We start from the raw sequence: 42,348 nt of genomic DNA, 5'->3' as shown, positions 1-42,348 counted from the left end.
TCACTTACAGGCGCTTTCTAGCAGACATAAGACCCTCTCAGGGTCTTATTCCCTCCCCCAGCATCGTATTCACATGGAAAATGGCGGCTTTCTTTCCGTTTAAGACCCTTTCAGGGCCTTAACCTTTACTCACAGACGCTTATCCGCAAGTATAGGACCCTCCGAGGGTCTTACACTCCTTCCCGCCTGCATCATGCTGTATCAGCTACACTCCAGACAAAATCCGGACCGTCTTCCCGTAAAACTTAAAAGTCTCTAAAAAACAAAAAAATCCCGCGTCTATAGACACGGGACCCTGCTATGTATTAACCAGACCTGTTATGACTGATGACTGGCTGTGTTCGTCCAGCCCATCTCCTCCGGGCTCCGCTCCTAATGCTGCAGCTTTGGTCTGCTCTATTGCGAGGCCCTTGCGGCTAAAGGCTAACAATCCAGCATCATGCCGCAAAACGCATCCAGCTAACTCATGCGGTATAGCTTACAACGTCACCCAGCCATATTTAATGGATTGAATAACCGCTTGTGTGCGGTCGTCAACCTCCATCTTTTGCAAAATGCTGCTGACATGGTTTTTAACAGTTTTCTCGCTAATGAACAAAAATTCGCCGATGAGCTTGTTGCTCTTGCCCTCGGCCATCAAACGAAGCACTTCCGCCTCCCGGCGGGTCAACGGATTATCTTCGCTGGCGATAAATTTCACGCCTGGCTCGCTAGTAGCAGCTGCGCCCGATACGACACCCATTTCATCCAGATACGTCATCCGGCGCAACTGATTGATCAGCTTGCCCGTCACCTTCGGATGAATGTAGGCATGTCCATTCACAACGGAACGAATCGCGTTAATTAACGACTCTGCCTCCATATCTTTCAGCAAGTAGCCAGTCGCCCCTTTGCGAAGCGTCTCGAATACGTAGCTCTCGTCATCATGAATGGAAAGAATGATCACCTTTACATCGGGAAAAATCGTCTTCAGACGCTCTGTCGTGACCACTCCGTTCTCAATCGGCATATTAATATCCATCAGCACGATTTCCGGCTGGGTATGATTGCAGAACTCCAGCACCTGAATGCCGTCGCCGCATTCTCCGATTACTTCAAGGTCATCTTCCATATTCAAAATCCGTTTTAGCCCTTCGCGAAAAAGCTGGTGATCATCCGCGAGCAACACTTTAATCTTTGGCTTAACACCTGGTGCCTGAGCAATTTGGTTCATTCGTCATCTTTCTCCTTTCTCTACTCTACTGTTATTGGGATATAAAATAAAACTTTCGTCCCTTGTCCGATTTTTGAGTCTATTTCCATCCTCCCTTCGAGAAGATCGACACGCTCACGCATGCCAATCAGGCCAAAGTGGGAGTTGTGACTCGCCTGATATTCGACAAGCTCGCTCTGAAAACCTACTCCATTATCAAGAACGGTAATGATCACCATCTCGGGTTGGTAGTTCATTTCCAGTGTGACGTGCGAGGCGCTTGCATGCTTATGCGCATTGGTGTAGGCCTCTTGCACAAGCCGAAAGATTGCTGCCTCCATCGCAGACGGCATTCTGACTTCTTTCCCTGTCAGCTCGAATACGGTATGTATCTTGGTTCTCTCTTCGAAGTCCTGAACGAATTTGCGAAGCGTCGGCACAAGTCCCAAATCGTCCAATGCCATAGGACGCAAATTAAAAATAATTTTGCGGATGTCCTCCAGCCCCGAACGAACTTGCCCTTTCAAATCTATTAATTCGTCCTGCACCATTTGAAATTCCTTCTTGATGAGCATTCTTTCTGCAATTTCTGTTCGCAGCACGATATTGGCGAGCGATTGAGCAGGTCCGTCGTGAATTTCGCGGGAAATACGCTTTCGCTCTTCCTCTTGCGCGACGATAATCTTTAGACCAATCATCTGCCTCGTTTTCGCGGACTCCAATATTCTCGTCACCTGGTTCAAGTCGCCGGACAAATACTCCAGCACGACATTGATTTGCGAGGCGATCATTTCGGCGCGCTCGATGGAGCTTTTAACGTTGCGGACCCGCTTTTGCAAGTCGTCCCGCCTCGTCTTTAGATAGGCTTCCTTCTCCCGATAGACCATGAGGTCCATTTGAATGACCGTCGCCTTTTCATACGCCTGCTTAATATCCTCTTCTTTATATCGGACGAAATCCTTGCTGACTTCAGTCAGCCGAATACGGGCGCGACGATACTCCTTCTCCAGCTCATCCACCCGAAGAATGGTTTTGCCGTTCTCCTCTAGCACAAGTTCAAGTTCCTGCACGAGAGAATCAAGCTCGGCGCGCGCCGATTCGCATATTTCGTAAATTTGAATCTTGCTGTCTTCCATAACCGCGATCGCATTGGTTATGACGCGATTAATATCTACAATATGTTGATCCACGACGATTCGGCAACCCCTCTTAAAAGGATTAATATAGAAGGTTATACCATTCTATCATAACACAGGAAAGCTGCCGCCCGTCTATTTTAATCAATGGTAATCTTTTTCGTTTTGTTCTCATAACCGACTTTTAGACCCAGGTTTTCAGAGAATAGACGAATCGGAATCAGCGTCCGTCCATTGCGGACAATTGGCGCAACGGCGGTCTCTGAGCGTTTCCCGTTCATAACGAGTTCTTTCTTACCGATGACCATTTCCAGCATCGTCGAGCCTTTAATAACGGATACACGATTGAGCTTATCGTCCCATTTCAAAGTTGCTCCCAAAGCATCACTTACAAAACGAAGTGGGACATAAGTCGTGCCATTAAGCTCAAGCGGAGCTACGTCTAGCGTAATACTCTTTCCGTCTACAGTCGCTGTTTTTTTGCCGATATTCATGACGATAGACTTATTCACGCTTGTGACCGGCGCGCTCGCATATTGCAGCTTCAAGTTGTCCAAACCTACTGCTCCGGTTGCCGCACGCTCATCCTGGCCGTCGGCAATCGTCACGACATAGATACGTTTGAGCTTAACCGGGTATTTCATACCGTAGGAGCTAAGATCAGCTTTGACCGTTTTCCAGCCTGTCCAATCCAGCTGCTTCGCCAGATCAACCAAATGCGCTTTGCCGTCAGCATCGGTGAACTCAGCTCGCAGCCAGTTCAAGCTTCCGTCTCCATAGACATCGACCGTCATGCCGTTTGGAGCGCCATCCACTGTTTTACCGGCCGTGCCGTTAAACACAGCGTATACAGCCTTCGTTCCTGTACCTGCACTGAAATCATATGAAATTTGCAGCGCTTTGCCAGATGTCTGTTTCGGCAGGTCGCTGACAAGCTTCACACCGCCCGTTGTCGTCGCTGATGGCGTCACTTGAGAAGTGATGGCGTAGCCGACGTTCTCGAAGTTTTCCAGCGTTTTCTCCGAACCGCCTTGCGTAAATGGCAGAATCGTCGGGAAGCCGTCGTAACGTCCAATCGCATAACCAGTTGTTGATGTACCGGTCGATTCAACCGTGATCGTATTGCCTTTCTGAGAGCCGGTAAAGCCAATGAACTCCCATTTCAGCGAATCGCCCGTCAGCTTATAGCTCTTGCCGTTCTTCAGCGTAATCGTAACTGGAACCGAGACGGTCGCCCCTTTAGTAAGCATGCCTGCTGCTGCATCCAGCTTCACTTCGGCAACCTGATCTTGGCCAATGACCTCAATCGGATAGTTGGAGGTCACATCGCCGGATCTAACCGATATGGTCGCCGTTCCCGCTTTTGTCGCCGTAAACTCGTTACCGCTCATCGTTCCGACACTGCCGATACTGCTCCATTTGGCATTCGTGCTGGTCAGCTCAAACGGGTTATAGTACGTATCGTAGGCTTTAACCGAATACGAGGCTTTTTGGCCAATAAACAGCACATTCGAGCCGCTTACCGTAATGCCTTTCAAAGATCCCTTCGGTGCTGTGGAAAATACGCCGATTCCATTCGCTACGCTGCGCTGCGTCGTCCCGTATTGCGTGGAATGAGTGAGCTGTAAGCCCGTCTCGCCTAGCGGCCGGTCGATCATCGTCGTTGAGCCGCCGCCGTCGAGGTTAATCCCCTTGTAGACACCAAGGCCGACCATAATTTGCTGCATTTCCTTAAGAGTAGCCCCTGTGCTGTTGCCGAACTTCTCGGTCGTAATCAAGTATGCCTTTTTACCGTCTTTAGAGTAGCCCACCGCAGAACGAGAGACGATCGACGAGCCGCTGACTCCCGAAATATCGCGTGAGAAAGCTGCTGCAGCGCCTTTGTCTACGAGAATAGTGTGACCGCCAATAAGCATTTGGAATGAGGATGGATCTACCTTGCTTCCATTAGAGGATACTAGTGAATAATTGCTAGTTACGGATTGGCCAACCTGAAGATGTTCCACAATAAATTTAGCGGCATCTCCATGTCCCCGTAAAATATAACCGTCGCTCGGAATGGCCCCGGATATAGGAGCCTGCTCCGAAATTTGCTCTACGATGCCGTTGCGGACGAGCACCTCCGTTGGCGTAGCCATCGCGTTGCGAGGACGTTCAGCTCCGCCCCAAGCGCTTGTGTAAATATGAAGCTGATTGAAATGGCTATATTTAGAGCCCCCAACTTCGGGAACATAGGCAGATTGGTTCATGCCGGCAAGAACAAAGGTTGAGCCGTCTCCCGACTTCACCGTTCCATCAAACGTATAGCTGTCGATGACCGGCTGGCGATCCTTCGTCACTGCGAACGCGTACATTCCTTTTATCTTCATTGGGCTGACGAGCATAGTACCGCTCGAAACTTGAGCGCCCATCGGCGAGCCTTCCGTGGACGTAATAAAAACGTCAGCATTAATACCGGCCACCGCGCCATTTTCCTTCGTCATATTGGCAATTGTATTCAGCTTGCCAACCGTATTGTTTTTTCCGCTCATCGCGTCCAGCTTCACATTAGGATTCGAGAGGTCGATCTCGATGACGTGAACATTCGTCTCCGCCTTTTTGCCGCTGCGTTGTGTCGTCCAGACATATTCTTTCTTCAGCGCTCCGGCTGTTATGTATGATTCTTGAAGCAGTTTAAATGCCGAGCTTGCCGTTGCCGCCGCAGCGACGGATGTTTTTGCAGGATTCCAGCTCACAGGTACCGCTGCCGCCAGCGGTTGAATCAAGAGTGCTCCACCTAACAGGACTACAATAACTTTCTTGCTTAAGCCTGCCGTCTGCCGAACATGGTTGTTGTCTACCTTACGCATCTTTTTTGCAACTCTCCCATCTCTAAGTCTATCTATTATAGACTACAAGACTAGGTTAAAAGTTACGTATTCACAATATTAATAAATATTAATGGGAGAAAGTCGAACCCTTTTTTTCATCTGCCAGAATCGCATAGGATCAGCTCATTGGAGAGATTAATGTTTTGCCATTTTAAAAAATAGGCAGAAAAAAACCTCCCCGCCGCATTTCGCGGAAGGGAGGCTTTGGACCTGTTATGCGCTGAGGAAGTTGACTTTTTCCAGCAGTCTCTTAATCATGACAGTCGCTTCCGCCCGTGTTGCATTCGTTGTCGGACTGAACGTTGTCGTCGTCTTGCCGGTAATGACACCGGTATAAACGGCCTTGGCAACGTCAGTCTGCGCCCATGAGGCGATTTTACCCCGGTCGGAGAACTTCGATAAGTAAGATGATGTGGAAGATTGCAGGGTAACGGTAACCCCCGCCGCTTTGGAAGCGCGCGTCATCATTACCGCCATCTCCTGACGGGAAATCGGGCTGTTCGGCTTAAAGGTGCCATCCGAATTGCCTTGAACGATGCCTGCTTCCGAAGCCGCGCCAATATAGGCGGCCATAGCCGTTCCCGTGTTGACATCCCTGAACTTAGATGCGGCGGCTTTATTTCCGGCCAGACCTAGCCCTTTCGCGATATACGATGCAAACTCACCGCGTGTAATTGACTTCTCCGGCTCGAATTTGGTTGAGCTGCGTCCGTCAACAATGTACTTCTTAGCCAATATTTGAATCGTTGTACCGGCCCAATGCTTGCTGATATCCGAAAAGCTTACATTGCCTTGTACTAGCGCATATGCACTATTGCCTTTGCGCTGGAACTTGGCAATCATTTTACCGTTTACTGTCGTGTACGTTGTTGGCACATAAGATAATCCACCCGTCTCAGGATCAAACCAGACTACTGAGGTTGTCTTTCTATCGATGGAATACGGTGCTTCCATCGAGCGTGTCAGATAGCCATTGAAGCTTTGAACGGGCTTCACAGTGCCTCCATAGGAGGCTGACACGTCAAAGTGAACTGGCGGAGCAATGAGCGTCGCATTCGCTCTGCTAATCGCAGAGGTCAACGCGCTCGTCAAGCTGGAGCTGCCCTGATCGATTTGAATCAGCAAATCCCCTACAACTCCGTTCGCATTCAATGAACTTGCAATTTGCGAGAAATTCAATGCGCTTAGAGGAATATCATATGAAATTCCATTGTACTGAACCGCGATTGTCGCGTTGTTGCCGTAATAAACTGCGCTTTGCAAGGCAGACAGCGGAAAAGCTACAACTGCTGCGCCCTCTGTGCTAGGCACTTGGAACACGACTCGCAGATTGTTCGAGCCTAACGTTCGTGCTGCTTGATAAGCCAAAATAATTTTCTCCGATGGAATCGTGTATTTGTTTACGTATTTTCCTGCCGGTGAAGTGGCCCCCGTAACAGTGGCATTGGACTTCTGTATCCCTATGCCTCCGCCATCAGCTTGCTCAAAGCCTCCCGGCAAAGAATCAATTACAGAAGTTTGATTGGTCAACGAATAGTTCGTGAAATTTTCGATCGTTTTTCCGCTATTCGTTCTTAGCCCGGTGGACGAATTCCCGTAATAGGACATCGTCACTTTGCTGGACGCGCCAACTGGAGACGATAACGTCAATGTAACCGTCGAACCGCTCAATACGACCTTAGATATAGAATAATTCGTACCGTCCGCTTGCAGCATGAACTGGGATATGGACGGCAAGTAATAGTTGTTAAGCGACTCGTTGAAGGTCAACGTTGCAGTCGATCCCTTTACAACCCCTGCTGCCAATAACCCCGATGCATTCCCGACAGGCGCATTAATCGTAGTGAAGGATGCCGCTGCGTTGCCCGCCTGATCCGTAATTCTTGGAGAAGCCGCCCCATAGCTTACATAGATCGAATCCCCCAGCGATACAGGACTGCTTAATGTCAATATAACCTGATCGCCGCTCACTTGCACTTGTGTTACTGTGCGTATTGAACTGTTCACGCTAACGCTGTAGCTGCCAGGATAAGGTACGGATGAGCTATTCAAGGACTCATTATAGCGTAACGTAATTGTCGAGCCATTAGCGACTGCGCTAATTAAGGATGGCGGTGTAACATCTGTTCCGCCGCTAATGCGATAGCTGGAGAAGGCGTTAACATTAATGCCATCCGTATCCTTAATCGGATAAGAGCCTGGTGAATAAGAAACATAGACGGCTTGACTGTTCGAGGCCGTCCCGTTAAAGGTCAACTGCACGGTGCTCCCGCTCACATAAATAGCTGTCGGGCTGTAGTAGGTGCCGTCGACACTGATACCGAACTGCGAATAGGCGTAGCTGTTTGCAGCAGCGAGTGCTTTGTTAAACGTAATAGAGACGATACTTCCATTTGCAGATCCGCTTGACGGTGCAGCTGATGTAGTGTTTACAACTGGCTTAACTTCGTAATTGCCGATGCTAAGCGTCTGGTTGCCTACAATATCCTGAATGCCTCCTGTAGTAGTAATTGGCTTGGAGTAAGATAGCTTGACCGGCTGTCCGTTAACGATAGCGCTGGACAAGGTCAATTTCACCGTTACGCCCGATACCGCTACGGAAACGACAGGTCTCATGATATCGTTCACGGTCACGTAAAAATTGCTAACCGCAGGCACACTATTTGCATTCAACTCTTCATTGAAGGTCATTGTAATGACATTACTCTCGTATTCCATCTTGCTAATAACCGGAGGGCTTGTATCTTCGCCTATCGTTTTAAACGCCCATTGATATTGGTTTTGAATACCGGCATAGGCATTTCCAGCTAAATCAGTAATTGCGTCTGGGCTTATCTCAATGTAATAGTTAGTATTGCCAGCCAGAGTGGTACCGGTTGGTTGGACAATAACAACTTGTTTACTGTTATCCGGATGGACGTAGTAGCTAGTCAGAACGGGCTGTGCGGTAGTGCTGCCTACCGGTCTAATCCAAATCGAACCTGTTCCTTTCACAACTGGCTTGTTGAAGAAAGCAGAAAAATAAGCATTAGGCAATACATTGTTTGTGTTGTTAGCTGGAAAGATCGATTCAAGCGCAGGCTTGACGGTATCCTGTGCAACGCGGAATTGCCAATTGTTTGCCGTAACCCCTGCAAAATAATTGCCGGCCGCATCTCTAAACCCTCTGTTGCCGATGACAACATAGTATTGTGAATTGTTAACAAACGCTTTATTGGAATCGCCTGCATATAGTGCTTTATTCGGATTGATTGTAATTTTATTTGTTCCGCCACCCGTCACATTATCCGACGTAACTGGAATGGAACGGAACAGTACATTGTTCACAACATTGCGAATTTCTATATTTCCAGAATCCGGATATACCGGCTCATTAAATATTATTTCTAGATTGGAGTTAAGCGTTCCAATCGTTCCTCCGTGTGCAGGGTAGACTGCTGTAGAAAGAGGAGGGTCTTTTTCATCGCCCGGATCGGTCGTGAAATCCCAAGTGGATGCGTTCGAAATTCCCTGGAACCATTCACCGGTCGTTTTATCTACAAAGGCACCCGCATCAATCAATACATAATACCTTGTATTTGCAAGCATCTTTTGAGGGCGGATCGTAACTACATTATTGCTTGATATCGTAACTCTTGAAGTATCCGCTGCCAGAATCCGCTCGTCATAATTGTCATAGGCGCGAATGAGATGAATGTACTTATTAGTCCCCGCGACAACTCCTTTATCAAAAGCAACCGCTAGCGCATTCGTCACAGGTACAGACGTTGCGTTGTCCGCTGGTGATAGTCCTATAACATTAACCGGAGCGGGCGCAGTTGTAAACCGCCACGTCTGGCCAGAAAACACATTGCCGGCGGCATCTTGCAGCACGCCCCTTGGAATCGTGAACGTATAGGTACTATTCGGATACCATGCTGCAGCTGGCGAGATCGTGATTGTATTCGTGCCGCTGCCGGTTACTTGATTGGAGGTAACAGGTATTTTCCGTTCCTCATATGCCGTGTTGCTAGGATTGGTAACGAGGCTAAGATCTCCATTAGCGACATATATCGGTTTATTGAATATGAGCGTAATCGGCGAAGTAATCGCAATGCCCGCCTGTTCACTTGCCGGATAGGCTGCGGTTAATACAGGAGCTGTTGTATCCACCGTCTCGACCGTTTTGAAATTCCATTCGGTAGCACTTGCAATACCAGAATAGTTCGCGGCATTGGATACATTTACGAATGCCCCCGGGTCGATTAATATATAATAATCGGTATTCAGGCTAAAGGCCTTACTTGGACGAACAGTGACAGTCCGTCCGGTCGCATCGATAGAAACCCGGCTATCGGTTGCAACATTGTAGCTCTCGAACACTGTGTTTAATGTGTAATTGTAAATCGTAAACGAGGCGGAGCCTGTTCCCTTCGCTACGGGCTCATCAAACGTAAAAACGAGCGGAGCATTCAATCCAACATTCGTAAAATCGTCAGCAGGATTCTTATTGGTTAATATGGGACCGGCTGCAGCGGCTTTGATAACGTGGGAACTTGTTATCGATCCCGGCAATACTAGCTGCATGAATAATACGATCGATAAGAGCATACCGATCTTTTGGCGGTAACGATTCATTTCATTCACTCCCCGAAAAATTACAGTCGTACTTTATTTGTCGGTTAATTCGCATTGAAAATGTAGGTTTGGGAGTGACTTTTCTGGAATAGTTCACCAACGACTCCTTCATAAAGGTATAAAAAAGCTCAGAATCATAAGATTCTGAGCTCTGTAATCATTATAATACCTATTGCTATGCAAGCGCTTCGGATTTCAACTTGTCAGCTCTGTCTACGCGTTCCCAAGGCAGGTCGATATCGGTACGGCCAAAATGACCGTAAGCCGCTGTTTTTCCGTAAATCGGTCTGCGAAGATCCAACATCTTAATGATACCGGCAGGACGAAGATCAAAGTTGTTTTGAATCACTTCAACCAGCTTCTCTTCAGACACTGTACCTGTGCCGTAAGTATCTACGTTAATCGATACAGGTTGAGCAACACCGATTGCGTAAGCCAACTGGATTTCACATTTATCAGCAAGACCAGCTGCAACGATGTTCTTCGCTACATAGCGGGCTGCATAAGCTGCGGAACGGTCAACTTTCGTAGGATCTTTGCCGGAGAATGCGCCGCCGCCATGACGAGCGTAGCCGCCGTAGGTGTCGACGATAATTTTACGGCCTGTAAGACCAGCGTCGCCTTGTGGTCCGCCGATAACGAAACGGCCTGTAGGATTAATGAAATATTTCGTTTGCTCATCGAGCCACTCAACTGGAACAACAGGCTTGATTACATGGTCTAAAATGTCCGCTTGGATTTGCTCCAGCGAGATTTCTTCCGCATGCTGCGTGGACACAACGATCGTATCGACACGTACTGGCTTGCCATCCACGTATTCGATCGTCACTTGCGTTTTACCGTCCGGACGCAGGTAGCCCAGCGTACCATTCTTACGGACTTCAGCCAAACGACGAGCAATACGGTGCGATAATGCGATTGGCAAAGGCATCAATTCTGGCGTTTCATTCGTTGCAAATCCGAACATCAAGCCTTGGTCTCCGGCACCGATGTCTTCATTTTCCAGCTGTACGTCCTTGCCGTCACGCGTTTCAAGGGCAGCGTTAACGCCTTGCGCGATATCAGCAGATTGCTCGTTCAATGATGTCAATACCGCACAAGTGCTGGAATCAAAACCGTATTTTGCACGAGTATATCCGATTTCCTTGATTGTACGACGTGCTATAGCAGAAATATCGACATAATCAGCACGGCTGCTGATTTCTCCAATTACCAGTACAAGTCCAGTAGCAACCGATACTTCACACGCAACGCGCGCATAAGGATCAGCTTCCAGAAATGCGTCAAGCACAGCATCCGAGATTTGATCGCAAATCTTGTCCGGATGGCCTTCAGTCACCGATTCCGATGTAAATAGGTGACGACCTTTAACAACCGACATCCGTATCAACCTCCTACAGCCTTATTATGAGATAAGTGCAAATACTCTAAACAAAAAATGAACCTTTTCCCGTAGGAAAAGGTTGTTAGACAACTCTCTAGAACAGTATAATACCGAAATTGTCGGTTGGTGTCAATGGACGGGAGTCCTGACAACTTTTACTGATATCCTCGAAGTACGGCTTCAGCCTGGGATACAAGCCGTTTTGTAATCGAGCCGCCAACTGCTCCCACCTCTCGTGAGGTAAGGGTAGACCACTGTATCGCTCCATGCCCTCCGCCGCTATAAGCGCCGAGTTCACCCGCAAACTCGGTATCCTCGCCTGCACCAGCAGCTGTGGTTTGGTACAATCCTAATTCAGCAGCAATTTCGTATTTCATTTGATTCAAAGCTGCTTTACAATTCGGCACTACGATTTGATTAGATGAACGACGACCCATAATAAGACACCTCCATAAGATGTAGGAACATGTCTATAGATTGCGTTCATTTGCACTTTCGTAAGCGTATAAGCTATTGTCAGCTGGAGCAAAATATAACAGCATCATTATTGAATGGTATAGCCGCCCCGCACCAAAACCGTTAATGTTTTGGTAAAGCCGGGATCCGTTGTGATACCGCGTCCCGCCCGTGGGAAAATAATAAGATGATTCGCAGGAATTGGAGCACCCTTGAATACGTCTTTACCTCCGGTTACATCGGCCAAACCGTTCGAATCAGGGCTATAAGCTACTGCTTTACCTGCACGGACAATAACTTCAGTTCCTTCGTTTGCAATCAAGGTTTTACCGTTCGGCACCGTAACGACTTCCAGTTTGTCGCCGCCTGTATTGCCTTCCTGGCCCTTATCTCCAACCAATGCGTCTACATAGCTCTTCGTAACGACTGGGTCCTCTACTGAGCCTGGCACTGCCAAAGCTCCATCTGCTTCAATAGTGCTTGTGTTCCAATAACCGATACCGAATCCGCCAACAACGAGCACAGCTCCAAGCGCGATTCTAGCAACCCATTTCTTCATCGTAATCGATAACTCCTCTCTAGCAAAAAAATACGGGTACCTGTTTAAAGATACCCGATTTGGTCTTACTTTTCTACTGTTAGTTGGAATAGTGATCTTGCAGAACTAGTTTACGTTCGGGTCTGCCCAGTTAATATACTCTGACCACTTTATATCTTTAGACACTAACTTCTTTTTATATCCGTTCAATTCTTCATAAATAGTTAATGTTGGTGTTGTTGAATATTTCGTAATTTCTTTATTTATTTCGGTGAAGTTTGAGCCCGTTTTCCAAATATAAGCAGCTGTTGTTGAAGTCGAATCCAACTCTACTGGAGCAGAGAAGAATGTTAAATTCGTAGCTTCATCCTCGAGAGCAATCGTGATCTTTCTGCTGCTAAAGGCATCGTACGTATAGTTCCGATCAACTTGTGACGCAATATCCATATCTAAAGCTGAGTTCAGAATAAATGCTGTCAGCGATTTTATATTAATCGAAAACGGTCCCACTTTTATTTCATTAAATTTATTAGTAAATTCTTTTTCTACAGGCAATACAAATTTTGCTGCGTTAAAGAAGCCCTGTGCCTGGTCATCGTTATTTTTAACAATACCTTTTTCATTAAACGCTAAACCCAGCAACAAGGACGCATCTTTAAGATTTGCATCTTTAGGTACTTCAGCAGTTATTATTACTTGTTCCTTTTTATTGCTATTGATTGCATTCCCTGTTTTAATCATTTTAGTTTCATACACAGTACCATTAGCAGTTTGCAAATATCCAGACCATTTTGAAGTAGCTTTTGCCCGATTATCTACATTAGTGACATCCAAATAAATAGCATAAAGATTATTAAATTCACCCTCGTAAGTTCGTACATCACTTACAGCGACTGTTGTTTTTTCAACGTTATCATTAATCGAAAGGTTAGTGCCCAGTGCGATTGTTTTAGGTGTTGTAATAGATTTGGTCGTTAATGATGCCAGTTCTACTTTTTTCTCACCTTCTAATTCAGACAGCTTAAATTTAATATTATTAGCACTATAATTGCTAGGGATTGCTGCATAATAATAAAGCTCCACCGATTGTTTAGCTGGAATTGATACTTGCGTAGTAAACGGCATCAACTTAGTATCTACTTCAGCACTGTCATCAATAAAGAAAGCACCATTAATTTTCGGAATAGGAGCAGATTTAGTCCCTTTGTTTTTAATCACAATTTTTCCAATAAGGTTATCATTCGTCACCCATGGATACTTCTGAAGGGATTCTACACTAATATCATAAACATAGTCACCACTTATATATTCAAAATTTGTAAGGGCAGTTTGTGGTAAGGGCTGCTTTAACGAAACGGCAAATTTACCGATTGGAAGATTAATACTTGCTGCTCCCTCGCCGCTAGACTGGGCAACAATTAGTTTCATTCCACTGGTATTAAGTGTTTTAGGCAATTCAATGGATAACTTGATGGTCTCAAGAATGTTAGGGCGCAATACAATTTCTGCTGCATTCGGTTTTAAATCGTATAAAGCGCCAGATGCTGATTGAAGAAAATACTTTAGATTTGAAGCAGCAATATTATATTTCCCTGTATTTCTCATGACTAGTTCAAGATTAATATTATTATTCTCTGATCCCGCTGTTACAGTTGACTTATTGACTCTCATATTTACAACACTATCATTCATTTTTGCAGCTTTGTAGCCATTTAATTTCACATCATTCGTATAGCTTTTAGAAAACATAAACTTTGCAACTGTTTTTTCATATCCTGCGATCGAAAAATCAAATTTAATGACTTTAAACACAAGATTAACCAATGTAACACTTGAAGGGACTTCACTATAATAAGTTAATGTTACACTCGCTTTCGGTGCAACCGTTTTTTTATTTTTATCGCTTTCTAGCAAAGAGAGAGTGTACTTATTTCCGCTAACTGAACTTAGTCGTGCCCAATAATCTTGCAGATTGAGTGCCGCGCTTCCTCCGTTATAGATCGTTACCTTAAAGCTCGCTGTATTTCCTTTTGAGCTTGGAATAAGATCAGCACTCTCCAGCTTTACATAACTGTTTGAGGATATGTATTGGGTATACGTATTAGCCGCGAAGCTTCTGGGAACTCCAGTCGATAATACCATAGAGCAAACTATCATAAGGGATAACACCATATACAATTTGTTTAATCCTAGACGCATGATCATTTGCATTCATCACTCCGTATCGTTTTTTATATAGACGCATAATAAGGCTAATTTGTTTCTCTATTGAGTCTATATTCCTTAAGATTATATTACAGAGCTTCTATGAACATAAGATGAACAAAAAAAAGAGCGATGAGTTTCCTCATCGCTCTTCTTTCATCTAACCACTAAAGGATTAGTTGAAGTATTTGATTACTACAATTGCACCTTCTGTGTTGTTGCCCAGGTGAGCAGAGCCAGCAGCTACGAATGCATCGTAGTTAGCAGCATTTACAGAAGCAGCGTTTGCGATATCAACGAATCCGCCAACAGATACATTGTCGTTTTTGTCGATAACAAATACTTGAGTTTTATCCGTGTGGATAAACGAACCTGCTGTATTGGATACAGTGAATGTTCCATAGTTGGAATCTGCAGTCAATGCGTTGTTTGCAGTTTGACCTTTCACGTATACAACATCAGCTGTGTTGTACTTAGTTCCTGGTGCTGCAGAAGAATCAGACAGAGCAACGAATACATTGTCATCAGCATTCAGCGTAAGCAGTTTGCTGTACAGATCAGTGTAACCAGTTGCAGCTGCATCCCAAGCGATTGGGAATGATTTTTCTTCGCCGCTAACTTTCAGCTTAACGCTGTAAGTCGAACCAGATGCTGTTTGAACTTTGTTAACTGTTACGAATTTACCAGCAGCTACCGGCAAGCGGTTTTCAGCTGTTTCGTTGTCTTTAACCAAGAAGATGTATTGAGCATAGTAGTTACCAGCGTCAGTAACAACAGTTACTTGGTCCGATTTCGTTACTTTGTCAATAGTTGTTTTTACGATTTTAGCGTCGTCTTTAACGTTACCAGCTGCATTGAATACGCCAGTTGCATCAAATACGATTGTGTTGCCGTTGTAGCTGAAAGTTTTGTCAACGCTAGCGATTTTAACCTTAACAGTTGTAGCTGTTTTGTCTTCAACAGTGTTGACGTCTTTCAGGTTTTGAGCACCAACAAGGTTAAGATCAACTACTTTGTCGCCGTCAAATACGAGTTTCACGTATTTACCAGCATCAGCGGAGCGATCAGCCTTAGCGGAGTCGAGTTGTACTGTAACGATTTTGTCTTCTTTAACCGAGTAGTAAGTTACTACGTCTTTAGTTTCTACGATACCTTTGGAGTTAACAACATCTTTATTGTTCAGGTACTCGAACAGAACAGCAACGTTGTTGTCTTGAGCTCCAGGAGTAACAACAGATACTTTAACGATTTCTTTGTCTGCATTCAGGAAGAATTTGTATTCTCCGTCAATTGCTACAGATGGGTTCAGTACACCACGAACATCTTTGTAAGAAGTGCCGTTTACAGTGTATACTGGTTGGTTTTTAACAGTTTCGATAGCAGTTACTTTACCGGATACAACATCACGGTTAGCATTGATTTCTACTGCTTCGTTCGACGAGTTACGAAGAACTTTAAGCACGTCATTTTCTTTCAGGTCAGCAACTTTAGCAGCTTCGCCATTCAGCGTAACTACAGTGTTGTCGTTAACGTTAACGAATGCTACAGAACCTTCGATTTGAATACGTGCACTTGCAGAAGAACCTTTTTCGATGTACTTCGTGAATACAGCATTGTTCACATCGTACTCTTTAACAACGATAGCGCGCACTTGAACGTCATTGTTCAAGAATACTTGAACAGTTGCGTCTTTAGCTGCATCTTTGTCAGTGATTGTAGCGATTTTCTCGCCGTTTTTGTAGAAGTAAGTAGCAGTGGAAACAGTGTATTCTTTCACATCGTCGCCAACTTTTACTTTAACTACGTTACCAACATTGTAATCAGCGATTGCCGCATCCAGTTTACCGGATACTACATCTTCAGCTGGTTGAGTGTCAGTCAGAGCAAGAACACGGTTGTTTTTGTCCAACAAAGCGTTTACTACGTGACCAGCAAGCTCAGAAAGCTTTTTGCCACCAGTAACGATGAATTTGTCGGAAGTCAGGAAGTCTTGTGCGTTCAGTTGAACTTTTTTAGCGGAATCCAATTTAGGGCTAGTAAGAATGTACTCTTGGCTAGTTCCCAGTTTGGAGATCAAAATGCCGCCAGCAGCAACATAGTATTGTTTCTCAGCATCCCATTTAACCAATGGTTGGGAAAGACCGTTGCTAGTAACTTGAGCAACTACAGCACGAGTTGCAAGCGTACCTGGTTTGATATCAACATTTTTGAAAAGCTCAATGTCTTCAGCTTTAACCAGTACGTTGTAAGGCCACGAGCCCAACAGGTTTTTGTCGTTGTAACCCAATGCACGGATGATGATTGCTACAACTTCTTCAAACTTGATGTTGTCGTTAGGACGGAATTTGCCAGTACCTGCATCACCAAAGATGTAACCTTTAGTAGCTGCAACGTTGATGAAACCTGTATACCACTCATTGACTTTAACGTCTTTGAATTGTGGTTTTACGTTTTGCATCAAAGCAGCTGCACTAGCGCCACCAGTTGCGCTTACGACGATTTTCGCCAATTCAGCGCGAGTGATGTTGTTGTCTGGTTTGAAAGAACCATCTGCATAACCATTGATAATACCAAGAGCGACAAGCTCTTCGATTGCGGATTGCTCTTTTTTGCCTACTGCGTCAGATGGAGTTGCTGCGAATGCAGGAACTGCAACGGACAGGACCAAAGAGAAAGCCAGCACGAATGCTAATAAACTTTTCTTCATAACCTTTTTTTCTCCTCCTCTAAAATGCTTCGGTTGTTGAGAGTTTTGTTTGCTTAATGAATTGCTCGTTTCCCTCATAGCCGTTGTCACCCCCTTCCCAGAGTAGAGCAGTATTTAGTATAAATGATGTCTGCCGCCATGTTTAACCCTATGTAAGAACATGTCGCAGAAACTTGTAAACCTTGTAATAAATTGATAGAGAAGCTATACCACTTTAACATTATACAATGGGCTACCCTCACCGTAAAGAGAAAGTTGAGAATTCATTCCAACTAACTCCGAAATGGAGGTTATTCACCGTATAAAATGCTTTGTCGTAATAGCGACATGTAATTAAACGCACCGGAGTCGAAAAAGTTGCGGTATCCGCTCAAAAATGTTGAAAAGATTTTTGAACAACTTGTACGATACTACTTATTCGGTTCATTATGTATTTCGCGTTTAAATCCTTCTGCCTATTACGCTTTTTCGGTACTTTGCTAGTATAGCTTGTACCCCGCACTTCCGTCGATGCTAAAGATTTTCCATGGATAAACTTACTTCGTAACAAGAGAAGAGGACAGAAAATGAAATCTCTTTTCTGTCCTCTTATTTTGCAAAAATCTACAATATATTACAAGAGTTTATTTTTACGCATAACACGCTCGGCGATGATCGCTGCATCCGCACGCTTAAGATTCGATTTAGGATCGAAACGGAACGTTGGTTTAGCTGTGCCCGTCGTTGTGTTCGGCAAACCTTCAATAAATTTAGCTTTATTGACTGCCAGCACTGAAGATAATGCATAGCCATCGATTAGATTAGCGTCAGTAAACGATTTTTGAAGCGCCGCTCTGTCTCGCTTCTGATCCTCTTTACCGTCTTTCACCAGATTGCCGGCACGGGCGATCATCACTGCCGCTTCTTCCCTGGTCAAAGGCTCGTTCGGCAGGAATTGACGAGGCCCTTTGCCTCTAATAATCCCTTTGCGTACTGCCGTCTCGATATAGCGATAATCCCAGAATGGACTGAGACCCAGAACAGGTACAACGTCGTCGAACGTCATATCGTTCGGGTTGTATTCCAATGGAATCTGATACATTTTAACCAGCAGCTGTGCAAACTCGCCGCGAGTAATGTTGTCATAAACGCCGAACTCGTTATTGTTCTTCGAGTTCATGATGCCTCTGCCGTACATCAGCTCCAGCGAATTACGCGCATATTCATGCCCAATAATGTCTGTGAAGCTATAACGGATTTGCATGACTACATAATAGCCAAATCCGTTAATAGGAGCGGTTATCGTTTTGCTGCCTACATTGATTGTCCCGCCCATATTCTCCCATCTGCCATTATAATAACGCCAGATGCTGAGCGTGTTTGCCGCTGTATTCACGATTTTGGAATCGTATTTCAGCGTAATTTCACCCGAGTTCGAAGTTTCCAGCCAACGTGTTAACGGACGGCTGAAAAATTCATTGCTTGTGCTGTATGGCTGTTTACCTTGTTGGAAGGAATACCCGGTTTGAATCGTTCCTTCAACATAGCCCGGGTCGATCCAGAACAGATTGGAAGCAAACCCGAAATGAGTCGTCGGACGTATAACCGCTGCGCCAAAGTCGCTGAACGATACAGTGCTGAATGTACCGTCCTTAGCATTGGCGCCATCATATTCGCCAACTGCGTTGTATACCTTAACGGTTCTTCCGTCTGTACGGTCTGCGATGCCGAACAGAATTTTTTGCGAGTCGAACAAGTCAATCGTCTTCACATCTTGGCCCGGATTAATATTGGCCGGACGAAGGAACGTATTTTTCGGGAAGCTTACTGTAATTTCACCTTTAAATGCCGACAGTTTGCCTGCTTTAGGTATGGCTGCTTTGAATTGAGCGCCAATCGAATTATCCGCAGCGTAGTTGACGGAGAATTCGCCATTCAGTTTTTCCGTACCGCGATACACGGTAAATTTAATTTTATTTACGCCCGCTTTAAGGCCTTGCAGCTCATAACGGAAGATTTCATCGTTTACGCTTTTTATCATATTATCTTTACCGATTACGATGCGGTCTGCGCCTTCCGCCCGGATACTCACGTTAAGGAAGTTCTGATTAATAACCGCTTCTTGCGGAAGTTTAGGAGACAAAAGTTCGTAAGGCGGTAATTCACGCGTAATCGTAATCGTCTGACTTACGCTCTCTGTACCTACCTGGGAAATAATCGTGATGCTCTTAGCTCCTGAAACAGGAAGAGCCAATCCAAACAAACGCAAGTTATATGTTTTTTGAATTGGACTCGTTGAAGGCTCGATGAAAAGCTTCGATAAATCAGCTGGTGTCACGGTCATGACATTGTCGGCTGTATTTACGGTTGCTGTTGCATAGTCGACGCCGTCCACCTTAATGATCAAGTTAGCAAGATTCGTTACGGTAAACAAAATATCCGCTTTTTTCTGTGAAGTGGTGTAGCTGAATGCGGAAGAGCCTGGAATAAACTTGCGATCCGGATCGGAGAACAGTCTCTTGGATTCCGAATCATTAATAGGGTCTACAGTATACGGAACCGGCTTAATACCTGAAACCGTCGGCTGCTTGTCCGAGAAACGATAAATAACGAGTGTGGTCGTTACCGCCACACCATTTGCCGTACCTGAAAGCACGAGCTCATTACTGCCAAATACGAGCTGAGTAATCGGAATCGTGAACGCACCTGTAGCTGCAGTAACAAACCCGCTTACATCGGATGTTACGCCATTTAATGAGAATCTGAACGATGCGATATCTGAAGCTCTAAAGTTGAGCAGCTTACCTGTAATCGATCCCAGTGGATTGATATCATAATAAACAGCGCCGTTATAGGTATTCGTAACTTGAATCGAAGAGATCGGGTTATACTGGAACGTTCTGATTACTGTATTGCTCTCCGCTCCTTTAGTAACGGTGAACGACAGCTCAATTTCACCTTGCGGCATAGCATCGATCCGATAGATCCGCTGTTTACCGTCGCTTGTCGTAAACGCTGTAGCCGAGAAGGAAGAACCGGCTGCAACTCCATTTACTTTCGCAGAAATAGACGTTGTGTTGCCTGCCGAAAGATCAAAGTTCATTGTATCGACTGCAATCCAAAGCGGTACCTGGCTTACAGCAACATTGTTCGAGAATCGTGTGCTGGATCCGAATGTTGCCGTCGTTCCATTAAAAGCAACATCATACAGCTGTCTGAGATCCGTTATATAAGGCGCATTCGCACTTCTTACCGTAAACTCTACCGGAAAGTTCGCTGTAGAGCCGTCATAGGAATTACTTTTCACCCACAGCTGGTATTTACCGCTAGTGCCAGCAGTCAGGTTTGTTGTGCTGGTAAATGTGAATTCCGTCCAATCCTGATTTACCGTACCTTTCTGTACAGTCGTGTTCAGAACTTGGGAGTTCCCCGCCTCGTTGATCAGTTCCAAATCAATAGTTGGATTAGGAGTTGATGGTGCCGTTGCGGTTTTAAATAAGATTTTACCTGTAATGACTTGACCTGTAATTGGAGCTACAATCGGCTTGCCGTCCAACTGTGTAGCACCTGCAAAAACATTATAAGGAGTAGGCGTATTCTCTTTAAAATAGACAAGCTCACGGTTTACCGTAAAGCTTTTATCCCCGTTACGGGAAACAATCTCCAGTTTATTCAATCCCAGCTGCAGATTAAGATCGGACAATACAAACGTGCCTGCGCCGCCATTAAACATTGCAACGCCATTGATAAGCACGTCCTGTGCATTCGTTGCCTTAACCATTAAAGAAGGATTAGCTGTCGTTACAACTACAGGCTGACCCTCTGTCAATGGCGTGCCATTTGCAAGCTGAACACTAGTAATAACAGGTACGTTGCCGTAGCTGACATAACTTACGCCCTCTACGATGCCGCCGGATCCGTTACCGCTGGTTCCGAGAACAGTAATCCGGTTCAAGCCTTCAAATAGCTGTATGCCAGCAAAGAAGAACGTGTTGCCGATAATAGACGGTGTAATGCCGCCGTTCGTGGAGGCTACGACGTTGCCGTTAACCAAACGCTCCACTTTATAAGTAATCGATCCTGAAGATACATCACTGAAAGACCCGCGCAAATCTACTGTATTGGTGTTGACGACGGTAGGGCTGCTTTGAACGGTACTGAAATCTGTAAATTGAAAATAAATCGAATCCGCTTTTGCCGGACTGACTGGCAGCATCGTTACCAATAAGGCAACTGCAACCAAACTGCTCAAGAAACTTTTCCACAATCTGTTCACGCTGATATCCTCCTCCATATATAGCCTCGCGGCAATTACCGCCTAATGCGTTGCTGCTTCTTCGCAGCGCTGCGGCTAGACGGTCTACAAACTCCACCTAACACTAGACTCATACCTGCTCCCGATTTACCAACCGACCCTTTTAACGATCTTCTTTCCTCCCTTTTCCTCTTTAGCCTGTTCCTATATCTGCCATTTCGACATAATTAGACGCAAGGGCCGCAGAAAAGTTCTGTATTGTGTTTATCGGCTTTTCAGAGCTGAAATTTTAGTCGAATCATGGAAAAGGAGGCGGTCAAATTGCTTTTTTTCTTCCAAATCGGAAATCATTCGCTTACGATTCCCACAAACACCAACAAAAAAAGCCCAAGGGCATCTGCCCCGGGCTCTCACCTAATCAATCTTAAATTATTTCGTACGGTCTGCATCGACCTTCAGCCGCAAGCGCATCCGGTTCAAGAAGTTAATAACAGGACGGCGCGTCTTGTCGACGATGCCAATCAGCTCGGCGCCAATTTGCAGACAGAGCATCACTAGACAAATAACGAGGAACGTTATCCAGTTAGCCGCATTGGATTGCACAACGGTCGATTGCAAGATCGCAAATCCGCCGAAGATCGCAGCCACGCCCCAGATGATGAGAACCGTCTTGCGATGGCTGAAGCCAAGCTCCTGCAGACAGTGATGCAAGTGACCTTTATCCGGTGCGAAGATCGGACGTTTGTTAACCAGACGGCGGATGATTGCGAAAAAGGTATCCGACAGCGGTACGCCGATAATCAGCAAAGGAGTAACGAATGAGACGATCGTGATCTGCTTGAAGCTGATCATCGACAACATAGCCAGGCAGAAGCCTAGAAACAGTGCACCCGAATCGCCCATAAATATTTTCGCCGGATGAAAGTTAAAGAACAGGAATCCGACAATGCCGCCCAGCAGCAATGTGCTAAGCAAGATAATTGGAATATTGCCCATAATGATTGCCATTACGAGAATCGTTCCAATTGCTATACCGGATACACCAGCTGCAAGCCCATCCAGGCCGTCAATCAGGTTGATGGCGTTCGTCACGCCTACAATCCAGAAGATTGTCAGCGGAATCGACAGCCATGAAGCAATTGGCTGCATAGCGTCGCCAAACGGGAAGTTCAAGAAATCGATTTTAATATCAAAGACAAATACAACTACGCATGCTGCAGCAATTTGCCCCAGCAGCTTCACTTTCGCTGACAGCTCTAAGCGGTCGTCGAAAGCGCCAAGCACGATAATAATCGTACCGCCAGCCAGCATTGCCCAGATCAAATTCATATTCGTCTCGGTAAGCATACCGTCCGGAATGAATGGCATCAGCAGCAGAAGTCCTACTACGAATGCAGCGTAAATGGCTAAGCCGCCCATGCGCGGCATTATGCGTGTATGCACTTTTCGATAGTTAGGTTTATCGATGGCGCCTACTTTGAAAGCGAATTTCTTCACCAGTGGCGTCATCACGAGCGCAATAATTACCGAAAGAATAAATCCAATTGTATAAAGTAAACCTGCTGACATTTGTGCAGCTCCCCTTTTCTTTCTACCGAAGTGAATTATACTCCGACGGAAAAAGAAACTCCAACCCCGTTTTCATTCATTTTTCACGGTTTTGGGAGGTTTTTCACGATATTGGTCTAGGTTTTGTGACGTTTTCTTTATCACGCATCACTTTCACTACGAATTTCGGAAGCACGAGCATTCTCGGAAGCCGTTTCGGTTCCTGTAAAAGACGGTAAAACCACTCCAGGCGCAGCTTCTGAAACAAAACCGGCGCGCGTTTCAATCGGCCCGCAATGATGTCAAAGCTGCCGCCGACTCCCATAATTAGGGGTACGCCAAGCTCCTGCTTATATTTGGCAATCCAAGGCTCTTGCGTGTCAGAGCCTCTGGCGACAAACAGCATGTCCGGCGACAACTTGCGGATTGCAGCTACAACCTCGGCGTCCTGCTCGGGTCCAAAATACCCGTTGCGGAACCCGATGATGCGAACTTGCGGATATTGCAATTGAAGCTTCTCCGCAGCTGCGGCAATAATCTCTTGTGATGTGCCCAATAAGTAGGCTGTCCATCTTCGCTTCTCGCCAATCTGCATAAGACGGTGCAGCAGATCAAAGCCGGCTACACGCTCAGTCACAGGCGTTCCGACATAATTAGCTGCCCAGACAACACCTGCTCCGTCCGGCACAATCAAATCCGCTTTCCGCATCATGCGGTAGTAGTCTGTGCTTTCCACCGCCGACATAATCATAATCGGATTTGCCGTTATGATATGCGTCTGGCGCTTTTGTTCGATTGTATCCGTTAAGTAACTGACCGTTTCGTCCATGCTCATTTTGGAGAATGGAATACCATAAATCGGCACCGTTGGCACTTGGTTCGACAAGCGAATATCACCTCGATATGTTTTGACGCAATAACTGCACGATTTGTTGCGCAGGTTGTTGCGATTGCTGTTTTAATCTGTCGATGGCATCGCGGTGATCCCGCTTCCAACCCTCGGCGTTGTCCAGTAAAAGCTCCGCCGAATCTGCAAAAACAGAAGCATCCAGATGCTCTGTTGTGCCGACGGCCTTGAGACCAAGCCGATGAAGAAACTGATCGATCTTCGGATCATAAGACAAGCCAAGCATCGGGACCTCCCGATTGGCCGCATAGATGAGCGCGTGCAGCCGCATACCGAACAGCGCGTCGCAACGGCTGACCTCCAGCAGCATCTGCTGGGGATCGTCGCCCGGAGCAGCTAGCTCGGCTATGCTTCCATGGCTGCCGAGCCTACCGTTTAACCGTTCCATAACGAGCTCCGATGTTTTCGTATCATCCGGGGTATGGAACGGCAGAAATCTCAGCCGCACGGCACGGCGGCTGGCAAGTTCCGCCAGCGCATCTACAGCGCGGGAGAGATCTTCCTCATCCTTGCGCCAGTGACGCAAGGAAACACCCAGTACCGGCAGCTTGTCCGCAGACGTTGCTGCCGTTTCACACGATAAAGCCGCAGAAGCAGGCAGCGGCAAGCCCATAACCGGATCAGGAACGACCTCGATCCGGCTCTTAGGAACGCCGATCCGCCCCAGCAATTCGGCAGACTCGGCGTCCCGCACCGATACATAGGCGCTTTTCCGCATCACATTGCGGATAAGCGGATCCATCCAGCGGCGATTAACGGGCCCGATGCCTTGCGAGTAAATAAACGTAGGTTTTCTTAGCCATTGGGCGAGCTTAATAACTCCCGTATAATACGGAATCGTCTTGGCACTGGTTGCATCTTGGAGAAGACTGCCTCCACCGCTGACAAGTCCGTCACTACCTTTCAAAGCATTCCATACTTCGGAAGGCCGCATCCGGTGCACCGATTCCACGCCATACATCTGGCTTGTCCATGCCGGATCACCCGACAGGACAACAGGAATGATTCGCACGCCTGCGAGCTTGCTCTGTTCTTCTAAAGCGAGCAGAATCGAACGAAGCACCGCTTCATCGCCGCTGTTGTAAAAACCGTAATAGCCGGAAATTACGATTCGGAAACTTTGTTTTTCCACGCCGGTGACCATTTGCGATATGCCCCTTCCAATAGCTGCCATACTCCAATCAGAATGATACCGAAGATCGCTCCCAGACCAAGCCCCAGGAACACTCGGATAATCGAGATGTAAAGCGGCGTATGGATATGAGCGAACGTGTCAACCATCGACAGTTGGCCGATTGAAGCGACAATAATCAAGACCCAAGCCGCCCGATAGCGGAGCGCTAGGAACAGACCCGCCAAGAATAGCGGATGCGCCAGCAAAAACTCTTTATTGCGCGGCCGAACCCCAAATGTCGTCTCCAGGAACGTCCGGAACGGTTTCTCAAACGGCAGCGTCGTGCCGGCGTTGCCTGTTCTGGACAAATAGTACAAGCCTGCGGCAGCAATCGCAACGCCTGCAACGACCATCAATACCGTAATCGGCGTCGAAAGCAATTTGCGAAGCCTGCGAATTGGAGCCTCTCCTGTATACAGCAGAACGTAAATAGCGGTTAAGCCGATTGGAGCCAAGTGCAGCAAGCTTACACCGCGGAATTGCTCCAGCACCAAACTGTACGTAACGTTGTTCAACAAACCGAAGACGAATGGCACAGCCATTAGAGACATCAGCGCCGTCACGATGAACCAGACGATAGCCAGACCGAAGCGGCGGCCTACCGTTAATCCTTCAAATATCCACTTCAAGCCGCTTGGATTGCCTGCGGTTGTCCCGGAATCCATTCCGGTCCCTTGCTGTGCCGAGAAGCGCAGCGGCCAATCTGGGCCGCCTACGTACCGCTGGTTGCCTTCCGTACGGGAGTAAATCCGATTCATGACCCACACGAGCGCAAGCGTTGGTGCCGCAATACCGGCGCCAAGCGCAAGGGACTGCTCCATCAACGGACCTTTGAGCACATACAATCCTGCACTGCCGATCAATCCGAGCAAGAACACCGGAATGAGCAGACCAGGCAAGAAGGTATTGATCAATAGCGCGATGAGCGCAACTGCACCTGCAGCTACAACCGCCTTAAGCGGCTTCGCATAAGAAGGATGCTCCACCTTGAATGGCTCAGCGATGCTGGACGGGAAGCCCGCATCGGCCAATTTTTGAACAACGCCTTCTTCACCCTTCATGGTGATATACAAATTGTCGAGCGAGTTCACGACCGCTGACTTTTCCAAGCTGGACTGCGCGGATGAATTCAGGAAAAACATCCGAATATTACGGTCTTTGGCCGCCAGTAAGAACCGGTCGGCAATTGCTTCAGGCGTCATGCCCATTGCATCGTCAGGCGATAAAGAATACAACCGGACAACATTATAATTTGTAATAAATGCTAATTTATTTATGCCGCGCTGAGGTTTTTTCAAATTTTCTATTGTAGCGACGCCCATGCCGTATTTATTCAGCAGTGATGCGAAGGAATTGATGCTTCTCGACTCCTGTTGATCGGTGTAGCCCTTCACCTTGTCCCCGTCAAACAAAATACGGGTAACGCCGTAGCTTTTCAGCTTAGCAAGCTGCTTATCCACTTCCTCTTCTTCATACGGAAGAACACGGTCGGTGAAACGGGCCAAAATATGGAACCCGGCGTCCCGCAGCGTATCCATCGTAATCGGATCAAAGCTGATCGGCTTAAGTACGGAATCCTGCAGCGGACGTTCGATGACCAGACCGTTGCGGCCGCCAAACGACCACGGACGGTAAACAGCGCCTGCGCGGTCGAAAGCCTCGCGAATAATCGGACCGATTTCCGCTTCTTCGCGTTCTCCAGTAAAGAGAATGTAAGTGAAGTTTTGCCCTACCGGCTCCAATTGGCTTTGCAGCAGCGCAGCATCCTTAGAGCTGTAATAGGTCAATCTGCCGGCCTGTTGAAGCTCCCGCAAGGAGCTTTCGTACAGTGACATCGTCGTGATGCCGACATATTTCATATTTTTAAGCTGCTCTTCCAAATAAGCTTTGGGCCTTGCTTGCAGCTCGGCGATCTCGACCAAATCGCGATAGTCGAATACATACTCCACTTGCTTCGACGTCGATTCCATCTTCATTCGGTTGATGCCTAACGGCAATGCGGCAATTACCCCAACTAGCGTAATAATCCACAGCCATAAGCGAGCTTTCCGGTTCCAGTGCTGCCATCGTTGAAGCACGACAATCCTCCGTTCCATTGCTTAATGCCGGATATAGCCTGTAATCCGCCATTCTTTTTGGCAATTCATTCGATTTTTATAAAACAATACTTTCCTTATATAACTAACCGTTCCGGTCTACTCTTTCCATAACGGCTGTACGCAGCTTCGCCAGCGCTTCCGCCGCTTGCTCAGTCGATTGACCGCGCACTGCGAAATACACTTTGATCTTCGGCTCCGTGCCGGATGGACGCAAGCAGAACCATGATCCGTCAGCAAGCATGAATTTCAATACATTCTCCGGACGCAAGCCGTCGAGACCAGCCAGATAGTCGAGCGCACGCTCCACCTTCACGCCGTTGACATCAGCCGGCGGCGCATTGCGCCAATCATCCATGATGGCTGCAATTTTTTGTACGCCGTCTAACCCTTTAAGCGTACGCGATTCAAGGCCTTCCAAGTAAACGCCATGCTGTTCATACAGCTCGAGCAGTACGTCATACAACGTTTTTCCTTGGCTGCTATAGTATGCCGCCGCCTCGCAGATCAATAACGCCGCCACAATCGCATCTTTGTCACGCGCATATGTGCCAGTGAGATAGCCATAGCTTTCCTCATAGCCAAACAGAAAAGTGCGTTCGCCCGACGCTTCGTATGCGGTCATTTTCTCACCGATGTACTTAAAGCCTGTCAGCGTATTTTCAACAGCCGCGCCATAAGAACGGGCAATATCTGCGCCCATCTCACTCGTTACGATCGTTTTGATGACAACACCATTGTCCGGCAGCTGGCCGCGTTCCTTCAGTTGGCTCAATACATAATGAACCATCAATGCGCCCGACTGGTTGCCAGTCAGCACGACATACTCGCCTTCGTTGTTTTTAACAACCGCGCCCATCCGGTCGGCATCGGGATCCGTTCCGACAATAATATCAGCACCTGTTTCCTGAGCCAGTTTTATCGCAAGCGTAAACGCCTCGCGTTCCTCAGGATTCGGAGATTTAACCGTAGAAAAATAACCATCCGGCTGCTCCTGCTCCGGAACGACATGAACATTATTAAAGCCTGCTTTACGCAATACTTCCCTTACAGGCATATTGCCCGTTCCGTGAAGCGGCGTAAATACCACTTTAAATTTGTCGCCTAGCCCGCTTTTCAACAACTCGCCGTTTAGACTCTGGGCAACGACGGTGTCGATGAATTGCTCATCTGCCTCCACTCCAAGCCAAACAAGCAGCCCTTGACGTTCCGCTTCTTCCCGGCTTATGCGCTTCACTTCATCAAAGCCGCCGATTTGCTGAATGGATGCGATTACTTGCTCTGCATCCTCCGGAATCAACTGGCAGCCGTCAGAGCCGTAAGCCTTGTAGCCGTTATATTCAGGCGGGTTGTGACTTGCCGTTATAACGATACCCGCCGACGCGCCAAGTGAGCGCACTGCAAACGACAGCTGTGGCGTAGGCCGAAGCGATGGGAACAGATATGTTTTTACGCCGTTAGCCGCCAATACAAGCGCGGAGTCCAACGCAAATTCAGGCGACAGATTGCGCGAATCATGGGCAATGACAGCCGAAGCCGCTTGGCCATTTGCTCCAGCGAGCAGCCAGTTAGCGAGCCCTTGTGTTGCTTTGCCGACCGTATATGCATTCAGGCGGTTCGTCCCCGCTCCCATGACGCCGCGCAAACCGCCGGTGCCAAATTCAAGATCACGGTAGAACCGGTCCGTAATTTCTTTGTCATCGCCTGCCAGGCCGCGAAGCTCAGCTTTCGTTGCTTCATCAATAAGCGGATCATTTAACCATGCGTTGTAGCGTGCAACAGCCGTTTCATTTTGACTCAAATCGTCATCTCCTTAAGTTCAGATGTAGGCACTCCAGGCCTTGATACAAAAATCCGGCGATTAGCCGCGGTCCTGCAGCGCGAACATGAGCTCGCCCTCCGCTACCACTTTATCTCCCACTTTAGCAACGGCTTGTCCTTTGCCGATCATGCCTTTCAGGCGCGTAATTTCTACCGACAGCGTCAGCACATCACCAGGCTTTACCTGATCGCGGAAACGGAAGCCGTCAATGCCGGCGAAGAAACCCAGCTTGCCTCGGTTAGCTTCCACCATTAACATCGCTACCGTTCCAACCTGAGCAAGCGCCTCAACAATCAGTACGCCCGGCATTACCGGATAGCCCGGGAAATGACCTACAAAATAAGGTTCGTTCATCGTAACGTTTTTGATGCCTACCGCTCTTACCCCCGGTTCAACCTCCAAAATACGGTCAATGAGCAAAAACGGCGGACGGTGCGGAATAATTTCTTGAATTTGATTAATATCCAACATGTAAAAAACTCCTTTCTTTAATAAGGTAGGTATAAAAATGCTTCAGTTGACAGAAACTATGCTTATCCTTCGTAACTGCAGTTACGGAGGTTAAGATAAGGGGCTTGACTGTAGACCTGAAGCGTCTGCGGCCAAGCCTCTTTGTTCATCCCTAGCCTCTGGCAGCCGGATTTCTGCGCGGCTTTCATGCCGGTTTTAATTTTCGCTTTTTAAATGGAAAATGAAATAAACGCATTCAGAGCGTCGGCGCATCGGCCGGCGGCAGCTCGGCCTGCTTCATTTTATTTAACGCCTGGAACAACACAATGTACATGACGGAGGTCACGAACGAGAAGGCGATAACGACCCATAGATACACTTCTGCGAACGGCGCTTTGAAGAAGACGAACATAATGCCGATATAAAACAGCACGGTCGTCAGCTTCCCCATCCAGTTGGCAGGCACCGTCTTTTTTCCCCGAAAATGAAAGAAGAGACCTCCTGCAATCATACCGATATCACGCAGGAAGATCGCTCCTGCCGCCCCCCAGGATATGTAGCCAGCAAGAAGCAGCGATACGATAACCGTAATAAACATCAGCTTATCCGCTAAGGGATCCAGCATCATGCCTACCGCCGTTACCTGGCCGCTCCGCCGCGCAATATATCCGTCAAGGATATCCGTAACTCCCGCTAATGCCACAACGAGAAATGCCGGAATGAGATGCCCTTTGGCAAACACGACGACATAAAAAGGAATCATTACAAAACGCAATGAGGTTAACATATTCGGCAGATTCAAACGCGCACGCCCCTCTACCTTTATCGAACCCTCTTTCGAGGTTCCCAATTATTATACAACTACCATATGAAAAATAAAACAGCGGTATCCATCCACGCCTTTTCCCGCTTATTTAAAAGCTCATTTTTCGTAGACCAATTGAACCGTTTCCCTGCAAATTTTCCCAAAAAGCTTCATTCCAAGCCTCTTTCTGCCGTTATTAATAGAAACAAACATTTTAACGCAGAAAGGACAGGGATGTAGTGAATTTTAGTTTAAATTGGAACAAGTCGCTGAAAGAAGGCCGCAAATGGCTGGCAGCAGCGCTGGCATCCGTACTGGTATTATCCAGCTTGGCCGGCACCGCACACGCAGCGGAAGAAACTGTCACAGATATTCAGTTTAAATATGACACAGCGGATTATAACTCCGGTTCTTCGGCACTTGAGGTATTCGTTGAAGATGATAAAGTTGAGGTTCTTCTGTACGCCACACTGTCAAACTCGTCTACACAACGGGACGTGACGGCAGAGGCGACCTGGAAATCCTCCAACACCTCCTACGTTAAAGTGGAGAAAGGCGTTTTGACCGGCGTTGGCAAAGGTTCCGCTACGATCAGCGCTACTTATAAAGGAAACACCATTTCAATCAAAGCGATTTCTGACTTTGTATACAATGACGTCAACATTCTTGAGAGTGATAAGGATGCAGGCGCAACGAGAGATATTGAGCTGGGTCAGAAGCTTAACTTTGATCTTGCCGGCACGAAAGGCAATAAAACAGATACCATTACCGACGAAGCGACTTGGACAAGTTCCAGCGCAACTGTTGCCACCGTCAACAAAGGTGAGATTACGTTAGTCGGGACGGGTACTACAACGATTACTGCCAAGTACAAAGGTAAATCCGATTCCATTAAGCTGAATGTAACTTCACCTTATAAATCGATTACCATCGATCCTAAAGGTTCCATTGAGCTGGATATCGGCGACGATGATAAAACGCTGACCGCTACCGCGCTTTCAAAATTGGGAATTACCGAGACAGTAACAACGGCTGCTGAATGGAGCAGCTCCAATACGAAGGTCGCTACTGTCAAAGAAGGTGTTGTAACAGCAGTAGGTACGGGAACGGCTACCATTACCGTTTCTCACAAAGGCGTGAAGGATACGATTCAAGTCGTAGTCCGCACAGCTATTCAAGCTATTAAGCTTACTCCTGAGAAAGAAATACACTTGCAGCTGCAAGACGATTTCGTACAACTTAAAGCTGAAATATTGGATAATTCATCTGTTGAGAAAAATATTACGTCGGACAAAGATGCCGTATGGACAACTTCCAATCCGGTTGCTGCGACTGTCAATGAGGGTAAAGTTGAACCCCGTGCAGTCGGTTCGACTAAGATTACAGTAACCTATAAAGGGCTCAGCCGCAGCATCGATGTGACCGTCTATCCGAGCATCAGCGCCTTGTCGGTTGAGAAAGAAGAGCTCGACGGGTTTGTTGACAGCAACGAGGCGCTGCCTAAAGTATTTGCAACCACCTTCAATGGTGATAAAGTCGACGTATCCAAGCTTGTGAAATGGACTACGGCAGATGACAAAATCGTCGCTATCGAAGACGGCAAATGGAAAGCAAAGGCACTTGGCAAAGTTGTGATGACAGCTACCGCTCAGGGCTATAAAACAGAAGTAACGCTAACGGTACATGTAAAGCCGCTGAAACTAATTGCCAACGAGAAAGAAGTTAGCGCCATTATCGGCAAAGAGCTTCCGTTGCCTAGCATAACTGTTGTAAACGAAGACGGAGAAGAAGAGGATGTCTCGAAGAAAATTACTTGGAAAACGTCCTCCGACAACATCGTTCTCAAAACGGATACGATGAAGGGCCTGGAAGCTTCCTCTGTGACGTTAACCGGCACTTACTTAAACAAAACGGTTACAGTTCGCGTGAAGATCGAAGAAGAGATCGTAAAAATTGTTGTTGAACCCGGTACTGTAGAGCTGTATCCTGCCAGTTCGAAAACGATTAAAGTAACGGGCTATTACAAGAGCGGCAAGACGGTATCTCTCAATTCCAAGATGAACTGGGAATCCGCTTCGGAAAAAGTCGCAATTGTGAAGAGCACAAGTTCAGTTAGAGCAGTCGATGTAGGAACGACCAAACTGACAGGCTCCTATCAAGGTAAAGCCGCTGAAGTGAAAGTAGTCGTATCGCCAAAGCTGAAGTCATTGGCACTATCGGACAAAGCGGTTAAATTAAGTGCTGGTCAGTCATTTACCGTGAAGCTGACTGCCAACTATACGACTGGCAGTCCTGTAGATGCAACAACTGGTGCTGTTTGGACGAGCTCCAAATCCAGTGTAGCCACCGTTGTAAACGGTAGAATCACTGCTGTAGGCAAAGGCTCTGCTTCTATTAAAGCGACCTATGCTGGTAAAACCGTAACCGTTCGCGTAACAGTAAAATAGTAAGAAGACTAAAAACAGCCTCTCCGTTCATAACGGAGAGGCTGTTTTATTTGCGTTTTATTTACCTGCAATCGAAAAAGGCGTGATGTCGTTTCCGCCACAACGGAAACGACATCACGCCTTTTTTATCCCTACGTGTCCGAAAACACGAGATCGTACATATGCTGCCAAGTACCCCAAGAGAATACTTCATCGCCCGGTTGCTTGCCCAATACGGTATAACCAATATATAATCCCGCAACGAGCATGATGACCATAATAATGGGAACGATGCTCTTGCGCAATAGCCATAGCGTTATTCTTGCTCCTGTTGAACGCTGCTTCCGCTGCTTTCCTTCTTCAGCAGGCCGTTCTTCAGCCGTCTTTTCGCCGCCATTGTCCCGGCTGCGCTCTGCTTCCTTGTTGGCGGCAGCTCTGCGTGACAGCTCTGTCCGTTCTTCGGCCATACTCATTACACCATCATCCTATCTATCTGCGCAGACTATTGGCCAGCCCCATCATCGTATCACTAGATGTAATTGCTCTGGCTGCCAGCTGATAAGCACGCTGCACATTGATAAGCTCCGTCAGCTCGTCGGTAAGATTAACGTTAGATTGCTCAAGCGCGCCTTGAAGAATGGCAACGCCGTTATCGGCGTTTGGCGTAATGCGCTGAAGCACATCATCAACATTAATATTACCGGCAACCGCAAATAGATTGTCGGCCACCTGAGTCAACGCAGCAGGGCGCGACGGTTGCATGATCTTGAGGGTTCCCAAATTGATCGCAGCCCCGTCTTCCTTTACTCCCTGCAAGGAACCATCGGGGTTCACGCGCAGCTTGTATCCGTCAGGAACAACAATAGGGCCTTCTCTGCCTGCAACATTCGCTACGACCGGGTATCCCTCAGCCGTTGCCAAAATCGTATCACCGTTTCCATTCACCGTCAACTGAAACGCGCCATTGCGTGTATAAGCGCGGTTGCCCGCACCATCCACAATAACCTCAAACATTGCATTTCCTTGAATAGCCAAGTCCGCTACATTGCCGGTATCCGTGATAGGTCCTTGCTCCAGATTCGGTTGAATAACCGACAGTCTGGAACCCCAGCCTTGACTGAATCCAAGCGGCGTCAAACGCCCCTGCTGCTGAAACTCCCCAGGCTGCTCATAAACCGTATTCAGCAAATCCTGAAAGGTTGCTTCTTTTCTCTTATAGCCTACTGTATTTACGTTAGCGACATTATCAGCCATGACATCCAGCTTCTTTTGAAGCCCATTCATCGACACCATCGCATTAATCATTGAGCTATTCATTGCGGATTCACGATCCCTTCATCGATGCTTCGGTTGTTAGATACGGCCAATCTGGTTAACTGCTTTATCCAAGCTTTCGTCGTAAGCTTGAACAACCTTCTGGTTCGCTTCGTAAGCCCGAAGCGCCGCCATCAAGTCAACGGAAGATTGCGCCGCATCCACATTAGAGCGTTCGATGTAGCCTTGCTGAACCGCTACCGCTTCATTAAGAGCCACCGGCCGCGTGCCGGCCGCATCGCCGTTCAGACGATACTTGCCATCGCCTTCACGAACGAGCTGATTCGGATTGTCCACACGCGTAATAAGCAATTGAACACCCGTATCCGCGCCGGTCTTCGTATTAATGAAGCGGCGCTGATCATTCAGCGCGAGATCGTCTAGACTAATCCCGGCAGCAAAGCGGATAGGTTGTCCATTCGCACCGATTACATTCGAGCCGTCACCCGTAACGAGATTCCCTTGATCCGTTAGCAGAAAAGAGCCTCCCCGTGTATAACGGGTTTCTCCTGCCGCATTTTGTACCGTAAAGAATGCTTGCGGCTGGAAGGTCACTTCTCCGTCAGGGGATACATTTTTGCCGGAGGCGTCGAATGCCATGCCCGGAACAGTGAGACTGGAGCTGATGGCAAAGTCAGAAGACTTGCCCGTCTGCTGCATATCCCCCTGCAAATGGATAGACAAGCTTTCCTCAGCCATTACGCCTGTGCTAATTCTCCCTACTTGCTTAGCGTCCTGCGGCTCAACGCCCGTCAGACTGAGAAGCATCTCTGGAAAAGAACGCGCCACCGCGTTCGTCTGTTTGTAGCCTGGCGTATTTATATTCGCAATATTGTTCGTTACCGTATCATGTCTGCGCTGCTGGGCGGTCATGCCCGCCGCTGCGGTATAAAGACCTCTTAACAAAAGCTGTCGCCTCCCCGGCCGGTCCGTAATTGAAGCCGTATTCCTACTCTATAATATCGGCTTCTGACGCAATCGCCGTAATAGCTTGTTCATGCGACCTTCGACCCAATTTACGCCTCGGCGCGCCCCCCATGGCGCCCTACCCGCGCAAGCCGGTCCTGCCGTCCGCTTAAAACCTGCCTACAGTCGCGCTTTTTTGCCGAGCTTGTCCAAATTATCGAGCAGAATGCCAGTTCCTTTAACAACACAGTGCATCGGATCCTCAGCGATAAGCACTGGAACCTTAAGCTCAGAGGATAACAGCGCATCAAGTCCGTCAAGCAGCGCGCCGCCTCCGGTCAGAATAACGCCCCGATCAATAATATCGGCAGATAATTCAGGCGGTGTCCGCTCCAGAACGGTCTTTGCTGCGGAGACGATAGACATCACCGGATCCCACAGCGCTTCGCGAATCTCGTCCGAGTGAATCGTAAGCGTTAGCGGCAAACCAGACACCATATCGCGACCGCGGATATCGATCTCCTCACGACGGCCTCCCTCATGCACGGTGCCGATCTTGATCTTGATTTCCTCGCTTGTCCGCTCGCCGATCAGCAGGCGGTACTTGTCCTTGATATACTTCATGATGGCTGCGTCAAACTTGTCCCCTGCAACTTTAATTGAAGATGCCGTTACGACATCCCCCATCGACAGCACGGCCACATCTGTCGTACCGCCCCCAATATCGACGACCATGTTGCCGCTGGGCTGGAAAATATCCATTCCAGCCCCGATTGCGGCAGCCTTTGGCTCCTCTTCCAAATAAACCTCCTTCGCCCCGCTCCGTTCCGCTGCCTCGCGAATCGCCTTCTGCTCGACAGAAGTAATATTCGCAGGAGCACAGATCAGAATACGGGGACGACTGAACCATTTCCGGCCTTCAACCCGATCGATAAACGCTTTAAGCATAATTTCCGTAATTTCGAAATCCGCAATAACCCCGTCGCGCAGCGGACGAATCGCAATGATGTTGCCCGGTGTACGGCCAACCATGCGATGGGCCTCTTCACCAACGGCCAGCACTTTTTTCGTATCGCTTTCAATCGCGACGACAGAAGGCTCGTCAAGAACTACGCCTTTTCCTTTTACATGAATGGATACATTTGCTGTACCCAAATCAATACCAATGTCCTTGCTCAGCATAAGGCTTAAGTCCTCCAACGAATAATGTAGGCATCTCGTTCAATTTAGTTCCCATGACGCAGAAACCGCTAGCATACATTATTCGCCAAAAAGCAATAAAATCCTCTATTATAATGCAAATAATATCGAAAAAAATTAACTTTTGCCTGCAGCTAGAACTTCCCTCTTTTTCGTGCTCGTCTTCTTGTATTTAATTTTCGTTGCTTCTCCCCCTCTCAAGTGCCGGATTGATTTGTGGTACTCGAGAATGTGCTTGACCTGGTCAGCCAGGTCGGGGTTAATTTCCGGCAAGCGCTCGGTTAAATCCTTATGCACCGTGCTTTTGGAAACGCCGAACTCTTTGGCGATCGTTCGCACCGTATGCTTCGTTTCAACGATGCAACGGCCTATTTTAATGGTGCGCTCTTTGATGTAATCGTGCACGTTCCCGCCTCCCTACTCGAGATAGTTTGGTACATTATATGAGTGGAGCGGGTATATATTCTTTGTGGTCAAGCCTGACAAGCCTGTTTGGCCGAAAATTTTCATAAAAACATGAAACAGGCAGGGGTTTGGCCCCTGCCTGTGCGACTAAAGAACTATTTTCAGCTTATTTCGCTGCGATTGCCGTAACCGGGTTGATCGCTTCGTTGTTGCTGAGGACGCCGAAGTGGAGATGAACGCCAAGATCGCGCTCCAATTCATTGCGGCCTGCTTTGGCGATGATCGTACCTTGCTTCACTTCGTCGCCAACTGCAACCGAAATTTCACTCAAGCTTTGGTACACGGTTACGAGACCGTCACCATGGCTGATTTCAACCGTGTTGCCGTTCGTAGGGTGTCTGTCGACCAGCGTAACCTTGCCGGACAGCGCCGCTTGAACCGGGAACGTCTGGTCATTCGGATCAACCAGGTCGACGCCCAGATGCGCCGAGAACGTATCGCCCATTTGAACGACCGCCTTCGCCTTATCTTCGTCGCTTGCGGTTTCATCATAGAATGGAAGCTCTACTTGCAGATCCTCCACGTTCGCTACCGGCCATGCCAGCTTCTCGCCCTTACGAATGCCTTCGAGCTCTTTGTCAGTCGGTTTTACTGCTTCGCCGCCTTTAGTGGCTTCAGTCTGAACGGTCTCGTTAGTGGAAGTCTGCTTGCTGTCATCCGCTCCCTGATAGATCCACATTAAGGTTACGATAATTGCTGCCGCGGCCATAAATACTGCAGGCGCTACCCATTTCCGCGTCAGCAGCTTTTTCACCCCGTTGCTAGATTTAGCGGCAGATGCCTCTCCCATTGCATTTTTGGGAGCTTCTTGCTTTGGTTTGTTTTGATTTTCATTCATTTGCTATCACCTCACTAGCCATTGTTGCCAGTATGTCTAGCTTTATACGTGAGGTAATACTATTTTTATATTTTCCAAAGGCTTCATACTTTTCTTCAATAGCGGCTCGCTAGCTTCGAAGCTTGCTCGACCTTCGTTCCAGAATAATAGTGGGCCAGAATGTCCTCCGCCTTAACTCCTGTCTTAGCCATCCCATTCGCACCCCACTGGCTCATCCCGACGCCATGCCCGTAGCCGTAAGTCGTAAAGGTAATAGAATCTTCCTTTATCGTCCAGATGAATTGAGAGGAGGCTAGTCCTAGCTTCTCTCGCACCTCTCTGCCGGTCAGCCGCTTCTTCCCGACTATCAAATCACCGATACGGTCACCAGCCGTTTTATGGATAACGCGAATGACAGGCTTCCCGCTGCCATCAGCCTCGATCCCAAGCTTTCGATAGAATTCAGCTAGATCAAATTGAATCGTTTCCTTGTAACGGGGCGAAAGTTCTTTATCCCAGGGGCTAGCCACACTTCGCAAATAAGGAATCTCCTGTACCCAGTAATCCTCCGAATTCTCGGTATAGCCATTGCTAGTGGAAAAGAAAACCGCTTGAATGGGCTCGCCTTCATACGTAATAATACGTCCCTTCGTCTGATCGATTGCCTGCTTCAGCTTTTCACTATAGCTTGTTCGTTTGTCCTCTGGCCATCGTTTCGTCAGCTCAGCAAGCGGCACATATACTTGATGATCCACCGTATCTGTTACTTTCGCCCCCTTGGCTTCATTCCCTTGCGGCATCCCGCTGCTGTCATGAAGTGCCAGGCGTCTAACAATATAGGTGCGAGCCGCAATCGCCTGCGCTTTTAACGCCTCCAGTTCAAAGTCCATCGGCATCTCTGCTGCAACAACACCACGCACATATACTTCGAGTGGCACACGTTCGATCCGCTTTTCTTTCGTTAAATAGACGCTGACAATGATCTGCTCCAGCTCCGAATCCGATTCTCCCTTGCCTGCTGTCAGTCCCCTGTCCGGCTTGTCCCGCTTTTCCGGTGAAGTCCGTTCATTTGACGGCATAATAACCTGCTCTATCGCCGTTTGACGCCCTTTTGCCCGATGCTCATCAACCGCAGCTGCCGACAGCTTAAAAGCAGCGAGCGTTATACCGAGCATAATGCCAATACCGAACAGCGTTAGCCACTGGGCCGCAGCGGGCCGCAGTCTGCGCCGGCCGCGAGCCGCCGCTCTTCCTATCATTCGCTTCATCGCTAGTCTCCCATCCAGTTCGAGGCGAGGCGAAAGCACGCTCTCTCTTAGCCTGATGGTCTATACTATGAGCGAAAATGATAGGATAGAACTTTTTCCAAGGCAACGTTAATCGTGGCGCAGCGCGTCCACTGGGCGTAACCGGGCGGCTTTATTCGCTGGGAATATACCGAATACGACGCCTACAACCGCTGAGAAAGCAAAGGCGATCATCACCGTATTGAAAGGAACCTCGGTATGCGTTCCCATGACTCTTCCAATTACGATCGATGCGATATAACCAATACCGATACCCAATAGACCGCCAAGTCCGCTTATCGTAACCGCCTCTACCAGAAACTGAAATAATATATCGCGCCGCTTCGCTCCCAGTGATTTGCGAATGCCAATCTCCCGCGTTCTTTCCGTCACCGAGACTAGCATAATGTTCATAATGCCTATGCCGCCTACGATAAGTGAAATCGCTGCAACGTAGAGCAGCATCGTATTCATCGTTTTGTTAACCGAATTCAGCGTCTCCATCGCATCCTGCTGATTAAATACCCGGTAGCTGCTTGTGTCGCCGCGGAATTTCTCCGTCAGCTTCGCCTCCAGCATCGCAACGACCGTGTTCATTAAATCAAGCTGCGTCACCTTCACATAAACCGTGCGCACACCGACACTTTTGAAAAGCCGCTGAGCAGTCGATAGAGGTATAAGCACCTTCTCGTCGTTGGAGCCCGAAAGCGAGCTGCCTTTCGCCTCCAGCAGACCTACAATTGTAAACCGGTAGCCGTTGAGCAAAATAACTTTTCCAAGCGGATCGTCTGTGCCGAATAATTCTTCCGCAGTGGAAACGCCGATTAAGGCCACCTTCTGACTATTGCTCTCATCTATTGGTACAATGTAACGGCCCGTCTGAACGCTAAAATCATTGACATCCTCATATTCCGGCGTAATGCCCTCCACCGTAACGTTCGTGCTGGTCGTCTTATATTTTACCGACAGACTGCTGCTGACAACGGGGGATACCCCTTCCACATTCGGCAGGTCGGCAAAAGCCATTGCCTCATCCTTGGACAACGAAGTTTCTGTTCCCCGGCCTGTAATTGTAATGGACAGCAAATTCGTCCCCAAGCTGGACACTTGCTCCTCTACCTGATTCGATGAACCTTTACCCATTGCAACAAGCGCAATTACGGTAGCAACGCCAATCAATATGCCAAGCATGGAGAGAGAGGTTCTAAGCTTGTTCGATAAGACGCTCTTGAACGCCATTCGGAAGCCTTGTGTGAGCTTCATTCGCGCCACCCCTTTCCTCGCTGAGCACCCCGTCACGAATAACGACCGTCCGCCCCGCTCGTTTGGCCACATCCATATCATGCGTAATAAGCACGATCGTATGGCCTTCCCGGTTAAGCTGCTCAATCATCGCCAGCACTTCTTGGCCAGTTTTCGAATCCAGCGCACCGGTCGGTTCATCCGCCAGCAAAATCGGCGGATGCGTCGCCAGCGCGCGAGCAATAGCAACACGCTGCTGCTGGCCGCCCGACAGCTCGCTGGGACGATGATGCATCCGTTCGCCAAGCCCCACCTGCTTCAATGCATTGGACGAACGCTCCCGCCTTTCTTTGGCAGACAACCCCCGATAGATGAGCGGGAGCTCGCAGTTTTCCAAAGCGGTTAAACGAGGCAGCAGATGGAATCCTTGAAAAATAAATCCGATTTTGCTGTTGCGGATTTGCGCCAGCTTATTGTCGTTTTGCCCTCTAACCTCTACCCCATCCAGCTTGTAGCTGCCTTCTGAAGGTGTATCCAAACAGCCAATCACATTCATCAGTGTTGACTTGCCAGAGCCCGATGGCCCAACGATGGCTACAAAGTCGCCCCGATGCACCTGCAGCGACACTTGATGCAGCACCGTTACCGTCTCGCGTCCCATCACATAGGATTTGGACACACCCTTAATGTCGATCAAAACCTCGCGGCTCGCTTCTGCTGTCATCGGCCGCCACCGCCAAATCCGCCGCTGCTCGCGCGTGTCGTTCCGCCGCCGGAGAACCCTCCACCTCCGCCGAACCCTCCAGCGCTTCCGCCAAATCCGCCCATTCCGCCAGGGAACATTTGCTGCTGCGAGGAAGAAGAAGTACTGGTTCCGACCGTTCCTTGCGGCAGCGCAATCAGAACGGAATCGCCTTCCTTCAGTCCGGATACAATTTCAACGTATGTCTCATCGCTAATCCCGGTCGTTACTTCGACCATTTTCCCGCCTAATGCAGCGCCCGGCATCCGGTTCGCTTGTCCGGCTCTGCCTGATGCAGCCCCGCTTCCCGCAGCTCCGCCGCCGGTGCGCCCGCCTTGGGTGCCTTGGGTGCCTTGAGTTCCTTGGGTACCTTGGGTACCTTGAGTTTCTTGAGTTTCTTGAGTTCCTTGAGATCCTTTAGTGCCCTCGGTTCCTTGTGCTCCCTGTGCACCTTGGGAGCCTTGACCACCTTGTAAACCCGCCTGGCCTGAACCGGTTCCTTGCTGAGAACCTTGCGTTCCAACCGCTGTACCGCCATCATCCGGCACTCGCACAAATGATTTGCCCATCATTTGGAGTACGGCTGCCACTGGCACCACGACAACATCCTTCTTCGAATCAATTACGATATCTGCTTGGCCTGACATTCCGGCGATGATACCTTCCGTCTCTGCAAGTCCAATCGTCACGTCGTACGCTGCAACTCCGTTTGAGGACGTACCTTCTTTTGCAAGCTCCTCAACCGTGCCTTCAAACGTTTTTTCCGGCAATGCGTTCAAGTTAACGCGTACGGCTTGCCCGACCTTCATTTTCGGCATATCCAATTCATCCACCTGAATTTTGAACTTCAGAGCGGCATAATCTACAATTTCAGCAACGGTTGCATTCCCCTGCAGCTCGTCGCCCACTGCAATGTCACCCGTTGTAATTTGGCCGCCAATCGGAGCCGTCACTTGCTTCACCTCGGACTGCTGTTTATACAAATCAGCGAGATCCGCTTTGTTCTGCTCCATGTCCAGCTTCAACATGTCTATGTTATTCACGATAGATGCCTTCTGCGTATCTTCATTTTCTGTGCCCGTTGCCTGCTTGTACTGCGTTTGATACTGCTCCATCTGCATATCCTGCTTTTTAATCGACAGCTCCATTTTCTTAATCTGGCTGCTGACATCTGCAGATTCGAATGTAACGAGCACTTGTCCCTTTTTGACGATGTCGCCAACCTTGAAGCCTACCGACTTCACCGTTCCGCTAGTTCCTGCCATTACCGTCGCGCGATCATCAGCCGTAACCGAACCCGTCCCGCTGATTTTCACTTCAATATTGCCTTTCGTCGCCTTTACCGTCTGCGCAGTTGGCTTCTGCGTCTCCGCCGTTTTATCGCGAAAAAAATAATAATACGCTCCCGCACCTGCTGCAACCAGAATAACAATAACTCCAATCCATAACGTCCACTTTTTCATGGGCGCATCCACCTCTCTATCGGTCATGAATAAGGACGAATATATCATCCAAAAATGAACGTTAGATGAACGAGCCCCTCCATAACCAGAGACTTTTGGAGTCACCTTATACATATTTAGCTTCAGTGAGACGGGTATTCAAGCTCTTATTACCTGTTATCAGATGCCTGCCCTTCACTGCTCTACTGTAACTCGACTACCCGACTTGCTACTCTTCTGCACGACTGTTACTCCACTGTACACTTCTACTCTTATGCAATACCGTCACCCCGCTTCCCACTTCCACTCTTATGCAATACCATCACTCCGATTCCCACTTCTACTCTTATGCAATACCATCACTCCG

The 42,348-nt window shown here is 47.9% G+C and carries 28 protein-coding genes; 1 reads left to right on the top strand and 27 read right to left on the bottom strand.

What is annotated here, in order from left to right; translation table 11 throughout:
- Positions 1-478 precede the first annotated feature (478 nt).
- The 17 genes from IEX98_RS23855 to IEX98_RS23775 all read right to left on the bottom strand — a co-directional run bounded on the left by IEX98_RS23855 (position 479) and on the right by IEX98_RS23775 (position 30,138).
- Positions 479-1,213, bottom strand: coding sequence for a response regulator (locus tag IEX98_RS23855; RefSeq protein ID WP_188892205.1), 735 nt, complete (start codon positions 1,211-1,213; stop codon positions 479-481).
- Between the two features lie 20 nt (positions 1,214-1,233).
- The gene (locus IEX98_RS23850) at positions 1,234-2,382 is read right to left on the bottom strand and encodes a sensor histidine kinase (RefSeq protein WP_188892204.1); all 1,149 of its coding nucleotides are present in this window, start codon (positions 2,380-2,382) and stop codon (positions 1,234-1,236) included.
- Positions 2,383-2,468: 86 nt separating this feature from the next.
- Complete coding sequence (locus IEX98_RS23845; protein WP_188892203.1) at positions 2,469-5,177, bottom strand: stalk domain-containing protein; 2,709 nt, start codon at positions 5,175-5,177, stop codon at positions 2,469-2,471.
- A gap of 234 nt (positions 5,178-5,411) precedes the next feature.
- Positions 5,412-9,815: an Ig-like domain-containing protein gene (locus tag IEX98_RS23840; RefSeq protein ID WP_188892202.1), complete on the bottom strand. Its 4,404-nt coding sequence runs from the start codon at positions 9,813-9,815 to the stop codon at positions 5,412-5,414.
- A gap of 175 nt (positions 9,816-9,990) precedes the next feature.
- Entirely contained in the window at positions 9,991-11,196 is a 1,206-nt protein-coding gene (gene metK / locus IEX98_RS23835; protein WP_188892201.1) for a methionine adenosyltransferase, read from the bottom strand.
- Between the two features lie 158 nt (positions 11,197-11,354).
- Positions 11,355-11,636 (bottom strand): alpha/beta-type small acid-soluble spore protein, encoded by a 282-nt coding sequence (locus IEX98_RS23830; protein ID WP_308421822.1) that lies wholly within the window; start codon positions 11,634-11,636, stop codon positions 11,355-11,357.
- 107 nt (positions 11,637-11,743) lie between these two features.
- A complete protein-coding gene (locus IEX98_RS23825) occupies positions 11,744-12,214 on the bottom strand; it encodes a hypothetical protein (protein ID WP_188892200.1) in 471 nt (156 codons plus the stop codon).
- Positions 12,215-12,319: 105 nt separating this feature from the next.
- Complete coding sequence (locus IEX98_RS23820) at positions 12,320-14,404, bottom strand: hypothetical protein (protein ID WP_188892199.1); 2,085 nt, start codon at positions 14,402-14,404, stop codon at positions 12,320-12,322.
- A gap of 169 nt (positions 14,405-14,573) precedes the next feature.
- Positions 14,574-17,183, bottom strand: a complete 2,610-nt coding sequence (locus IEX98_RS23815; protein WP_188892198.1) for an S-layer homology domain-containing protein — start codon at positions 17,181-17,183, stop codon at positions 14,574-14,576.
- A gap of 535 nt (positions 17,184-17,718) precedes the next feature.
- Positions 17,719-21,360, bottom strand: coding sequence for an S-layer homology domain-containing protein (locus IEX98_RS23810; RefSeq protein ID WP_188892197.1), 3,642 nt, complete (start codon positions 21,358-21,360; stop codon positions 17,719-17,721).
- Positions 21,361-21,768: 408 nt separating this feature from the next.
- A complete protein-coding gene (locus IEX98_RS23805) occupies positions 21,769-22,908 on the bottom strand; it encodes a glycosyltransferase family 4 protein (protein ID WP_188892196.1) in 1,140 nt (379 codons plus the stop codon).
- 103 nt (positions 22,909-23,011) lie between these two features.
- Complete coding sequence (locus tag IEX98_RS23800; protein WP_188892262.1) at positions 23,012-23,722, bottom strand: WecB/TagA/CpsF family glycosyltransferase; 711 nt, start codon at positions 23,720-23,722, stop codon at positions 23,012-23,014.
- Between the two features lie 58 nt (positions 23,723-23,780).
- Positions 23,781-24,938 carry a polysaccharide pyruvyl transferase CsaB gene (gene csaB, locus IEX98_RS23795; RefSeq protein ID WP_188892195.1) on the bottom strand — a complete coding sequence of 386 codons (1,158 nt, stop codon included), beginning with the start codon at positions 24,936-24,938 and terminating at the stop codon, positions 23,781-23,783.
- On the bottom strand, positions 24,899-27,046 hold the full coding sequence (locus IEX98_RS23790; RefSeq protein WP_188892194.1) for a DUF5693 family protein: 2,148 nt from the start codon (positions 27,044-27,046) through the stop codon (positions 24,899-24,901). Before IEX98_RS23790 ends, csaB begins: the two co-directional genes overlap by 40 nt.
- Before the next feature lie 103 nt (positions 27,047-27,149).
- The gene (locus tag IEX98_RS23785) at positions 27,150-28,865 is read right to left on the bottom strand and encodes a phospho-sugar mutase (protein WP_188892193.1); all 1,716 of its coding nucleotides are present in this window, start codon (positions 28,863-28,865) and stop codon (positions 27,150-27,152) included.
- 60 nt (positions 28,866-28,925) lie between these two features.
- A complete protein-coding gene (gene fabZ, locus IEX98_RS23780; RefSeq protein ID WP_188892192.1) occupies positions 28,926-29,357 on the bottom strand; it encodes a 3-hydroxyacyl-ACP dehydratase FabZ in 432 nt (143 codons plus the stop codon).
- Positions 29,358-29,592: 235 nt separating this feature from the next.
- Positions 29,593-30,138, bottom strand: coding sequence for a CDP-alcohol phosphatidyltransferase family protein (locus IEX98_RS23775; RefSeq protein ID WP_188892191.1), 546 nt, complete (start codon positions 30,136-30,138; stop codon positions 29,593-29,595).
- A gap of 242 nt (positions 30,139-30,380) precedes the next feature.
- Between IEX98_RS23775 and IEX98_RS23770 the strand changes: the two genes are divergently transcribed.
- Complete coding sequence (locus tag IEX98_RS23770) at positions 30,381-32,588, top strand: Ig-like domain-containing protein (protein ID WP_188892190.1); 2,208 nt, start codon at positions 30,381-30,383, stop codon at positions 32,586-32,588.
- Positions 32,589-32,719: 131 nt separating this feature from the next.
- On the opposite strand, the gene IEX98_RS23765 is transcribed toward IEX98_RS23770, so the two are convergent.
- The 10 genes from IEX98_RS23765 to IEX98_RS23720 all read right to left on the bottom strand — a co-directional run bounded on the left by IEX98_RS23765 (position 32,720) and on the right by IEX98_RS23720 (position 42,002).
- The gene (locus IEX98_RS23765) at positions 32,720-33,040 is read right to left on the bottom strand and encodes a DNA-directed RNA polymerase subunit beta (RefSeq protein WP_188892189.1); all 321 of its coding nucleotides are present in this window, start codon (positions 33,038-33,040) and stop codon (positions 32,720-32,722) included.
- A gap of 16 nt (positions 33,041-33,056) precedes the next feature.
- A complete protein-coding gene (locus tag IEX98_RS23760) occupies positions 33,057-33,884 on the bottom strand; it encodes a flagellar hook-basal body protein (RefSeq protein ID WP_188892188.1) in 828 nt (275 codons plus the stop codon).
- 36 nt (positions 33,885-33,920) lie between these two features.
- The gene (locus IEX98_RS23755) at positions 33,921-34,787 is read right to left on the bottom strand and encodes a flagellar hook-basal body protein (protein ID WP_188892187.1); all 867 of its coding nucleotides are present in this window, start codon (positions 34,785-34,787) and stop codon (positions 33,921-33,923) included.
- 180 nt (positions 34,788-34,967) lie between these two features.
- Entirely contained in the window at positions 34,968-35,969 is a 1,002-nt protein-coding gene (gene mreB, locus IEX98_RS23750) for a rod shape-determining protein MreB (RefSeq protein ID WP_188892186.1), read from the bottom strand.
- A 135-nt stretch (positions 35,970-36,104) separates the two neighbouring features.
- Positions 36,105-36,392, bottom strand: a complete 288-nt coding sequence (spoIIID, locus tag IEX98_RS23745) for a sporulation transcriptional regulator SpoIIID (RefSeq protein WP_042170162.1) — start codon at positions 36,390-36,392, stop codon at positions 36,105-36,107.
- Between the two features lie 166 nt (positions 36,393-36,558).
- The gene (locus IEX98_RS23740) at positions 36,559-37,290 is read right to left on the bottom strand and encodes a M23 family metallopeptidase (RefSeq protein ID WP_188892185.1); all 732 of its coding nucleotides are present in this window, start codon (positions 37,288-37,290) and stop codon (positions 36,559-36,561) included.
- A 95-nt stretch (positions 37,291-37,385) separates the two neighbouring features.
- A complete protein-coding gene (spoIID, locus tag IEX98_RS23735) occupies positions 37,386-38,537 on the bottom strand; it encodes a stage II sporulation protein D (protein ID WP_188892184.1) in 1,152 nt (383 codons plus the stop codon).
- Between the two features lie 108 nt (positions 38,538-38,645).
- Positions 38,646-39,818 (bottom strand): ABC transporter permease, encoded by a 1,173-nt coding sequence (locus IEX98_RS23730; RefSeq protein WP_188892183.1) that lies wholly within the window; start codon positions 39,816-39,818, stop codon positions 38,646-38,648.
- Positions 39,760-40,521 carry an ABC transporter ATP-binding protein gene (locus IEX98_RS23725; RefSeq protein ID WP_308421821.1) on the bottom strand — a complete coding sequence of 254 codons (762 nt, stop codon included), beginning with the start codon at positions 40,519-40,521 and terminating at the stop codon, positions 39,760-39,762. Before IEX98_RS23725 ends, IEX98_RS23730 begins: the two co-directional genes overlap by 59 nt.
- Positions 40,518-42,002, bottom strand: coding sequence for an efflux RND transporter periplasmic adaptor subunit (locus tag IEX98_RS23720; RefSeq protein WP_188892182.1), 1,485 nt, complete (start codon positions 42,000-42,002; stop codon positions 40,518-40,520). Before IEX98_RS23720 ends, IEX98_RS23725 begins: the two co-directional genes overlap by 4 nt.
- Positions 42,003-42,348: the final 346 nt, after the last annotated feature.

Source organism: Paenibacillus radicis (ex Gao et al. 2016) (assembly GCF_014641555.1).
In the GTDB taxonomy this organism is placed as follows: domain Bacteria; phylum Bacillota; class Bacilli; order Paenibacillales; family Paenibacillaceae; genus Pristimantibacillus; species Pristimantibacillus radicis.
The sequence above is the reverse complement of the archived record's forward strand: the minus strand, read 5'-3'. Positions and strand labels throughout refer to the sequence as shown.

Excerpts from the sequence above, each read along its gene's own strand:
- IEX98_RS23855 (WP_188892205.1), bottom strand. The coding sequence starts at position 1,213 with ATGAACCAAATTGCTCAGGCACCAGGTGTTAAGCCAAAGATTAAAGTG.
- IEX98_RS23845 (WP_188892203.1), bottom strand. The coding sequence starts at position 5,177 with ATGCGTAAGGTAGACAACAACCATGTTCGGCAGACGGCAGGCTTAAGC.
- IEX98_RS23840 (WP_188892202.1), bottom strand. The coding sequence starts at position 9,815 with ATGAATCGTTACCGCCAAAAGATCGGTATGCTCTTATCGATCGTATTA.
- metK (WP_188892201.1), bottom strand. The coding sequence starts at position 11,196 with ATGTCGGTTGTTAAAGGTCGTCACCTATTTACATCGGAATCGGTGACT.
- IEX98_RS23830 (WP_308421822.1), bottom strand. The coding sequence starts at position 11,636 with ATGGGTCGTCGTTCATCTAATCAAATCGTAGTGCCGAATTGTAAAGCA.
- IEX98_RS23825 (WP_188892200.1), bottom strand. The coding sequence starts at position 12,214 with ATGAAGAAATGGGTTGCTAGAATCGCGCTTGGAGCTGTGCTCGTTGTT.
- IEX98_RS23820 (WP_188892199.1), bottom strand. The coding sequence starts at position 14,404 with ATGCAAATGATCATGCGTCTAGGATTAAACAAATTGTATATGGTGTTA.
- IEX98_RS23815 (WP_188892198.1), bottom strand. The coding sequence starts at position 17,183 with ATGAGGGAAACGAGCAATTCATTAAGCAAACAAAACTCTCAACAACCG.
- IEX98_RS23805 (WP_188892196.1), bottom strand. The coding sequence starts at position 22,908 with ATGTCAGCAGGTTTACTTTATACAATTGGATTTATTCTTTCGGTAATT.
- IEX98_RS23800 (WP_188892262.1), bottom strand. The coding sequence starts at position 23,722 with ATGAGCATGGACGAAACGGTCAGTTACTTAACGGATACAATCGAACAA.
- csaB (WP_188892195.1), bottom strand. The coding sequence starts at position 24,938 with ATGGTCACCGGCGTGGAAAAACAAAGTTTCCGAATCGTAATTTCCGGC.
- fabZ (WP_188892192.1), bottom strand. The coding sequence starts at position 29,357 with ATGTTGGATATTAATCAAATTCAAGAAATTATTCCGCACCGTCCGCCG.
- IEX98_RS23765 (WP_188892189.1), bottom strand. The coding sequence starts at position 33,040 with ATGAGTATGGCCGAAGAACGGACAGAGCTGTCACGCAGAGCTGCCGCC.
- IEX98_RS23760 (WP_188892188.1), bottom strand. The coding sequence starts at position 33,884 with ATGAATAGCTCAATGATTAATGCGATGGTGTCGATGAATGGGCTTCAA.
- mreB (WP_188892186.1), bottom strand. The coding sequence starts at position 35,969 with ATGCTGAGCAAGGACATTGGTATTGATTTGGGTACAGCAAATGTATCC.
- IEX98_RS23740 (WP_188892185.1), bottom strand. The coding sequence starts at position 37,290 with ATGAATGAAAATCAAAACAAACCAAAGCAAGAAGCTCCCAAAAATGCA.
- spoIID (WP_188892184.1), bottom strand. The coding sequence starts at position 38,537 with ATGAAGCGAATGATAGGAAGAGCGGCGGCTCGCGGCCGGCGCAGACTG.
- IEX98_RS23730 (WP_188892183.1), bottom strand. The coding sequence starts at position 39,818 with ATGAAGCTCACACAAGGCTTCCGAATGGCGTTCAAGAGCGTCTTATCG.
- IEX98_RS23725 (WP_308421821.1), bottom strand. The coding sequence starts at position 40,521 with ATGACAGCAGAAGCGAGCCGCGAGGTTTTGATCGACATTAAGGGTGTG.
- IEX98_RS23720 (WP_188892182.1), bottom strand. The coding sequence starts at position 42,002 with ATGAAAAAGTGGACGTTATGGATTGGAGTTATTGTTATTCTGGTTGCA.